Genomic DNA, 57,671 nt, shown 5'->3' with positions numbered 1-57,671 from the left:
AACTCCAGCATTCATTAAAACGGCAAATTGACGAGAAAAAACGGCTTTGTCTTTAACAGACACCTTTACTAAGGAATTCTGAAATTTTTTTAAGTTAAAATTTGCCTGAAATCCTTGAAACTGTTTGAGTTCTTGGACTACAAAGCCTTGGTCTCTGAGATTAGTACGAGCTTGGCTCAAGGATTGAGCAACAATTTTTTCTGTTCGAGATTTTCCTTGTGAGTCCCGAACACGGGCAACGTAGGTTGGCATAAATCAATTCAAAATAGTTGTTAGTCATTGGGTATTGGAAAAAGTATAAGGATACAAGGGAAAGACTTACTAAGCTGTTTTTGCATTTAAGGCAGCACATTTTTTTGTCTTGATTGCTGACGGTTTACATTCAACAGACACCAGCCAATGAACTTAGGAAGTGATTGTCAAATTTCAAGACCTAATAGTTTATAACTTCCCTCTGCTACTCATCTTCCCAATCTCTCCCATGCATCTAATGCGCTTTAGCAGCCCCATTTGCTCCAAGTTTTGCACCTGCTGCCTGCGGTGGTGTAGAACCACCAATGAGACGTTGAATTTCGTCTGGCTTGGAAGTCTTAGACATTGCTGCTTCAAAGGAGATCGTTCCTGCTTTGTAATAGTCGGCTAAAACCTTCTCCAGAGTTTGCATCCCCAATTTGCCACCAGTCTGAATAGCTGAGTAAATTTGCGATGTTTTACCTTCTCGAATTAAGTTAGAAATAGCGGGAGTAACAATCAAAATTTCTTGAGCCATCACCCGACCGTATTCACCGGGTTTGGGATTTTTCTTAGATACTAATGTTTGGCTAAATACTGCTACTAAAGAGTTTGATAATTGCACCCGCACTTGGGTTTGTCTTTCATGGGGAAAAACGTCGATAATCCGGTCAACAGTCTGTGCAGCTGAACTAGTGTGTAGCGTACCAAATACCAAGTGTCCTGTTTCGGCAGCAGAAATCGCCAAAGAAATTGTTTCTAAATCGCGCATTTCCCCTACAAGAATAATATCTGGATCTTCCCGCAAAGCTGCTTTCAAAGCATTAGCAAAACTCTTAGTATCTTCGCCCAATTGTCGTTGGTGAACTAAGCTTTTAATTGGTTCGTAAACAAATTCAATTGGGTCTTCTACTGTTAAAATATGCTCTGCCTTAGTGCGATTAATTAAGTCAATCATTGCCGCTAAGGTTGTTGTTTTCCCCGAACCTGTGGGACCTGTCACCAGAATTAGTCCTCTGGGCTTATCAGACATTTCCCGTACTACATCCGGCAGACCTAATTTTTCAAAGTTAGGAATTTTAGAACTTAATGCCCGTAAGCAAGCAGCATAAGCACCACGCTCTTTGTAGACATTCACCCGAAAGCGAGCCAAACCTTTTACACCATAAGAACAATCTAACTCCCACGTCTGCTCTAAAGTTTTACGCTGGGTGTTGTTGAGCATACTAAAAATCAGCCTTTGACACTGATCTGCCGTCAAGATATGCTCACCTATAGGAGTGAGTTTGCCACTGATACGGAAATAGGGAGGTAAGCCTGCGGATAAATGCAGGTCTGAGCCTCCCATTTCAATCATTTGCTCCATCAAGTCTTCAATCATCATTTCCATAGTTCTGTTTCCCTATAATGTTTGTTATTTGTGCTTCGTCATTTGTCAGTTGTTTTAAATTATTAGGCACTAACCGATGACCAACGGCCAGTAACCAATGGCTAATCTTAAAAACGAGGTGTTAGACAGTAGGGACAATCTAGCCATTCTGGTTTCAATGTGGCACCACAAGTCCGGCAGGTAAGACCAGTTTTGCGTTTGGCTTTTAACTCTGCTTCCAAACCCGTATCAGTAAAGGTCACCCGTTCTACTTCTTCAAGGGTGGTGGCACCTTGGCGCACTAGGTCTAGACTGTAAGCCAACAAGGTTTTCATGCCCTCTTCCACCGCGACTTCTTTGATCCGTTCCGTAGGTGCTTCTTCGTTGATCAGGGTTTGTAGGTTTTCGGTAACTCGCATAACTTCATAAACACCACAACGCCCTTTGTAGCCGACGCCATTACATGTTGAGCAAAGATGATTTTTGCTTTTGGCTTCAGCGATCGCTTCTAATGTCAAAGTGTTGGCTTTATAGAAGGTTACCCCTACATCTTGGGAAGCTGATAGACCGTAGCGAGCTAGTTCCTCAGTAGTAGGAGTGTAAGGAATTCGACATTCAGAACATACCTGCCGCACCAGACGTTGAGCCAAAACGCCAATCAAAGAACTAGAAACCATGAAAGGCTCAATTCCCATTTCTCCCAAACGAGCGATCGCTCCTGGGGCATCATTGGTATGTAAGGTAGTTAATACTAAGTGACCAGTTAAGGCAGCCTCAATTGCTGTTTTTGCCGTTTCTTTGTCCCGGGTTTCACCCACTAATAGCACATCTGGATCTTGTCGCAAGAAAGCCCGCAAAGCCGTAGCAAAATCCAACCCTTTTTCTCGAATCACCTGAACTTGGGTAATCCCCGGAAGACTATATTCGATTGGGTCTTCTACAGTGCTAATATTAATTCCGGGATCATTCTTTTCTGCTAGTGCCGAATACAGCGAGGTTGTTTTACCCGAACCAGTTGGCCCTGTTACCAAAATCAGACCAAAGGGACGGCTAACCATATCCTGGACAATATGCAAAGTTTCCGGATCGGTAATTAACTTATTTAATCCGAGTTGGGTGGAAGAATTATCCAAAATCCGCAGTACCACCTTTTCCCCGTAACGACTGGGTAAAGTATTTACACGGAAGTCTACCTTACGCCCCTCAAACATCCGGCGGATGCGTCCATCTTGGGGTAGACGCCTCTCGGCAATATCTAGATTGGAGATGATTTTAAACCGAGCTGTCACCGCTGGGATAATTTTTTTCGGCATTACTGGGAAAGCTTCACGCAGCACTCCATCTTTACGGAAGCGAATGCGTAAGTTTTCTTCTTGTGGTTCAACATGAATGTCAGAAACCTTCTCATGTAAAGCTTTAGCCAAAACTCTGTTGACTAAGTTGATTACTGGCGCATCCTCTGCACCTTTCATCGCTGCCCCTAAATCAGCCTCCATCTCATCAGGAGCATCCTCAAGATCGAGATTTCCGAGATTTTCTAAATCCTGATTAATATCTGTAAATTTTTCTTGTTCTAAGTGCTTTTGCCGCACAGCCAGATCGTCCAAATATTGGTTGATTAGCTGCTGGTAGTCTTCTTGTGTAATCACCATGCGCTGCAATGCCAAACCTTGGGGGCGCAAGATCCGATTGAGGTCATCGCAAGCCTCCAGATTATCCGGAGCAACCATTGCCACTAAAACTGAAGGTGGGGTTTGGTCTTCGTGTTTCGACAGTGGCACCAAACGATGGCGACGGCAAATATCGACTGGAATCAGGGTATCAATCAGGTTCCCCACCATCGTGTTGCCAAAGGAGTTGACTTCTGGATCGAGAAATTCAACACCGTAGAGTATTTTTAATTCAAATAGCTGCTGTTTTTTATATTGCCTAAGCAACTCAGGTGATAGCTGTTGTCCAGTAATTGATTCTAGTACTTCCGTTAAGGGTCTACCGGACTTGCGGCTTTCGATTAATGCCTGCCTCATCTGTTCGCTATTAACATAGCCAGATTGCACTAGCTTGTTGCCAAAGGGCGAAAACTCTGTTCTAGTAGTTAGAGCGGTACTGCGCCGTTGTGGTGACGAGTAAGTCATAAAGGGAGCAATTGATTTGGGGAAACCTCTGCTTAAAGTATTCCCAGCATGTGACACAGAACTCTCATCGCTCAAAAAGTCCTAAGTGTCCAGTAAAAAAATCAATAGTCATCAGTCATCAACTTCAAATGGAATAATTTATTTGTTGGAGTTGCTTGAGTGCATAGTGTCTACACTGGAAGTTAATGCTCAGACTTGTGTTTTTATCTCCTTGTCCCCTTTGATGACTCAACTACTTAACACTTTTGAAGGAATGACAATATTGGATAAATCGTTAAATTTTAAGTAATAACATGAATAAGATGAGGGGCAAATTAGATTCAGACGCCACTCTTGCAAAATACTTACTCATAGAGTTACGCTACTCGTTCGGGTTACCGCACTAGGAGCATCTCAACTAGCGTGTTCACCATTTGTCACAATAAGATGACGATGACATCACTCCAGGAACTTGTAGGCAATAAAATCAGCCTCAGTTGCAAGTCGTGAATGACAACAATAGCAAGGTATGGAGATTTAATGCCATAAAAAGTATCTGGAATCAGTAGACAATGATGGATGAAAATAAACAGATAAACAATACAAGCCAGCAATTGGGTGAACCAACAGAGGTAAAGCAAGCAATGAAGAGCGACTCCCCAGCCCAAATCAATTCCAATGAATCTGGTAGCGAAGTTACTGAGCAAGTGGCAGCCCAAACCAATGTAACGGCTGATACTGCTACTTTTAATCAAGAATATGGCGTCGCTGCAACCGAGAAAACTCAACTAGAAACCGCAGCTTTGGCACAACTGACTCAACAAATCGAGTCTCTCAAAGTGCAATTAGAAGAGCGTAGTACTCAATATATGCGGATTGCCGCTGATTTTGAAAATTACCGCAAACGCACTAGCAAAGAAAAAGAAGAGCTAGAGGTGCAGATGAGACGGAATACAATTCTGGAATTGCTGCCAGTGGTCGATAATTTTGAGCGGGCGCGATCGCACCTCAAACCACAATCCGATGGCGAAATGACGATTCATAAAAGTTATCAAGGTGTTTATAAACAATTAGTAGATACCCTCAAGCGTTTGGGTGTATCACCCATGCGTCCTGAAGGTCAACAATTCGATCCCAACCTGCACGAAGCAGTAATGCGGGAACCTACGGATGAACATCCTGAAGGAACAGTGTTAGAAGAGTTAGTGCGCGGATATTACTTGGGCGAGCGCGTACTACGCCATGCAATGGTCAAAGTAGCTGCTCCCAAGGAAGATACACCTGCTGCACCAGACGATCGGTCGAGTCCAGCTAACAGTTAAACTGTAATCGCTCGCCTCGCTGACCAAAAGTGCCTGGGCTGTAGCAGGGGCGAGCATCGTTACTGAGTATTGGGAAGATGAAGGAGATGGGAGATGGGGAGATAGGGAGAAAATTTCACCTTACCACCCCATACTCCTAATGCCCTTCCCCCTATTTCTAGATGCTGAAGTTTTGAGATAGCCTTGGTTGTCACAACAAAAGTTAGTCCGCGAGAAATTACAGCAGAAAGACTCAGTAAAAATACTGGTAAATATGGGAAAAGTTATTGGGATCGACTTAGGCACTACTAACAGTTGCGTCGCAGTTTTGGAGGGTGGTCAACCACTTGTAATCTCTAACTCTGAAGGTGGACGAACTACTCCAAGTATTGTGGGATTTGGCAAAGGTGGCGATCGCTTGGTTGGTCAACTGGCAAAGCGCCAAGCCGTAACCAATGCAGAAAATACAATTTATAGTATTAAACGATTTATCGGTCGGCGTTGGGAAGACACTGAAGTAGAACGCGATCGCGTGCCTTACAACTGTGTCAAAGGTCGAGATGATACGGTTGATGTGCAAATTCGCTCAAAAAATTTCACACCACAAGAAATATCTGCCATGATCCTGCAAAAGCTCAAGCAGGATGCAGAAAACTTCTTGGGCGAAACTGTCACTCAGGCAGTGATTACCGTACCAGCATATTTTACAGATGCCCAAAGACAAGCAACTAAAGATGCTGGCACGATTGCTGGACTGGAAGTCCTGCGAATTATCAATGAGCCAACGGCTGCGGCTTTAGCTTTCGGATTAGATAAACAAGAGCAAGAGCAGTTAATTTTGGTCTTCGACTTGGGAGGGGGCACTTTTGACGTGTCGATTCTGCAACTTGGGGATGGGGTTTTTGAAGTTAAAGCAACTTGTGGTAACAACCATTTGGGTGGAGATGACTTTGATAATGCGATCGTGCGTTGGATGATGGAACGCTTCCTCCAACAAGAAAAAATCGACCTTTCCCAAGATAAGATGGCACTCCAACGTCTGCGGGAAGCAGCGGAAAAGGCAAAAATTGAACTCTCCACTATGGTGAATACCTCCATTAATTTGCCGTTTATCACCGCTGATGACACTGGCCCCAAGCATCTGGAGATGGAAGTGAGCCGCTCTAAATTTGAAGAACTTTCAGGGCAACTAATCGAAGCTACCATCGAACCGATGATCCAAGCCCTCAAAGACGCAGATCTCAAACCACAAAACATAAATCGGATTATTTTGGTAGGTGGTTCTACCCGAATTCCCGCAGTCCAAAACGCGCTGATCAAGTTTTTCAATGGCAAAGCTCCTGATCGCTCTGTGAATCCTGACGAAGCTGTAGCATTAGGAGCTGCTATTCAAGCAGGAGTTTTGGGTGGCGAAGTTGATAATCTGTTGCTATTAGATGTCACTCCCTTATCTTTAGGAATTGAAACCTTGGGTGAAGTATTCACCAAAATTATTGAACGCAACACCACAATTCCTACTAGTAAGTCACAAATATTTTCCACCGCAGTTGATGGACAAACCTCGGTAGAAATTCACGTCCTTCAAGGGGAACGCGCAATGGCACGAGATAACAAAAGTCTCGGCAAGTTTCTCTTGGCAGGAATTCCCCCATCACCCCGGGGTGTACCGCAAATTGAAGTATCTTTTGAAATTGATGTCAACGGTATCCTCAAGGTTTCTGCTCAAGACAAAGGTACAGGCAGAGAACAAAGCATCAGGATTACCAATACAGGTGGTTTGAGTACTAATGAAGTCGAACGGATGCGCCAAGAGGCGGAATTATTTGCTGAAGAAGACACAAGACGTAAAGAACTGGTTGAACTTAGAAACCAAGCAGATAATTTGTTGTTCAGTTATGAATCCACTATCAAAGATAATGGCAACTTTATTGGCGATCGGATGAAAACTTTGGCTAGTGAAAAAGTTGCACAACTCCAAGCTGCAATGACTGACTCTAGCATCTCCACAGCAGAATTTAAGCAGCGCTTGGATGACTTCCAACAAACTCTGTTTGCAATTGGTGCCGATGTCTACAACCGTGCGAACAGCCAAACAGATGAAATTGACGAGGTTTCAACGAGTTTGTTTACTCCAGAAGTAGACTCGCCGATGAATGGCACACTCATACCGCAATTCAACTTTGATTTTGATGAAGAAAGTACCGCACAAGCTGATTATGAAGCGATAGATTAGGGACTGGGGACTAGGAATTGAGGATTGAAGATTGGGTATAATTTAGCCCCTAATCCCTATTCCCCAATCCCTAATTTAGAGATTTTTCTTAAAAGACTTTAATATATCTAAATATATTGATACTAAATTTAGCAAAGTTTCACAAAACCTCAGCAGTTTGCTAGATTGTAGAAGCAAATTACTGTGGGCTAGGTGTGCTAGTTGAAATGCGATCCAAAGCAGATGGGTGGTTTTCCACACCTGATGGTGCGGCTAGCCCCTCTGGTTGATGGGCGGGGTTTTCCTCTCCTACGTAGCACAATTGAAAAAGAGACAGCTAACTCGGGGGTGAGAAGTCTGAGCAGAGGTTCGCTCTGTTTGTAACTATTTTTGTAACTTTCGTTCCCTCCCACGAGTAAAGCACTTGTTGCTCAAGTTTGTCGGTGATTTTTGTAAAAGGTAAAGGGTAAAATCAATTATTAACAAAAGTTAATTCTATCTTCTGCCTGTCCTCCAGCAAGCGACCCTCTTAAGGACGCTTTGTAAGTAAAACGCCTTGTTTGTGGGGTATAAGTAACCTTAACGTTCTACTGCCTCCTGCTTTGTTCCTTCTAACTTTTACCTTTGCTATATGGCCCGCGACTATTATGAAATTTTGGGTGTCTCTCGTGACGCCGACAAAGAAGAAATCAAACAAGCTTATCGCCGTTTAGCCCGGAAGTATCACCCAGATGTGAACAAAGAGCCGGGTGCGGAGGAGCGCTTTAAAGAAATTAATCGTGCTTATGAAGTACTTTCAGAACCAGAAACCCGCGCTCGTTATGATCGCTTTGGTCCAGAGGGTGTCTCAGGAACTGGTGTAGGCTTCCAAGATATTGGTGACATGGGTGGCTTTGCCGATATCTTTGAAAGTATTTTTAGTGGTTTTGCTGGGGGCATGGGTGGGCCGACGCAACAACAAAGGCGGCGCAGCGGACCTGCACGAGGCGATGACTTGCGTCTAGACCTAAAGTTAGACTTTCGGGAAGCAGTATTTGGCGGTGAAAAAGAAATCCGCATTTCGCATTTAGAAAATTGTGAAGTTTGTAATGGTTCTGGTGCTAAAGCTGGAACACGTCCGCGTACTTGTTCAACTTGTACCGGTTCGGGTCAAGTCCGCCGTGTTACTAGAACACCCTTTGGCAGTTTTACCCAAGTCTCGACTTGTCCTACCTGTAATGGAACAGGGATGGTAATTGAAGATAAGTGTGATGCGTGTGATGGGAAGGGTGCAAATCAAGTAACAAAGAAACTTAAAATTACTATTCCTGCTGGGGTGGATAATGGCACACGCTTGCGGATTTCTAATGAAGGTGATGCGGGTCAACGCAGTGGTCCGGCCGGGGATTTATACGTTTACTTGTTCGTGAATGAGGACGATGAATTCCAACGAGATGGCATCAATATTCTCTCAGAAATCAAAATTAGCTATTTGCAAGCAATTTTAGGTTGTCGCTTAGAAGTCGATACGGTAGATGGACTGGTGGAACTAATTATTCCTGCCGGAACGCAGCCGAATACTGTGATGAAGTTGGAAAATCGGGGCGTACCCAGATTGGGAAATCCAGTAAGTCGCGGTGATCATATGCTGACAGTTTTAATTGATATTCCCAATAAGGTAACCCCAGAGGAGAGGGAACTGCTGGAGAAGTTGGCTAAAATTAAAGGCGATCGCACTGGTAAAGGCGGTTTAGAAGGATTTTTGGGAAATCTATTTAAATGATCGAGTCCTCTTTTATTTCAACTCCCGATGCTCAACTTGATTTACGCGGCACCCCTTGCCCAATTAATTACGTGCGAACAAAAGTACGTTTAGAGAAAATGCCATTGGGAAGTTTGCTAGAAGTCTGGCTAGATCCAGGAGAGCCAATTGAGCAAGTTCCTGATAGTCTGACAATGGCAGGTTATCATGTAGAACAAATTACAGACTGTGCTAGTTATTTTTCTTTGTTAGTGCGTTGTCCAGTTAGTAACGAATGATCGCGGAAAGTTTTGCCGCAACCGGACAGTTATTAGGTACTGTACTGGCCGTACAGGCTAATTTTTATCGGGTACAACTGGATCGAGAGCAGGGGGAGAAGAGGAAGATGGAAGAGCGAAATCTCCCTCATCCCCCTGTTCTGTTGTGTACTCGCAGAACACGGCTTAAGAAAATCGGACAACTGGTGATGGTAGGCGATTGCGTTGTTGTAGAAGAGCCAGATTGGGCTGGAAGACGGGGAGCGATCGCTGAGGTTTTACCCCGCCAAAGCGAATTAGACCGTCCAGCGATCGCTAATGTCAACCAAATTCTGTTGGTATTTGCTGTCGCCGATCCTCCTTTGGAACCTTATCAATTGAGTCGGTTTTTGGTTAAGGCTGAGTCTACTAGCTTGGATGTGCTTTTATGCTTGAATAAAAGTGATTTAATTTCACAACACGAACAACAGCTTCTTAGCGATCGCTTAGGTGGTTGGGGTTATCAACTATTATTTATCAGTCTCAAAAATGGCATCAATATTCACCAAGCAGCTAATTATTTAAGTAATAAAATCACTGTAATTGCTGGGCCTTCTGGTGTAGGCAAATCTAGCCTGATTAATGGGCTAATTCCCAATGCTAACCTGCGAGTAGGAGAGGTTTCTGGCAAATTAGCTCGTGGTCGTCATACCACCCGGCATGTAGAATTATTTGAATTGCCTAGCGGTGGTTTGCTAGCAGATACTCCGGGTTTTAATCAGCCCGACATGGATTGTAACCCAGAAGAATTAGTACATTATTTCCCAGAAGCAAGAGAGCGCTTAGCAGTTGCTAGCTGTCGATTTAGTGATTGTCTTCACCGAGATGAGCCTGAGTGTGCAGTGCGGGGAGACTGGGAACGATACGAACATTATTTAGAATTTTTGGATGCAGCGATCGCTCGTCAAACACAGCTTCACCAACAAGCCGATCCTGAATCCACTCTCAAGTTAAAAACTAAAGCTAAAGGGCAAAGTCAATACGAACCCAAGTTGGAAACTAAAAAGTATCGCCGTGTTTCCCGAAAGACTCAGTTACAGGATTTGCAACAGCTGTATCAAGACGAAGAGTAACACAAGAAGCAGTCACGATAGCATAGAGACAAATTGAAAACCTATCTTGTATGTCTCAGCCCCTTGCCACCACCCCTAGTGTAAAAGATGCCACTGAGAGTATAATTTTTCCTCCAGGCGATATCTACAGTGACGAACCCCCCTTGGAATCTGATTTACACTGCGAACAAATCGATTTACTCATCCGCTTGATCAAGTGGTGGTGGCGCGATCAGGAAAATTTCTATGCTACTGGTAACCTGACTATTTATTTCAGTCCTAACCAAAAAAGTCAGAAGAATTTCGAGGCCCTGATTTCTTTGTAGTCTTAGATGTAGAAAAAAAGACCGCAAAAGCTGGGTTTATGGCAAGAAAACGGCAAATATCCCAACGTGATTATAGAACTGTTATCCGATTCTACAGCCTCGGTTAATAATGGTTTAAAAAAGCAAATATACCAAAATACATTTCGGACTCCAGATTATTTTTGGTTTGACCCAAATAACTCGGAATTACGGGGATTTCACTTAGTTGATGGGCAATATCAAGAAATTGAACTTACTGCCAAAAGCTGGTTATGGAGTCAACAGTTAGGGCTGTATTTAGGAGTTGAATCTGGTAAATTACGCTTTTTTACACCAGATGATCAGTTGGTGATGTTGCCAGAGGAAGAAGCAAACCAGCAGTTACAGCAAACAAACCAGCAACTAGAACAAGAACGTCAACGCACTGAAATATTGGCAGAACGTTTGCGAGCCGCAGGTATTGACCTTGAGCAAATATTCTAAAAAGAAAATTTTATTTCTCAATTAGACATAAAAGATATAGTGTTATGAACCAAACAATATCTGATGAAGTCCGTTGGACAACCTCAGACTTAGAACTACTTGCAACTGAGGACTGTAAGCGCTACGAAATTATTCATGGAGAATTATTTGTGAGTAGAGCGCCTGACTGATGATTTCAACGAACTGCTAGTAATCATTTATTTGGTTACCTGACGATCCCCATAAAGTCTTAAAATATTGTTAATTTCCTACCAAACCCCTCCACCTTCAACTTACAAGTACCACCTAAAATCACTATGGCTATTGGCTATGTCGCGCTTGTCCTCCATGCACATCTGCCCTTCGTTCGTCACCCAGAAAGTGACTATGTGCTTGAGGAAGAATGGCTCTATGAGGCCATTACAGAAACCTACATCCCGTTATTGAAAGTATTTGAAGGCTTAAAGCGAGACGGTATCGACTTTAAAATCACGATGAGTATGACACCACCTTTAGTGTCAATGCTTCGTGACCCCCTGCTGCAAGAACGCTATGACGCTCACTTAGCCAAATTAGAAGAACTTATAGAACTAGAAGTCGAGCATAATGTTCATAATGGGCATATTCGCTATTTAGGTGAACATTACGCCACTGAATTTAACGAAGCGCGTCAAATTTGGGAACAATACGATGGTGACTTGGTAACAGCTTTTAAAAAGTTCCAAGACACGAATAATTTGGAAATTATCACTTGCGGTGCTACCCACGGCTACTTGCCGTTAATGAAAATGTATCCGCAAGCAGTGTGGGCGCAAATTCAAGTAGCCTGCGAACATTACCAGCAAACTTTTGGACAAGCACCCAGGGGTATTTGGTTACCGGAATGCGCTTACTACGAAGGTGTAGAGCGAATGCTAGCTGATGCTGGGTTACGCTACTTCCTCACCGACGGACATGGCATCCTTTATGCCCGTCCCCGGCCGCGCTTTGGGACTTATGCGCCGATTTTTACAGAAACTGGCGTTGCTGTCTTTGGTCGAGATCATGAATCGTCTCAACAAGTATGGTCTTCTGAAGTCGGCTATCCGAGCGCGGCAGAATATCGAGAATTCTACAAAGATTTGGGCTGGGAAGCAGAATATGACTACATCAAGCCATACATTATGCCCAACGGTCAACGAAAAAACACGGGCATTAAATATCACAAAATTACTGGACGTGGCTTAGGGCTGTCAGACAAGGCACTTTACGACCCTTATTGGGCACGGGAAAAGGCAGCAGAACATGCCGCTAATTTTATGTATAACCGAGAGCGACAATCTGAGCATCTCTATGGTATAATGCAGCGTCCGCCGATTATCGTTTCGCCTTATGACGCGGAGTTATTTGGACATTGGTGGTATGAAGGTCCTTGGTTCATTGATTACCTATTCCGCAAATCTTGGTATGACCAAAAAACCTACGCTATGATCCACTTGGCAGATTATTTGCGATCGCATCCAGTACAGCAAGTCTGTCGTCCTTCGCAATCAAGTTGGGGTTTCAAAGGTTTCCACGAGTATTGGTTGAACGAAACAAACGCCTGGATTTATCCGCATTTGCACAAAGCTGCTGAGCGAATGATTGAAATATCCCACCTGGAACCAGAGGATGAATTGCAATGGCGAGGATTAAATCAAGCAGCACGGGAATTATTATTAGCACAATCTTCTGACTGGGCTTTTATTATGCGGACGGGAACAATGGTACCCTATGCAGTTAGACGGACGCGATCGCACCTAATGCGCTTCAATAAGCTCTACGAAGAAGTAAAAATCGGCAAAATTGACAGCGGTTGGCTTGAGAAAGTCGAAGTAATGGATAATATTTTCCCCGAAATCAACTATCGCGTCTACCGTCCCTTGTAGTAGTAAGGTGGGCAATGCCCACCTTATATTAGTAGTGAAGAGTGTTTATTTTATCAATATATAGAGCAAGCCTTAGTCTGTATAAAGGTTTGTCAAATGTTGTCAAATCTGTATAGAGTAGAGTGGGTGTTATTTACCCACCCTAATATCTGTTACAGGCTATCTGGGTCAATATTTAATTCCCGGAGTTTAACAGCTAATCTTTGCACCTTTTCTTCTGTGGCTTATCTTACAACTACTTCATCTTCATGAGTTAAAAGTATTTGGTCTGTAGCTGGATTGTAAAAACGCAATTTTCTATCTTCTAAACACAACTCCAACTCTAAAACTTCGCTGGGTAATAATAATATACCATTTGATAAGTTATTGGTTGGCACTAGAAAATAATTGTGGATATTCAATTGGGGTAAGTGGGATATACTCTATTGAGGCTGTCATGGGCAAATCCTTCAACTCAATTAGGGCTAGATTCAATAATATCGTTCAAAATCCTGTCGCCATGACTGGGAGGTTGAGAAATCACCAAAAATTCCAAATCACAGTAACCTTCGTTGAATATTTGATGAGGAATATTAGGTGGAACTTCTACACCTTGATGTTGAAAAACTACTTGGCGGTAACCATCAATTTCTAAAGTTGCTTTTCCAGATAAAATAAAGAAAAACTGGTGCGATCGCTGGTGATAGTGTTTAGCTTCAAAAGTCCCTTGTGGCATTAGTTCCTGAATTACACTCAAATCTGGGTGCTTAACAAGATGCCAACCATGACAATTGTTACCCCATATATAATGCTCGGCAGTTTCTTTACTAATCATTTTTTTGTACTTCAAGTTTTACTAATTAACTGTATTTAATCGCTGCTTATCTTCATTATTCATTATTAGAATATTCAGACTCACATTCTACAAGCAGATTATCAATACTTTCAGGAAAGTCGCCATTTTCAACTTTTTTTATAAAAACTTGATAACAATCTTTTTTATCGCCTTCCTTCTGAGGAAAGCCTAACCAAAGAATAATAATAATTTTTCGTTTTTTGAATGCTCTAAAAAATAATCTATATCGTTCAGGTAGTCCCATTTTTTTGAGGCGACTATATTTTTGCAAAGGTTTTTGCAATGCAAAGTGACTAGCAAAAGGATCTTGAGGAATTTTTTCTATAATACTGATATTCAATACTTTTAATAATTTGACATCTGAATGTATAATAAATTCTTCTTTAGGTAACTCATTTTTTAAAACACGAACCCTATTACACAATTCTACCCATTGTTCATTAAACAATGGGTAGAAAAAAATTTGCCAATCATTACAACTAAATGCAGCCATTAATCTATAACTACATCAGCTAGTAAATCATCCATCTCATCACTCATTTCTTGGGTATAAGAAACAAGTTTAGAAGGGTTTTGCATAGCATCCTTCATCAAAAAGTCAAGAAAGAGGCTCATCATAATGCTCTCATCTTCATGAACTTCATCAACATTATCAGTTTCTAATCTAACTAAGAACGTGTTATCAGATAGCACTTCAATATAGCCTGAAGCGTTAGCTAAATGAGGATAGTCCTTAGAGAATGCACGAGGTAGACGAAATCCATCTTGATTTCCAACCCTGGCATGAGTCACAGGATAACTTTTTCCAACCATGAGCTAATTCCTCAGTAGAAAGATGTTATGCATTCAAATGTAATACCTATACACCATACATTTGATATGAGAAGTTATATTATTGTTATAACAACTGTTATAACTTACAAATAAACCATAACAGATTCAGCAAAAAGAGACTAAAAGTTAATATAACAATTTCTGATTAAGTACATATACATTTTGAAGCCAATTGCATATCAAGCTTGGAGTCTCATAAACAGACTTAGAACCATAACAGATAAAAAAGACAGGCAAGATGCCTGTCCGAGAAAGAATGATTTAGCAAAGAATTTAGAAATTCATCTCAGCAGCTTGAACTCTCTCAACCTGCTTCTTCTTCAGCACTAGCATAACTTGAGCCATCATCACAAGAGCGATGAATGCAATTAATCCTTTGACTCTGCCGGCGTCTTGCAGTACAATCTCTGTATCTTTTTGACCGAATCCACCAACGTTGGGGTTATTGGTCAAAGCATCACCAGACTTAACAGCTTGTCCTTCAGAAACAATCAACTCTGGGCCTGCGGGAACTGTTTCGACAACAACATCGCCAGACTCAGGTTGAATGTTCACTAGATATTTGACGTTACCATCTTCATCTTCCTCTTTGGCAATTTTGGTAACTGTGCCAGTAACGGAAGCATTGTAAACATTGTTGTTGCTCTTTTGACCAGTAGGATCTACTTGTCCGCGTCCGCGATTACCACCTACATGAACTGAATATTTACCAAAGTGGATATTTTTGTCCGTTGCGGGGTTGGGAGAAAGAACTGGGAAGACAATTTCTTGATACTGTTCGCCAGGTAAAGGACCGACGATGACAACGTTTTCTTTATCTTCGCTGTACGGTTGAAAGTAAGTTTCGCCGACTTCTTCTTTAAGTTCCTCTGAAAGACGGTCTTCAGGAGCAATCTTAAAGCCTTCAGGTAGCATCAGTACAGCACCGACGTTCAAGCCGACTTTAGAACCATCAGCACCAACCTGCTGCACACTCGTATCGTAGGGAATCTTCACTACAGCTTTGAATACAGTGTCAGGTAGCACCGATTGGGGAACTTCGACTTCTGTCGGCTTGGCTGCTAGGTGACAGTTGGCACAAACAATCCGCCCCGTTGGTTCGCGGGGACTTTCAGGATAGGTTTGCTGTGCCCAAAAGGGATAGGCAGCAGCGGATTGGGGAAGGGCTAGGTCGCTGGTGAAGTAAAATGTCACCGTAGCGATCGCTATGAGCAATGTTTTGACAATTGCTTTAGCACTGCGAGTTAAGCTCGCTATTATGAAAGCATTTCTCATCTCAATTAAGGACAATGATTGAATTAGTCATTAGTCATTAGTCATCAGTTCTTGGAGTAAGAACAAAATTATTAAGTCCACCAAGGTGCATCGCCGGTGCGGAAGTCGGTTTCAGTCCAAGGACTCAAGACAATTTTGTCTTCTGCGGTGTTGGTGTGGGCTAAAGCCAAAGACAGTGGTGCTGGACCGCGCACAACCTTACCAGTTGAGTCATACTGAGAACCGTGACAAGGACACTTAAATTTGTTCTCGGCAGCGTTCCAAGGTACGACACAACCTAAGTGCGTGCAAATAGCGTTGATGCCATAATCTTTGATCGCCTCTTTGTTTTCTACCACAATATAGGTAGGGTCACCCTTAAGTCCTTGAACTAGGGTGCGATCGCCTGCATTACGGTTTTCCAGAAATTTACTCAGACTAACATCGTTGCCCAACTCGTCTTTTGCTATGCTTCCACCACCAGCACCACCACTAGCAGGTGGAATAAAGTACTTGACAACGGGATACAATGCACCTAAAGCTACTCCACTGACAGTCCCAAAAGTGAGCAGATTCATGAACTGACGACGCCCCATATCGGGCACGTCTGCTGATTCCGAAAATTGAGCCATAATCTACGCGCTCTTTGTGTATTTTGTTAAGCATTTTGACAGGAGTATTTGCACTTGAGCAACTCTTGTCTAAGTCGAAATGCTAACGCTTACAACGATGCCATACTTCTGTGTTCCAAGATCTATCTAGCATCTTTTCTGTTAGCATTACATTTCTTTATATCCTTATCATACTGGAGTTACGGAACTTAACATCATAACTAAATGTAAAATCTAATTGAGAAAAGCTATGACAGGACAGGAATTACGTCAACTGTTAGTTGAGAAGTGGGGATACTCTTATGATGTCCAGTTCCGGCGGGCACAGGGAAAGATATTTTTGCAAGTGATGTGGAAATACCTGGAGCAAGCTTCTTTTCCCTTAACCGAGGCAGAATACCAAGAGCATCTTGATAGCATTGCTAATTATCTTCATGCTTTGGGTGGAACAACACAAGTACAAGCATTTATCACCCAAACACGCGATCGCCCCCGACTCGGCAAAGCTGTCAGTATTCCTCTAGATTTGGGTGAACGCTCTTCAGAATGGATTTTATAACCTGTTATTACTAAAAGATTAATAAATTTTTTATTTATTACGTTTTTTAAGCTAAAAATTTTTATTAACTAAAATGTGCTAGCTAATTTTCTTACCAACGGATACATCTCTATCTGGCTGAATTAATACAACCTGTCCATCATCTAGAACCACTCCTAAGACTAAAACTTCTGAAATGAAATCAGCAATTTTACGGGGTGGAAAGTTAGTAACAGCTAATATTAATTTGTTGATTAATTCTGTTGGCTGATAAAGCTTTGTAATTTGGGCACTAGATTTTTTAATACCTAAATCGCCAAAATCTATCCATAATTTATAAGCTGGTTTCTTAGCTTTGGGAAATTCTTCAACTTTGATAATTTTGCCAACATGAATCTCGACTTTTTCAAAATCCTCAAAGCTAACTTGTGTCATTTTTTGGTCAAACAATTTGGATTTTAGATTTTAGTAAGAACTGGGATGGAAATTCCTAAGACCACACTGGCTCACCCAAATTTATAATTAAAAATCTCAAATTCGGTCAGTTAGCACTTTAATTTTCAATTTTTTCTTGAAAAGGGCTTGTGTCATTTTCCTGTGAGCTTCACCAAACCAATTCCACCAAAGTAAAGTCCCAGGACTGCACCAGCTAAAAGACTTTGGGTAAGAGGGTCAGTAGAAGGTGTGAGAATAGCTCCTAAAACCACTGCTCCCATAATCACATAACGCCAACCAGAAACCATTTTTTCAGACGAGACAATATTCAAGTTACCAAGTAACAGTTGAATAATCGGAATTTGAAATGCTATGCCAGTGCTAAATAACAGTAGCAGCACAAATTCAAAATATTTGTCAATTGACCAAAGTTGTTCGACTACATCTGCTCCGTAGCTGATGAAAAATTTCAAAGCTGCGGGGATGAGGAATAAATAGGCAAATACTAAACCTCCTGCAAATAAAACACTCGAACCTAAAACCACAGGTCCTAATATGCGGCGTTCGCGGCGGGTTAGTCCGGGAAGCACAAACTGGATAATTTGATAAAGAATAAAAGGACTAGAAAGTACTAAGCCTGTGTAAGCTGCGACTTTCAGGGAGACAAAGAAATATTCTCCAGGTGCAAGTTGAAGAAATTTTACTCCTTGTGCTGGAACCTCAAGTAGTTGGACAAGCGGCTTAACGGCAAAGAAACAGCCGATAATGCCTATTGCTACGGCAATCAGCGAATAAAAAATTCGCAGTCGCAACTCTTCTAAGTGGTCGAAAAGGGACATTTCGACTTCACCCGGCAATTCGTCTAAAGGATCTGTTTGGGAGTTACCATCTGCTTCTGGGTCAATATCAGGAGCAGTTATAGTATCTACGTCTTGTGAAGGCGTCATGAGTCAGTTAGTAGGCAAAATTTGTAACTGAGTACTGAGTTAGGAGTGCTGAGTTAGGAGTTAGAAGTTATTTCCCCTTGCTCCCTCATCTGCCCCACTCTTTACTCAGCACTCTTCATTATTTTATCTGGCGAATGTAGCCACCAAGATATGTTTTTGAGTACTATGAGTTTTTTGTCCTGTTTTTTAAGGTTGCATCTGCATAAGTTAGAAGGAAGCCATCTTGTAGGCAATGCCTAACCTAAAAAAGGGTGGAACCGAAGATTTATAAATCACGTCTCTGCGGCTAGTAGGACTGAGTAAATTAACACAACTTCAATATCCAATGCTCAGTTTTCTAACTCCGGTTCATCAAGGTGGCATCTAAGTGTAGCGTAATCGGAAATTTTTAGCTGAGGTTGTATGAACCGGACGATTTGCATTGTCCTAATGGCATTGCCTGTTTATTTATTTAATGCTGAGCTAGGAAATGTTTGTAGTAATGTATCAATTGTCGAAAACCAGCTTCCTAGCGTAGCTGCTCTGGTTAAGAGCACAAATGCCTCCTCAAGTATATTACCTTGGGAAATATGGGCTAGAGATGACCAAACCGAAGATTGTCTTCGCTCTGGTATCTGCAAGGATTAATACTAAGGTATTACGTATTTATAGTTGCACATTAACTCATAAGATTGTCATTTGTCATTAGTCATTTATTTTTTACTAATGACTAATGACGGTCTTGACGAAAAAATGCAACATCTAGGTGCGTTAGCTTAATTCGTAAGTAGGATACGCAGAGAAATATTACAGTAGTTTCATCATCAAAAAAACTAATGGTTGTAGAAAATTATCGAGGTACGGTCCTGATTACGGGAGCGTCAACAGGAATTGGTCAGGCGTGCGCTTTGCTTTTAGATCGGTTGGGATTCTCTGTTTTTGCTGGTGTGCGTCAAGATATTGATGCTCAAACACTCCAAGAAAAAGCTTCACCAAGGTTAATTCCGGTTTTTTTAGATATTACTGATGCTGAATCGATCGCCTCTGTAGTCGAGCAGGTAACAAATACAGTCCGTGATGTTGGGATTTCAGGTTTAGTGAATAATGCCGGAATCGCTGTCCCAGGCCCTTTAGAATTATTACCGATCGCCGAATTTCAACACCAGATGAACGTTAATGTCACTGGACAATTAGCAGTAACACAAGCATTTCTTGGTTTATTACGCCAAGGTCAGGGTCGAATTGTGAATATGGGTTCGATTGCTGGTAGAAGTCCTATTCCGTTTTTGGGCGCTTACAATGCGTCAAAATATGCTTTGGTAGCACTCACTGATGTGATGCGTATGGAGTTACGACCGTGGGGAATCTCAGTTTCGATTATTGAACCTAGTTCTATCGCTACACCAATTTGGAATAAATCTCTAACTCAAGCTGAAATCGGACAGGAAAGCCTACCACAATCAGCACTAAATCTTTACGGTCAGGCGATGAATATTGTACGTCAGAAAATGCAGATTATTGCATCTAGAGGAATTTCTGCAGATATTGTCGCTCAAGCTGTTGTTCATGCGCTGACTGCAAAGCAGCCAAAGACACGCTATCTTGTTGGACAAGACGCCAAAATCGGAGCCGTGCTGAAGCATATTTTGCCCGATCAGCTCCATGACCGTCTAATTCTATATGTAATGGGTTTGTAGATTAATTCCGGTTTTCAGAAGTCGTTAGCCGCTCAGTTAGGCGATGTCTGACAATTATGAAACTGCGATAATAAATCTTCTCTTGCTAAAAGACAAGTTAATTGTTGAACTTAGCTGTCTTTACGGGCAATATGAACAGCAGAAAGAAAGGAGAGTTGTACGCTATCTCCAAATTTTTCTAGCTTCTGCCGCAATCCTGCAAATAGTAACTCTTTCGCTTGTGGCTCTAGTCTGCGAGAGGTACTTAAAAGCTTGAGGTAGTGATCAATGCTATAGGTGACTTCACAGGCAGTTTGCTCGACAACCAACTCTTTAAAACAATTAGAGTCTAAAATTTCTTGTTCAAACCCCTTCAAAATCTCCGCTTGAATCTGGACACCTTCATATCGAACAAAGGAGGGCGCATAAGCTTGATACACTTCCTCAATCGCTTGGTAAACTTCGTATCTCGGTTCTGGCATCAGATTCCACAGCAGGATCAGAAAACCGTTATCGCACATTGCTGCTGCTGCCTTGGTATATCTAATCTCTGGCGGTATCCAGTGAAAGGCATTGGCTGCTAGAACCGCATTGAACTTTTTTGCTTCTAGTTCCCACTCCTCAAATGAAGTATTGCAAATTGTAACTTTTGGATATTGATCGCAGTTGTGTTGTGCCAATCGATAAAAATCCTGGTTTGGCTCAATACACGTCATTGAAAAACCAAATTCAGCAAAAGCCACCGTCGCATTTCCCGGGCCACAACCAACTTCAAGAATCGATGCATCTGAGTCAAGTTGGGCTAAAGCGACAGACCGACCAATTAGTTTCTTTGGATAGGGCGCTCTTGCATTGTAATAAACATCAGCAACGGGTGAATACCAAGTTCTTCGCTGTTCCAAATCCATAGAAGCTCTGGCATTTATTTCTTGTCTAGAGTCTTGCATAAGCTAGGGCGTGTCAGCCATGAAGTGCGATTTTATTTTAGAACCAGGAAGGGATCTTTCATAAGGCAGAAGGCAGGAGGCAGAACGCAGAAGGAATCCACACTCAAAAACATAGGATTGAAACAATAATTTTTTATACTTTGTTATAAGTAGTATCAGTATAATTATCACTTTAAACGTGAAACTTTAGTTTTAATCAATACTCATTCCCTCCTGCCTCCTAACTTCTGCCTTTCTTTGTAGTAGTCAACTTAAGACGACTTAGGACGACTGTTGTGATTTCAAAATTAGCCAACATACAGATTGTACTTAACGGTACCTTTTTTTGTCTGAGATATTTTTAATATTCATAAGAGTACCTTATTTTATATTTGAGATTTTTGCTATTTGTACTTATAACAGTATTTATACTTAAATAAAATCAAATGCTAGCTTTGTAGTGTGCTATATAAAACGTAAATATGAAAAATCAATCTGAATGCACTTTATTTAGTTATTAATTTTAGCCAAATATACTTAAATTAACAGAGAAATTCCTAAAAATAAATTTTATCATCCCTATTCTTAAATGAACTCGATTAATTATGCTCCTAGATTTAGAAAGATTTTATCAGGCTTGCAATCCAAGTAGACCTTTAATGATAGGAGATGCAAGCGATCGCCGATATTATATCGATTTTGCCGCAGTGCGGGGTGGCAAAATTATTGAGGCTTTACAGCGGACTATTACTCGCATCTCCCCAGATACACCAACTTGTCAACTATTTACTGGACATCTCGGCTGTGGAAAATCAACGGAATTGTTGCGGCTCAAAGCTGAGTTAGAAGTGCAGCAATTTCATGTGGTTTATTTTGAGTCTACCCACGTCTTAGAAATGGCAGATGTGGATGTGACTGATGTTTTATTGGCGATCGCTGGTCAGGTAAGTGAAAGCCTGGAAGCAATGAAAATCAAGCTCAAGCCTCGCTATTTTACTAAGTTGTTTGGCGAAATTGTCGATTTTTTGCAAACACCAATTGAACTCGGAGTTGAAGCTGAATTATCTGTAGGAATCGGCAAAATTACAGCTAAAACCAAAGAAAGCCCGCAATTGCGGCGGCGGTTAAGGGACTATCTAGAACCGCGAACGGCGAATATTTTACAGTCAATTAATCAAGAACTATTAGAACGTGCCAATAAAGAACTTAAAGCCAAGGGTAAAAGGGGACTAGTAGTAATTGTTGATAATTTGGATAGAGTAGCAATTCGACCTTTACCATCGGGGCGATCGCTACCAGAATACTTGTTTATTCAGCGGGGCGAACAGTTACGCAAACTAAATTGTCATGTTGTTTATACTATTCCCCTAGCTTTGACTTTTTCCAACGATAGCGCCGAACTTCAGCATCGTTTGGGCGGAGGAGTAGCGCCAAAAGTGCTACCGATGATACCCGTGCGTTTGCGCTCTGGAGAGATTTTCCCCCAAGGGCTAGCATTGATGCGGCAAATGGTGCTAGCAAGGGCTTTTCCGGACATTTTGCCTAGCGATCGGTTAAGCTTAATTACAGAAGTTTTTGATAATTTAGAAACCTTAGATCGGTTGTGTCTGATTAGTGGTGGTCATGTACGCGACTTGCTAGGGTTGTTGTTTGATTGTTTGCGAGAACAAGATCCACCCTTCGAGCGGGAGTGTGTCGAATTGGTGATTCAAAGACAGCGCGATTACCGAGGCAATGCTATTGACCCACAAGAGTGGGAACTGATTTTTCAAGTGGTGCAACAGCAGAGAGTCAGAGGTGATATTGAATATCACACATTATTGCGGAGTTTATTTATATTTGAATACCGCGATCGCGAGGGTGCTTGGTTTGCCGTCAACCCAGTTTTAGCAGAAACGCAGAGATTTAAATCATGGTTGAAGGACACCCACAAGCAGATATAAGAGCAAATAACCAGCGGGCATTGCGGAATTTAGGGAGAGCGATCGCACTTTCTAACGGTCAATTTTCCCTAGTTTTAGTTTGCTGCAATTATCAAGTTTTGCAAGAGCAAATGTTGCACCAACTCGAAGAACTTTCTGATGGATTATACCAGATTCAAAAAGTAGTTTTACCCCACAATGCCAGAAGTCTTTACACAACTATTCATCTACAATTAGTTACCGAGCGTCAACCGCCATCAGCGTTGATGATTTTGGGTTTAGAGTTAGTAGATGGACTTGATGATTTCTTAAGGTCTATTAATCATATTCGTGATGAATTTCGCAAACGCCATCCATTTCCAATAATTGTCTGGGTGAATAATGAAGTATTGCAGAAAGTAGTACGTTTAGCACCAGATTTTGCGAGTTGGGCGGCGACACCAATTCAATTTGAAATGACAACTCGGTCATTGCTGGAATTTCTCCAACAAGAAACTAATTCTTTGTTTGCCAGAGTATTACCAGATCCTGCACAACCCCAAGCACCTCAGTTTACCGAAAATTATTCTACTCTAGAGCAAGTCTGGGAACGTAACTATGAACTCCACTTTGCGATCAGAGAATTACAAAATCGTGGTGTTACCTTAGAACCAGAATTGCACGCTAGTTTAGAATTTGTTTTTGGTTTAGATAATTATGTTAGCGATCGCATCATTCCAGCTTTAAATCATTTCCAAAAAAGTTTACAGGTTTGGCAAAAGCTGGGGGAGAGGGAAGAGGCAGGGGGGCAGGGGGAAGGGGGCAAGGGGGAAAATGAAAAATTACCTATTTCGCCTCTGCTAAGAACTCCCTTTTCTTCCCCATCCCCCCCATCTCCCCCATCACCCTTGGTTCTGCGACAGGGAGTTTTACTGTTTTATATTGGGCTATGTTGTTGTCGTTTAGCTGAGCAAAACCAAGCAGAAAATCGCCGTCATTGGTTAGCAGCAAAATCTTATTTTCAGCAATGTTTGAATATTTTGCAGCAAGCTGGGTGTCTAAATATAGTTGCTGAATTTATTGGTCAGCTCGCTGAAGTTTTGCAAAATCTCCAAGATTGGGAAGAATTGCAGATTGTTGCTCAAAAGTCTTTGGAGTTGCATCAAATTTATGGCAGTCAAATCCAACTTGCTTGTGACTACGGTTTTCTCGCACAAGTAGCCGTGCAGCAATCGCGCTGGGTACAGGCGAGTATTTTAGCACATGTATCACTGCTGAAATTAGCGGAAGCCCAAAAGCAGAATGACCCTTATAACTGCTTATTTCCCTTACTATTAGCACAAATTTCCTATTTAATATTAGCGAAAGCCCAGCGTAATTTAGGTGAGCCAGAAGTCGCCCGTGAATATTTAGAAAAGGCGGCAAAAGAACTTCCAGAAGCTTTAGAAAGCAGTGCCCATCAATATAATGCCCATCGTTATATTCGCTTGTTGCGGACATTGCGATCGCTTTATTTTGAAGAAGGGCGATATTTGGAAGCTTATTACATTCGTCAAAAACGCCGTTCTGTTGAACAACAGTATGGTTTTCGAGCTTTTATCGGTGCAGGACGCTTGCAACCCCAAAGACAGGCGACAAACCCAGCATTAATGTCACCTTCTGGGAATAGCAGTGTTGCTTTAGAAATTGCGGCTTCTGGTCGAGAGCGAGATATTAATAATTTAATTGGTAGAATTAGCCGTGCTGACCAAAAGCTGACGGTAATTCACGGTCAGTCAGGGGTTGGTAAGAGTTCTACGGTAACTGCGGGTTTAGTTCCAGCATTGCAAAATCGAGCTATTGGCGACCAAATTGCCATACCTGTGGTACTGCAAGTTTATACAGATTGGGCAAGGGAATTAGGTAAATCTTTAACAGAGGCAATGTCTGAAATCAAGCTAGAAGCAGCCATTGAAGCGGAGGTTTTACCTGACTTTGCCACACGTAGCACCATCGTGAATATTTTACAACAATTACAAAAAAATGCCGAGCATCATTTGATTACAGTTTTAATTTTTGACCAGTTTGAAGAATTTTTCTTTGGCTATAGCGATCGCAATCAAAAGCAAGCATTCGATAAATTTATTAGCGATTGTCTCCAAATATCTTTTGTCAAAGTTATTCTTTCATTACGAGAAGATTATTTACATCGTTTATTAGACTTTAAACATCTCTCCGCCCTGGAAGCAATTAATAATAATATTCTGGATAAAAATATCCGCTATCAGTTAAATAATTTTTCGCCAGAATATGCAAAAGCAATTATTAAAAATTTGACAAAGCGTTCTCAGTTACACTTAGAGCCTGCGTTAATTGATGCCTTAATTGAAGATTTATCCACAGAATTTGGAGAAGTCCGCCCGATTGAATTGCAAGTTGTGGGAGCGCAAATTCAAGATGAGCGAATTACCACCCTGGAACAATATCAGCCGTATAGACCCAACAAACTAATTGAGCGGTATATTAGGGAACTGATCAAAGACTGCGGCCTAGAAAATGAACGAGCGGCTTTACTCGTTTTGTATTTATTAACAGATGAAAGCAACAACCGACCTTTTAAGACTCGTGCTGAATTAACCGCGCAACTAGCAGAATTAGAAGATGCGACTAAATTAGACTTAGTTTTAGATATTTTAGTCCGTTCTGGGTTAGTAGTGCTGTTTCCCGATGTACCAGAACGCTATCAACTAATTCATGATTATTTAGTAGATTTAATTCGCTACTTACAACAACAGGAATCAAGCTTACAAGTACAACTCAATCAGCTACGCCAAAAAGTAGAACAAAGTCAAGCGGAAATAGAACGACTTAAAAGCGAACTAAGCCAAACAAAGCAGCCAACCAAATTAATAGATACTCATCCACAACAGGGATTGAATTTATTAACAGAATTGCGAGAGTTACAAAAGCGCGAAGAAATAAGTCAGTTAGAAATTGAGCAATTGCGAGCTGAACTTAAAGAAAAAGAGTTAACAACTAAACTAGCAGAAAGCCAGAAAAAACAAAGGCTCAGTGAAGCTCAATTAAATCGCTCGCTGAAAATCGCCTTAACTGCTTCTGTACTAGCAATATTTGGTTTAAGTGTTTCCATTGTCACAGCAATAGATAGCGAAATTAAAACCCTGAGTGTATCCAGTGAAGCTTTATTTGCCTCCCAAAAAGGTATTGATGCTTTAAAAGAAGGTTTAAAGGCAGGGAAAAAATTACAACAAACAATCTGGGTAGATCCCAATACAAAAGAGCAAGTACTGACGGCTCTTTATCAAGCGGTTTCTGGGGTTAGAGAATATAATCGTTTCGACGGGCATATATCTGGGGTAAATAGTGTTGTATTTAGCCGCGATCGCTCTTTAATTGCCTCAGCCAGTGCAGACACTACAATCAAACTCTGGCGTCCTGATGGTAGCTTGTTCAAAACCTTGTCGGGACATGAAGATGTAGTCAATAGCGTTAGTTTCAGCCCCGATAGTCAAATTATTGCTTCCGCTAGTCAAGATAAAACAGTGAAACTGTGGAGTCGGGAAGGTCAGCTACTAGCCACTTTATTCGGACATCAAGCTGTAGTCAATAGTGTTAGTTTCAGCCCTGATGGTCAACTGATTGCTTCCGCGAGTACAGACAAGACGATAAAACTTTGGACTCAGGACGGAAAATTACTCAGAACCATAGAGGGGCATAATAGTGCAGTTTTAGCTGTCGCTTGGTCACCTGATGGACAAACCATTGCTTCCGGGAGTGCTGACAACACCATCAAGCTGTGGAATCGGGAGGGTAAGTTGCTGAGAACCTTTGCTGGTCATAATGATGCAGTCTTGGGTATAGCTTGGTCGCCCGATGGTAAAACAATTGCTTCCGCTAGTTTAGACCAGACTATCAAATTGTGGAGTTTGTCAGGTAAGTTAGTGAGAACCTTATCCGGGCATAGTGCTGGAGTCACCAGCGTTAGTTTTAGCCCTGATGGTAACACAATTGCTTCTGCAAGTACCGACGAGACGCTGAAACTTTGGAGTTCTGAAGGTGTGCTACTTGGCACTTTAAAGGGACATAATAATTGGGTGAATAGCGTTAATTTTAGCCCAGATGGTCATACCCTTGCTTCTGCGAGTCGGGACAAAACTATTAAACTCTGGCATTGGGACGATGTGTTGCTGCGAAAACCTAGAGCCGATAATGATGATTGGGTGACGAGTATCAGTTTTAGTCCTGGAGGACGGACTTTAGCCGCAGGAAGTCGAGACAAAACTGTAAAACTTTTCAATCGAGAGGGTGAATTACTCCGTACTTTTACTGGGCATAAAGATCAAGTTTGGGGAGTTAGTTTTAGTCCTGATGGTAAAGTAATTGCCTCTGCTAGTAAAGATAAATCAGTAAAGTTGTGGAGTCGGGGTGGTGAATTGCTCGACACCTTACAAGGTCATAATGATGCTGTATTGGGTGTAGCTTGGTCACCTGATGGTGAAGTAATTGCCTCAGCTAGCAAAGATAAAACAGTCAAACTTTGGAGTCGTAAGGGTATACTATTGAACACTTTGGAGGGACATCAAGATGCAGTGAATTGGGTAAGTTTTAGTCCTGATGGCAAATTGCTAGCCTCAGCCAGTGATGACAAAACTGTGAAACTCTGGAGTAAAGATGGTAAATTACTACACACCTTAACTGGTCACAGCCGCCGGGTAAATGGAGTAGCTTGGTCACCTGATAGTCAAATTCTTGCCTCAGTTAGTATTGATAGCACAGTCAAGATTTGGAATCGAACAGGTGAGTTACTAAGTAATTTTGATGGCGATGGCGATAATTTCATCAGTGTCAGCTTTAGTCCAGATGGCAAGACTCTAGCCGCCTCTAGTGATGATAAAGTGAGAATTTGGAACCGCGATGGAACATTGTTGATTGCTTTGAAAGGTTACAAGGATGAGTTAACCAGCATTAATTTTAGTGCTGATGGCAAGACTTTAGCTGCGGGAAGTGCTAGGGGTACAGTGATTTTCCAGGATTTGGCAGACATCCAACTAGAAAAATTATTGGCACGGGGTTGCGATATACTACATGATTATTTGCAGACTAATCAGAAGGTAATGAAAAGCGACGCGACCTTGTGTTCTGGTAGATAATCTACAAGAATGCTCAAAGGCAATCACTTCCAAAACCAACCGAAAATGCGATCGCTAATTTTCAATTTTCTTGAGATGCGATTGTAATCAATTGAGCAAATCATCAATAAATTTTTCAGTAGGTGTTCAGTATTCTGGTCAGTTTGCCTGATTGTTAAACGAGTGAACCTTTGTATTTGTAGAAAGTTGTGCAACCATCTCGGCACGAGACGAAACCTCAAGCTTGCGAAACATTCTTTTTAGGGCTTGCTTGACAGAATTTTCAGTAATCCAAAGTTCAGTACCAATTTCTGCGTTAGTTCGTCCCAGAGCAACCAATTCAGCAATTTGCAGTTCACGGGGTGTTAGGCAATTAGCCCTTAAGTGGTGGTGTTGTGAACGTATCGTTGCAACCCAAGTTGACAGGTGTAGACAAAGCGCACTTAAGTCCACCAGGTTTTGCGTGTTAAATGCTGGCATTGTCTGCTCACGGGTAAAGCCAATGGTACCGACTAATTGACCATTACTCACAATTGGTCCCGCCATCACGTGCCAATGATCGGCACGGGGGCAAATTAGATTCCAGACCTTTGGTGATACTACTAATGCTTCATGAACTGGAGCATGACGTTCCACTAAGTAGTGCACAACTGGGTTATGTTCGGTGCTTAACCCAAATTGCAGTGCTTTCTGAAGTCTTCGGTCAGCAAAGGGAATTTGATCAAAGAAAAATAATCCTGACCGTTTAGCAGCAAAATGCTCTCTGGCCTCTATTAAAAGCTGCGATCGCAACGCTTGCTCATCTTTTGATTGAGCGATCGCTTGAAAGAGAGACTGTAACGAGTTGGTCATTGTTGTGCCTCAAAGAGTACTCGATCGAGGACTGGGCATGGTTGGTTGCTACTCCTAGTATAGATTTCATCACGCAACTATATCAGGAGATTAACTCATGGCTCACGCACAAAAGCAGATCATTGGTTTAGTCATTTATCCTGGCATGACATCATTGGATATTCTCGGGCCCCAGCAAGTTTTTAGTACCCTGCCCAATGTCCAACTTCATCGCATCTGGAAAACACTAGATTCGATCAAAACTGATGAGGGAATGATGATTTTGCCTGATACCACCTTTGAAAATTGCCCCTTGTTGGATGTTATCTGTATCGGTGGCGGTTTAGGACAGCTCGCAGTAGTAGACGACCCAGAAGTGCTTGAATTTCTACACAAGCAGGGGAAAACAGCAAAATTTATTACCTCTGTATGTGGAGGTTCTGAATTTCTCGCTAAGGCGGGGCTGTTACAAGGCTATCGAGCAGCTACTCACTGGATGGCACGCGAACAACTGGCAAAGTTGGGAGTTGAGGTTGGAACAGAGCGAGTTGTCATTGATCGAAATCGCATTACTGGCGGGGGAGTTACAGCAGGCATTGATTTTGGCTTAGTGCTTGCTGGAATACTTTGTGGTGAAGAAACCGCTAAAATTACCGAACTAATGATGGAGTACAATCCAGCCCCTCCATTCAATGTGGGTTCACCCGAAAAAGCAGGGGCTGAGTTAGTAAGCAAGGCGATGTCTTTCCATTTCAATTGGTTATAGACCAATAAACCAGAGTTAGCCAGACTATATGCTCAGGAATTTGGTATGGCAGCAAAATAGGCGAATCTACAGAGGTGTAGCACCGCCCCCGTTTAGATGATTCATCTTCAAGAATAATTTCAATTATGATTATCGATTTTCATTCTCAGCGCACACAACTATCTGGACGCTGGACTCGAATTGGCTTTCTTGCGATCGCTGTGCTGTTTAACCTCTGCCTAGTTGCTCAACTGTTGACAGTTGGATTGGCAGTTTTCTATAACCCTACTTGGTGGAGCATTCACGTTTGGCTTGTTCGCAGATATAGTGGATTGGCTGTACTTCTTTTAGCAGGGCTTCTCATCAGTCCATTTTCTCAAAAAATACAAATGCTTACAGGAGGTTTGGTAACACTACTGATTCTGCAATTTGCCACGATTCACCTAAATTTTACCCTACCTTTGGGCGTACTCCACCCACTAATTGGATTTCTATTGTTTACTTCCTCAACGACCTTAGTTCATCAAGTGTGGCGTGTGGTGTTTAACGAATCAGGTACTGTGACATCTGCTGAACACTAGTTCCCCAGCATGATCGTAGATGCAGTGTGCGATCACTTTATCGCACACCCAAAAAATCTTAGTCCGATCAATAACTCAAGTTAAAAGCGATCGCCTGATTACTAACTATTAATCATGGCAACAATAGTAGACAAAGGCACTTCGGCAAAGTAGTTTTGCTGAAATTGTTCTTCGCTAACGGCGGCTAAAAATTGTCCAACAGCTGCATCACCATTGGTTTCAAAGACATTGCTGGGATTCCATGTGAATTGCAAATCGCGGTCTTGTCTTGTAACTGTAAATCCCCAATATTTTAAAGCTTTGATTCCTAAAAATAAGGTGCGATCGCTGATTCCAAGTTTATCTAAAAGTTGTCTGCGAGTAACTGATTGATTGGTACGACTGAGATATTTAGCAATCCCAACCAAGGTTTGCCAAATTTCTTTTGGTGGTTGGTGGTTGGGTTTAGACCAAGCGATCGCTAGTTGTTGATTATCAAGAGCAGACACCGAGTAGGTTGTCGTTAATCGCCGCAACCACACACGTAAATCATCCCAGTTCATGGGACAATGTTCGAGAATCAGTGCTGTTAGCGGTAGCGGGGGGTTTAGCCCGTGCTGAGTGTTGTTAGCAGTAGCGGGGGGTTTAGCCCGTGCTGAGTTGTCTTGATTCCGCAAGTCAAGGATGAATGGTAAGTACTGAGTATCCAGTGCTGAGTTTTCACTTAGACGCACAGCAATTAATCTAATTTCATAGCGTTTTTTGAAGGTGTTGTAGTCAAGTTCTGCTACGCAATCACACCTTCCAACCGGCAATTCATCTTTGTAGTGTCCCCACCAAATCCCAGGAAAAGGACTTCTAGTCGAATCATCTCGAATGTCAAACTCAGTTTTAATATACTGTACCTTTTTTCCTCGCCAATCTTGCTGATTGCGATGCCAACTATTTTCAAACCAGCAGTTTTGAATTAGTAATTTTGGCACAGGGTTACCCATTCCACAAGGTTCTAGTAACTTCAGTTCTAAAAATAACTCTTTCCCCAAATCTGCAACTGTTACCACTAAGTCTGCTTGCACTGTTGGCGTCAGAGTTGTACCCCCCAAAGATTGCCGTAACTGCTGATTAATCGCTGCTGTAAATAAGGGAATGTTCTCAATCGACAAACTCAAACCTGCTGCAAAGGGATGTCCGCCAAAGCGATGCAACAGATGTGCTTGGTCTTTTACCAGTTGATACAAATCGACGGAATTCACCGAACGGGCGGAACCACGGGCTAAGGGTGTAGGAGTAGAATCTTCTTGACTCCCCTCTGTACTTAATAAAATCGTCGGGCGTCCTGTTTCTTGGGCTACTTGTCCGGCGACTAAGCCCAATACACCCGCAGGCCATTGGGCATCTTCGAGAACAATGACGCTGGTGGTTGATAAATCTAATTGAGTGAGTTTTTGGGCTACTTGTGCTTGTACGTCTTTCTGCAAGGATTTACGGCGAGTGTTTGCTAATTCTGTAACTTCGGCTAATTCGTTACAACGCTTGGCATCACGACTAGTTAATAATTCAACGCAGAAACTAGCATCACCTTGGATGCGGCTAACAGCGTTGATGCGCGGCCCCAAACCAAAGGAAATATCTGTGGGGCGATCGCCGCTTTTCTGGCACAATTCTAATAATCGCCCTACTCCGGGTCGCCGTCGTGCTGCGGGTGGCTGTTGAAAATCTGCTTGCAGGCGTTGAATTCCTAACTGTGCTAAATAGCGGCAATCTCCACTCAGCTGCACCAAGTCAGCAATTAATCCTACTGCCACTAAATCTAATAAATCCTCTAATGGATGTTGGGGAACATCAGGCAAAGTTTGATAAAGGGCTTCTACTAACTTATAAGCTACCGCCACTCCAGAAAGATGAAATAGCTGATGTTCCTTGGGCAGATATCGAGGATTGATAATCGCTGCAACTGGCGGGCGTTCTTCAGGTAAGGTGTGATGGTCGGTAAGTATGACATCGATACCTAGCTGTTTAGCATAAATAATTTCATTAATATTTGTGCTACCCGTGTCGCAAGTGACTATTAATTTACAACCTTGTGTTGCTAAATTCTCAATTCCTTGATTATTCAATCCGTGGGATTCTTTTAAGCGATTGGGAATATAATAAACTAATTCAATATTTTGGCGAAAAAACTCTCCTAATCCATCCCAAAGTACGGCAGTGGAAGTAATCCCATCAGCGTCAAAATCTCCCCAGATAGCAATTTTTTCACCAGCATCACGCGCTTGTTGTAAACGGGCGATCGCCAGCTGCATTTCTTGTCCAAATTCAAATGGATTTGCTGCTTGATAAGCTTTCTGGTTAATGAAAGCTGATAATTGCGATTTTTCTTTAATGCCTCGTTGCCACAACAATTGTGCTGCATACAGTCCATTTGATGCGGGTGTATGCTGTTTCACTGCTTGGATAAACCACTCTGGCGGTTGTTCTGTTGTTGCTAGAGTCCATTGTTGTGCTGACATACAAATAAAGTTAGGAAAGTAATAAATTAAATCTTCAAGTCTCTTACTTTGTGGTTTGTGAAAGTATAGCTATACTTACATAGATTAGGATATTAAAAAAGTGAAAGTTTCAATAGTAGCAATATTTTAACTTTTAGTATAGCTGCCTTTTAATAGATTTTATCTGTATATTTCTATAGCATTCCTAAATAAATTGTCTAATTCTTCTTAGAAGCAAACAATAGGCAATAGATTTTTTTACGAATAACTTAGGATTGCTATAGAAATACAAGAATCCAAAGAATAAAAGTAGTACGTTCTGAAAGCTTTACGCCCAATTTCTCAACCGAAAGCGTACTGGCATCTTATCAGACGGATAAATTAATAAGTTTTGCTGTAATTCTTCTAGAGAAGAACGACCCTTGACTAACTCCCAATCGAAGTAGCGGAGCAATAATGCTAACATCAGAGTTCCTTCTAGCATTGATAGATGCTCTCCCAAGCAACGATGAGGCCCTGAGCCAAAGTGTATCATTGGCAGTGAAGTATCCTTACTCTTGTCTAACCAACGTTCTGGCAGAAATACCTCTGGATTAGTATAGACTTGTGGATCTCTTCCAGCAGCAAGCATTGACCAGGATACTCCTGTATGCGCAGGAATCACTTTACCAGAAATTACAGTGTCGCGTTGAGTCTGCAATGAAGTCGAGCCTGAGGCGACTGAATAAAGGCGTAACGTCTCCTTGAGAATTGCACTAATATAAGCCAATTCCTTAATATTTTCTGCATTAATGCAGCCAAAGCTTTGCCAAACTTGGTCAACAATGTCCTGTGCTTGCTGAAAAACCCTTGGATTTAAGCTCAACTCTCCTACTGCAAAGGATAAAGTATGGGCTGTTGTGTCAGTACCAGCTATTAAGAGTTCAAGGCATTCTGCTATCAATGTTTCACGATTGTATTTTGGTTCTTTAGCAGCAATTTTGACTAACATTGATTCCCGGAATAAAGGACTGACTTGTAATAAATTGCTCTGGTTTTGTTCTCTCATCTGTAAAGCTAAGTCTACACGGGGAGTCAGAAATTCCTCTAAATATCCCCTTGCAGCCCAATAATCTCGTGAATTCTTAGTTGGGAAATATTTCATCCATCTTTTCTCGCCAGTAGCTTGTCGTAGGAACCGATAGCCTACAATAGACATTGCTTCATACGCTTTGGAAACTTCCAAAGGTGACCCTTCATCACTAGTACTCTTTCTATCCACAGGAATGCCTAGTACTAGACAAGAAATCACTCTCATTGTTAATTCTACAAATAGAGGATCTACCTCAACTTCTTTTGGTGGTACAGCTTCTTTCAATGTCTCAATTACTTGTTCGCAAGCTTGACTAATAACTTGAAGATATTTGGAGAGACCGCTAGAACTGAATTCTGGGTTCCAAGCTTTACGTCGCCACTGCCACTCGTTTCCGGTTTCTCCTATCATAATGTGACCAGCCATATCGTTCCAAGCTTGACGCAATAGCTCAGGTCTAATTAAGCTACCATCTCTCATTCCATTGATAATAGTATCTTCAATAACTTTCACCTTAGTTAAAACAACAATTGGATAGCTGCCATTCCAGACAACATACATCGGGCCTAGCTGTTGACTCCAATGAAAAAGTTGCAAGAAGAACTTCTTCTGTTTCACTGCTGCTAATATTTGCGGAAGATTTCCTAATAGCCAGTATTTGGGAGGAGAAGGAAGTGATTGTAGGGAGTTGTATCTATTCTTTTGTTTCCACCAGCGCCAACTAAGTGTTGCCGCTATGCTAGTGATGCCTAAAACTGTCGCTAAATATGGAGATGAGAAAGAATAATCAATCTGAGCAATAATTTCTTGGAACATAAATCCACCTTTGTTTACCAAAAACTTCAGATTACCCAGATACTAACTTATTGTTTCACAATTTGCTCAGCGTCTTTTTCTCTGAGAAAATTAATATTAATAAGATTGACCATAGTTTGAATTCATAACTCCTAACTCCTGGAAAGACTTGAGTTAATCGCGTCTCTACTCTGAAGAAACGAGTCAGAAGGCAGTCCCGATGAAACAAGTTTTACTGCCATACATGAAAAAGCAATATCCCCTACACCCTTTTTCAACTCATAAGACAGAAGGAAAGAGGATTTGACTTGTTTATTTCATTCGTAGCGAGTAGTGTACCACCACTGCGCCTGCTCCTAACTTTTATTAAATTGGCAATTCTTCTTCAGTGATTTGAGATTCACTCACTAACGGATTAATTAGTATTTCATTAGCAGCACTATCGGGTTTCCGAGCGCGAATTGCTGGACGCGATCGCCTATAACCTGCTCTTTCGGCTTTTTGGTGTTCGTAATCAATTAATCTGCCATAATATTCATGTTTACTTAAATTCATTGATAAGAAAATATGCTGGCGGATATTTCCAAAACCTTTGCGGTGAAAAAACTTTAATGCTGAAGTATTGGTGGGGTCAGTATCTACTAACATGAACCGTGCCCCATCTTCAATCATTCGAGCAACGACTTTATCAACTAACTTGTCTGCTACTCCCCGACGTTGGAATCTGGGACTAACTCCCAACCATAAAATGTAACCGTAAGTCCAAGATGCTTTGGTTATAATGGTTCCCAAAACAAAGCCTGCTAGTTCTCCATCTGTTTCAGCCACAAGGCAATATTCTGGGTCTGTATTATAAAGTCCAATGACTTCCCATTCATCCCAAGTGCGATATAAATAAGGATATAAATCGCTGGTAAATAACTCTTCTCCTAAGTGATAAATAGGAGCAATGTCATCTATTCCTAATTCGCGAACATAAATCGCTTCAGTCTCGTCAAAGGTGGGCATAAATTTTAAATTTTTAAATACTAATGAAATAAGTTAGAATTGAAGATATATCTGAATTTGATGAATATTTATTCATCAAATATTTTCTTAATTCTTTAACTATTTTTATTTTTAAGTCCCTACTTTTGAATTTTTGCTATTAATCTTTAAGTTAGAGTGAAACTTCTTGAATACTGTCGAAATTTGGCAAGGTATCTTTGACTGTTTCTTCTGTAAATGATATGCGATCGCACCGCTGGGTAAACTGACAATAATCACAAGTTTTACTACCCGGCGCCACTTGGGGAAATTCTTTGTTATTTTGGTAATCTTCCAACCAATCAGTTAACTGATTTAACAGTTGATTAAGTTTTTTTGCTGTTTTCGTGTGTTGAGTAGTATTGTAATTAAATTTAATATTTTGTGGTTTGCCCTCAGATTGAACAAACCAGTAAGTCATAGAAATATTTTCTGGCAAATAAGCGCTAGTTTCAGCCAAAACATACATATAAAGCCGTGTTTGCCAGTTGGATTCTAACTTGCGTTTATGGGGTGGTTTAGGATAAGTTTTCCAGTCGAGAATTTGCGCTTGTTGGTTATTTGCAATCAATAAATCATAGACAACCGTCAATAAATAATCCTGAACTTGCAGAGTGCGGTAGTGTTCGCTTTCACGAAAAGTTTGATTATCACTTGCAGGCGTTAATATTTCTGGGGCTGCATCAGCAAAACCCGCCATCCAGCTTTGCAGTTGAGCATCTGCTTGCAGGAAACTATCAATTGGCAAACCCATTTCTCGCTGCTGCATTAGCAGATGAAAGCGACTACCTAAAGTTTGCCGTTCCTCGTGTTCGGGATTTGCAGGGGAATTGAGTTGTTCTAAGTAAGTGTGTTGGAATTTACGCGGACAAGCTTCTAGTAAGTTAAGTTGTCCTTGAGACAATCGGAATAATTGAGTGGAAGCTGATAGCATTCTTTTATTCTAGAAGCGATCACTATGAGAGTAACTTTAACTCAATTAAAAAACCTCTCCCTAGTTTTACTACGTAAAACTCTCCCTCTTGTAATCGGAGAGGGATAGACTTCAACTCTAGTTCTAGGCAGGGAGAGATTGGTCGAACTCACGTTTTATAGAAATAGACGTTGCATTGCAACATCTCTACTATTTGCCAACTCCATCCTTAAAGGGGTAGTGCATCAAAAATAAACAATCCCACCTGTTTTTAAAGATGGGATTTAATATCAACAATTAACATACTCAGGTAATTTACCAGACATGAGATGAATTGTGTCCGATTAGTGCATTTCGTCGTATTCTGGGGATTCAACTCGTCTTGCTTCTAAACGAGAAGCAGGCAAAAATTCCGCGCGACGTACTGGAACCAAAGGCGGTGTAGGACCTTGGTAAGGGTGAATCACTTGTACAGTACGGGTGGGACGCTGGCGTGGCGAGAACAAAGCCAATACTCCAGCGACGACAACACCACCGCCAATAGTCAGAGTTGCGCCTCCTACTGCCCAAAGCATCGGCGAAGACCACCAAGGATTTTGTGGCTGAAATGCTGCTTTTTGTTGGTTATTCTGTTGAGCTAATTGCCACTGCTGCTGAGTATTAAAATTTTGAACTTGGCCTTGGAGTTGCTGGTTTACCAACTTCAGCTGTTCGTTATCCTTTTTTAAACTGTCCATCTGCATGTTCAGTTTTTCCATTTCTAGACGCTGGTCAGAATTTGGAGGTATTGGCTGAGTATTAGGATAAATCGGTTGCTGCCCATAATACCCAGGAGGGTATTGTGGCTGGATTCCTTGGGGCGCTACTACAGTACTAGGCATTTGGGGAGCAACAGCGAAGTTAGGTTGTAGGGGAATATTTGTGCCTTTGAGCAATACCAGAGCCGCTAAGCCAGCAACAGCAACCCCACCGATAAATGCCATACTCTCACTCATCGCCTTTGCCCCTCAACTGCAACGTAACTATAATCATTTGTGACTGAATCACTCTCACACTCATAATTTTTGATCACTTTACATAATACTCAGACTATAAGCGACTTTATCAGCTAGTTTTTTTACATCCTGATATCTGATGTTAATATTCAAGACCAGAACAGTCAAATTGTCTACTAAACTGAGGATAAAAAAACTACGTTGTTACACTTTTTTAATCTACTTTCTTGCTCTAATCAAGATGAGTATTTGTACTGTTAGTAGTCTTGATGGCTGCTTTGAGACTTTGACAAAATTCAGCGATCGCATTTAGTCCTTGTTCTGGCGTACCTTCAGCTAACCGCTTCACAAAAGCACTGCCGACAATCACTGCATCTGCTCCCCATTCGCGTACTTGACGCCCTTGGGCTGCTTCGGAGATTCCAAAGCCTACACCAATCGGTTTATCAGTAACACCACGAATTTGTTTAAGTAAATCTGATACTCGCGTTTGGACTTGCGATCGTATCCCCGTTACGCCTGTAACGCTGACTAAATAAATAAATCCTTGAGAAGAACGAGCGATGGCTTGTATACGTTCGGCAGAACTAGTGGGAGCCACCAACAAGGTGATATCAATTCCTATCTTCCTAGCTGATTCCAGTAAACCTGTGGCCTCTTCTAAAGGTAAGTCAGGTATTACTAATCCCGCCACTCCAGCCGCAGCAACTTGCTGGAGAAATTTTTCAATTCCCCGGTGCAGAATTGGGTTGTAGTAGGTAAATAGGACAATGGGCGATCGCATTTTTGGAGTAGTTGCTTGCAGCATTTCCAGCACCTGCTCAAATTTGGTTCCCCTTTGCAAGGCGCGGGTAGCAGCTGCTTGAATTACCGGTCCATCCGCTAGAGGATCGGAGTATGGTACACCCAGTTCGATGATATCTGCCCCACTGCGATCCAGAATTTGCAACGCTGCTGCTGTTGTTTCTAAATCTGGGTCGCCAGCAGTGATAAATGGAATCAAAGCACACTCACGATTGTGCCTTAAAGTTTCAAAGCAATCAGAAATTGCAGTCATTAGTCATTAGTCATTAGTCATTAGTCATTGGTCATTAGTCATTGGTCATTAGTCATTAGTCATTAGCTTTAGAGGATGTTGGAAAAGTCTAATTGATTACTTCCCTTGGCAATGGAAGTCGCACTTACAGGAGAATTTACCCCCGAAGATAGGTTAGTAACTTTGTTTTTGCGTTGGTCCACGGAGGTGGACTAAGCTTCGTGTAATCACAAATTCTATTCACCCAGTAGTTTTCAAACAACCTCTTAAGCAAATTACAAAGGACAAAGGACAAATGATAACTGACCAATGATTACTTTATACCTGAGATTGCTCTTCTTGTTCTATCTCAGTTTGAATTCGTGCTAGTTCTTCGGGAGTTAGTTCTTCCAAACGCTTTTGCAAAAATTCTTGCTCATACTCTTCCCGCTGTTGGTGGTAGGTCATTTTTTGTCCCACCGCACGGAAAAAATAGGTAGCTAACCAGCCAATTAACCCAGCCACTAGTGAGAGTTGGCTCCATATACCAGCTTGCTGATTATCGAAGCCGACTAGCTGTAATCCTATATACGCTAAGCCGCCAGCAATAAAAATGCCTAAGCCAATTCCAATAGCGTCAATCCGTCGCATGAGATTTATGACCTACCAATTTTGTTAAACTTCAATTTGTCGCGGCCGGGGTCGAAAATTTAGAAACGGCGATAAAACCAACAAACCCGGAAAGAAGAAGAACACCAAAAAGTACATCAACAAGCGCTCGATGGAGCTAGCCGTATACCAACGCTGCTTTAGGTAGAGCAAGACAGCGATCGGAATTATTAGAAGGTAAGCTCCAGCCAAAATCAGATACAGCAGGGCGACAATCATAACTTTTTTGTCTAAGCATCTATTTCTCATCATAGGCGCAAGAGCGAAACTCAGGGAAGTCTAATCTGCTTTCAATAAAATACGGGTGTAGGGAGTAAAAAGTAGGGAGTGGGGAAAGATGGTGTTTAATTTCACTTGTAGCTGGTGGTGGGGCGCTTTCTTCATACTTTGTCATCTGAAATCTCAATAAACCTAGGGGATTCAGCATCGCCACCGCATTAAAAGATTAAAAAAGTCGTTAATATTGACATATTTCAGCCAGATGATGCTATAATAATAGATTCAGTAATAACTCAAAACTATTACCAAACAAGCTCAAAAATATTTCTCCAAGATTTGTGAGGGAAAAACCAAAAAGACTTACAATTGGAAAAAATATTTTCAATTTAGTTGGACAAAAGACACAATTGATGATGGAATAGATGAGGAGGTATTTGCTGCCTCTGCAAAATAAATAGTTACCGAACACCTGCGGGGGTGTGGCGGAATGGTAGACGCTACGGACTTAGATAACTGAGCCTTGAAGGAGAAATCCCTCAAGTGTAAGCTCTCAAACTCAGGGAAACCTAAATCTGGTAACAGACACGGCAATCCTGAGCCAAGCCGAAAAGTGTTGTAAGTGCTGAGTGATAGTAGTGAGTAAAAAACTCATAACTCCTAACTCATAACTCCTAACTATTCGGAAGGTGCAGAGACCCGACGGGAGCTACCCTAACGTTAAGTCGAGGGTAAAGGGAGAGTCCAATTCTCAAAACTTGAAGCGATTACTGTCATCAAGTAGTAGTGAAAACTGCGGGAGAATGAAAATCCGTTGACCGTAAAAGGTCGTGTGGGTTCAAGTCCCTCCACCCCCATTAAATTTAGTAGAAATTGACGATCTTGTTATGTAGTAACTAATTATCAAGGAAGGCAGAGGGTAGGAGGCAGAAGGGAATACTGACTCCTGTCGTTCTGCCTCATTTGATAACCTTTGCAACTGGCAGATTTTCTTATATTTTTGCCTTGCTAATCGCAGAGTTTTAAGTTTCATTTGGTATAAACATAAAGACAATTTATTTAGATATATTAAGGGAACAACAAAAGTAGTATTAAATCAATCTTAATTGCTAGATTTTGGGAAATTGAAAATCGGATAACAGTACCTCAACTAACAGTATTTACAAACTCTTATCTGACGACCAATATTTTTATTTGTCAATATAAACAACTGCTAAATAATTAAAATTAGGCAGATTTTCTGAAGTTGATTTAAAAAATCCGCTCGCAGAGACTGAATGCATAAGGAGAAGCGAAAAATACCCCATTGATGCTAACTTAAAATCAATGATTTGTAATTCCTAATTAAGAATCATGAATTATTTATGATTTGGCAAGCCCTTCGTGTAACCAAGCCAAGGCAGCACCAGCAGTTTCCGCTAGAATACTAATGAGGCGATATAGAGCGATCGCACTAAATATTAAGCCTGCTGAAAACTCGTATCGCAATAGTTGATAAGCAGTCGCTTCAAACACCCCTAACCCACCAGGCGCACCTGGAATCACTAACCCCAGCAACCAAGCGCAACTAAAAGCCCCTAGTAACAAGGGAATCTGATTCCAATTAACAGAATTAAGTGCAAATACAGTTAAAATAAACCCGATACCACGCAAACCTAAAAAGCCCAATTCGCCTAGTAAAGGTCGTAGAGGATAGCGTTTAATAGTTAAAACCACACTTGACTGAGTATTAGGGTCGGATTTTTTGGTCTTAAATTTGGATAAAAAGCGAATAGCTGGGTTCAAAAATCGGGGATGAACTGCACAAAGCACCACAGCTAAACTTACTAATTGTAAGGATTGTCCAACTACAGTGGTATTTGCAGCAAATTTGCTACTGAATACAATAATAATGATTAAAGCAGCCGTTGCCATGAGTAACGGTTCGAGCAAAACACTTAAGGTAGCTGCGCCAGCAGAAACATTGGCATTTTTGGCGGCAATAATTCGTCCGTAGTAATGCCAAATATTACCTGGCAAATACTTAGCAATGTTAGTTTTTAGGTAAACTTGAATAAACTGGGAACATGGTACGGGTTGATTTAACTCTTGTAAAACCCAAGTCCAAATCCAGCCAGCCCAGGTATGTGCCAGTAAAGTAACAACTGTTGCTCCTGCTATAATTGCCCATCCTACCCCATCAATGCGGATAGCAGTCACTTCAATCCAATTATCTTTCAAGGCTTTCCCTAAAAAAAATAAGGTTCCACCCCAAATTATCCAGCGTAAAAATTGCTTCATCAATTTAGTAATTTAACAGTTAAAGGGATAAGGGCTAAATACTTCAAATCTGATGATGTATAAGCTATATATCCAGAGCTTTGAAAATCTTATTATTTTTTTTCTCATATTTATAACAAATAGTTCTTACTTTAATTTATATCTCTCTATAGTTAGATTAAAATATTATTTTTGTGTTATTTAAAATGTGACTTGCGCTAGAGGTAAAGCTTATTTAATCATTAATATTCTTGATAAAGGTTATCAAATATTAGCCAACTAAAACAAGTACAACAACTTGCTGATAAATTAAATCATTCAGTAAATTTATTAACTTAGTTAATAGTTTGGTAAGGAGGATTTTGTGAACGCTGTGATAGTATTCTTGAAAAAACTACGATTACGCCAAACATTGACTGTCTTTTTAGGTGGACTATTATTGATAGTTAACACTGCTTGTAGTGGGGCAAATGCCCAAGGTGCAAATCCCCAAAATCCCGCCGTTCAAGCTGGCGGAGCAAACAATCCTTATAAGAACGGTGGAGATAAATATACCAACTATAGAATGTCCACCGATCCTAAAATAACAAACCCAAAAAACAATCAGGGGCGTGACCAAGCTAGCCTACAACTAAGCTCACAATTGTTGATTGCTAGGAATAAGTCAATCTGAGATACTTTATCCCGGTGCTGAGACACCAGCAGGTAGAATTAACAAAGATGCGGAACTGCCAATCATCACTGAACAGGACTTTCAACAGCCTAAACCCGGTGGTTTGATTCAAAACGAACCCAATGTAGGGACTCGCGTTAAAGAGCGGATTGAAACTATAAAAGAGGCTGTTGATAAGGCTTCTGGCTTTTTGAAAGACAAGGCAGAAGAGGGCAGTGCCAGACCTGAATTACAACCAAATCCAGCACTCAGCAGATAGAACTTTAATTTTGTCTCAAGGTTTGAGATTTGTAATTAAATCCAAATGCCATTTTGGCTGATAATTAACTTACGTGATAAAAATCCAAGGAGTAGAAGTATGAAAAAAGTAGGTACTTGGCTGAAAAATATTCGTCCCTTGAAAATTTTAACGATTTTTTTGGCAGGCATGTTTCTGTTTTTGACCCAAGCTTGTGGTGCTCCGGGAATAGCAACGCAACCACCACAGCCTGGCGCTCAAGCACCTAATACTGAACGGTACGACCCCACAAAAGATTATCCTCTATCTTCTCCCACTGGTGGAATAAATAACTTTAGTGATGTAGATCCTAGAGCATTAGATGAAAAAGCAGCTAACGACAGAGCTGATGCGCTGGTAAAAAATGCCCAGAAGAATATTGACGAAAAAGGAGTTAAAAACCCAGCAGAAGCTTTTCGCAATCTTCAAAAAACACCCGTTGGTGAAAAAGTGAAAGACCTAGGCGACAATATTGGTAGTTCAGTTCAAGAAGTTGGGGAAGGTGTAGCTAAGGGGACTAAGCGAGGAATTGAAAATATCAAGGGTAATACCCAGAATGCTACCGAAGATGTGACAAAAAATGTTCAGCGTGGAGCTGAAGATGCAGGTGATGCGGTAAAAAGGACAGTTAGAAACGTAGATTAAAATTAGTCATTCAATTCTCTTGCAAAAATTTTAAAGTGCCCAGAGGCTTAAATCTGGCATTACTCAAACAAAGCCTGCGTAAGCAGGCTTTTATGACTTTAAGTCTAACCCTTTTTAGTAAATTAAAAATGAATCACCTATACACGTTCGTGCAGTGTCTCTTAGACAAATGGCTTACCGCAGGGTAGACACAAAAAATACAAACAAACTCAAGATGTAAGAGAGTTTGGTGCAACTTTACAGTAAAACAGTATTTACCCAGGCTTTTTTGAGATTGAGAACTTTAGAGCGAACTTAATTTATTTAGCCACAACTTTCAAGTCCTTAGGCTTTGGCACAAGATTTGAGTAGCCTAACTTTGATTCTCTAAATACCAACGCTGTAGCGCTAGCCGTTGAATTTCCCGCCAAGGAATATTATGTTTTCTGGCTAATTCTGCACAATCTTCATATTCTGGCTGCACATTAGCAATAACTTTTTCTGGCGATCGCCCTTTCCATGCTAATTTGAGGCGCACTTTGCCATATTCAATTTCCACTTGTTGAATTTCTCGTTCTAAAATGGCGCGTTGCTGATTAGTTCGCCGAATACCCAGAGTTGTGGTTTCACGGAATATAACTGCTTCACAACGAAATAAATTATCTGGATGACAAATTACTGTTAACAAAATCCCTGGACGGGACTTTTTCATAGCGATCGCCACAGTAAAAACATCCAGCGCACCAGCCGCAAACAAGGCTTCAAACACATAACCGATCGCTTGAGGATTTAAATCATCAATTTGGGTTTCTAGGACGCATATGGTTTCTATATTTGAGCTATTATCGCCAGAATCATTGAAATCAGACTGTAAAATTGCGCCCTCGCCCAACCAGAGGCGTAAAATATTGGGGATGGGTAAATTTATGGTTCCTGCTCCTAATCCTACCTGCTTGATAGCGATTGGGGGTGGTGAACCAAATTCTTTGGCCAAGGTAGTGGCGATCGCGGCTCCTGTTGGTGTCACCAGTTCTCGCTCAATACCATTGCTATAAACTGGACAACCCCGCATTTCCCATAGCTTTAATACCGCTGGTACTGGTACAGCCATTTGACCGTGTGCTGCTTTAACAGTGCCGCCACCAGTCGGAAATGGCGAGCAATATAGTAAGGGCAATCCTAACTCGTTGCTCTCAATCCCTAACCAATCTAACCCCAAGCAAGTTCCCACAATATCGACAATCGCGTCTACAGCACCTACTTCATGGAAATGAACTTTTTCAGGAGAAATGCCATGCACCGCCCCTTCTGCTACTGCTAGCTGCCGGAATACTGCCAAACTCCAAGCCTGTGCCCGTGATGGCAATCCCGCTTTGAGAATCATCCCCTCTATTTCTGGTAGATGCCGTCCATGATCATCACTGTGTTCGCGATCATGATGGTGATGATGGTCTAGTAAGTGCACGTGTACTTTAGTCGCTTGTTGACCATTGCGTTGCACAAGTTCTGCTCTTAAAGCATATTCGCACTCAATTCCCAATCCATTGAGTTTTTCAATTAAATACTCCACAGGAACACCCAAACTGACCAATGCTCCCAAGCACATATCACCGGAAATTCCTGTCGGACATTGAAGATAAGCGATTTTTTTCATAGTTATTAATTATTAGTCATTAGTCATTAGTCATTTATTTTTCTTTACGTCCCTGCGTCCCCGCGTCTCCCTCATCCCCAATCCCCACCTGTCCTATGGCAAAAATTTTCCCAGTTCATCCGGATAATCCTCAAATTCGCCGAATAGAAGAAATAAAGTCAGCGCTTTCTAGTGGCGCTGTCATGCTTTACCCTACTGATACAGTCTATGCGATCGGTTGTGATTTGAATGCCAAGTCGGCGGTAGAACGAGTGCGACAAATTAAGCAGCTAGCAAATGATAAACCACTAACATTTTTATGTCCCTCGCTTTCAAATGTGGCAACTTATGCCTTCGTAAGTGACACAGCTTATCGAATTATGAAGCGCTTAATTCCAGGTACATACACGTTTTTACTCCCAGCCACTAAGTTAGTACCGCGATTGGTGCAAAATCCCAAACGGAAAACTACTGGAATTAGAGTGCCAAACCATACTGTGTGTTTGGCTCTGCTGGCAGCTTTAGGCAATCCAATTATTTCAACTTCCGCACATGTGCCCCCAGATGAAATAAATAATAGCTTAATTTATATAGATCCAGAGACTATTCAATCGCGGGTGGAGCTATTTGACCGTTTGGACAACTTGGTAGACATCATTGTAGATACTGGCGAGGAACCTACGTATGAAGTGTCTACTATTTTGGATTTAACAGCAGATGAAGCAGTAATTGTACGGAGGGGTTTAGGTTGGGAAGCTGCGGCAGCATGGGTATAAGAATGATATTTCATTAGCGCACGTCTTGGTTTCGGAAATTGTGATTTAAACAACTCCAGTTTTTAAATTGTCATAATTAATGGCGATTGCAGTGGGTATAACAGAATGGTGGCAACACTCGCTAGAGCAAGGCATTTAACAACTTTGAAAAAATGCTGCGTATCCATTCATTAGCATCAATGTGGTGGTTTGTGAAAGAACCGACACATTGTTTTAGCTGTAACTCTATCGTATTTCCTACAGTTTTAAATATGAGCTTTAGATGTGAGCATTACATGGGGCAAGTCTTGATGGATGAATGCCCAAAGATTCTCCAGCAAAGACTAGCCTTGATCGCTGTGTCTGCGTTGTAATTACGGTGCAATACTACTCTCTGGAAAAGTTATGAAAGCTAATGTCGCCAATCTACCAAACTCTACACCAGTTTTTGAGAATCACGTTTCTGGCGAAGAACTGCCAGCTAGTAGCACTGATACCTTAATTCAATTGCTGTGTCAAGAAATGCAAGCACAAGTGAAAGCAGCACCCAGGTGCGTCCAAGCTTTAGCAAAGCGCATCGCCAAGGAAGTAGAACGCATCTGTGATAAAAGCTCCCGTATTCAAACATCTGGACAAATTCAGTCTTGGCAAATGACGTTAGCAAGGCATCGAATGCAAAAGTGCTTACGTTATTACCAACTAGGCTCAAAACAAGGGCGAGTGGAATTACATAGCAATTTGGGGTCGATGGTTTACCGCCATGTAACTATATCCGGTTCGGAGTTGGGTTTTGACGCTCGTTACAGCCTGATTGAAGATTTTTTACAAGCATTTTATATTGAAGCGATTAAAGCTTTCCGCCGAGAAAACGAATTACCTGAGGATCACACGCCACGTACTCAGTTGCAGTTAGCTGAGTATATGGCGTTCACAGAACAGTACGCCAAACGTCGCATCAATTTACCTGGCGGTGCAAATCAGCAATTAATTATCTTGCGGGCGCAAGGTTTTGCTCGTCGTCAGCCCCAAGAAACTACTGTGGATATTGAAATGGCGGTGGAGTCTGCTAAGGGCGAAGAAGCAGAATCTTACCAGCGTAATTCGGCGGTGCAACAACTGCGATCGCAAATGATCGCCAAAGCTAGTTTCGATCCATCGGAAGAATCAGAACGCGATCGCGTGATTGCTGAATTGATGAAATACTTGGAGTCTCAAGGTCAATCTGACTGTATGGACTACTTAAGTCTGAAACTCCAAGACCTTTCAGCACCAGAAATCGACCAAATTCTTGGTTTGAGTAGCCGTCAGCGCGATTATCTACAACAAAGGTTTAAATACCATGTAGAAAAGTTTGCCAAGCAACATCATTGGCAATTAGTACATCAATGGCTAGGTGCTACTTTAGAGCAAAAGTTGGGTTTATCTTCCCAGCAATGGGAAACTTTTATCAGTCAACTCACAGAACAACAACAACAAATTTTACAACTCAAAACTGCACGAGAAAACGACCAAGCGATCGCCAAAGCCATCAAATGCACTCCCAAACAACTGCAAAAGCGCTGGACTCAGTTATTAGAATTAGCATGGGCTATCCGCAACGGTAATAGTGAAGCACAGACGGGTTAAAGTCCAAAGGAAAATTACTAATTCAACTAATTATTCATTCTTTATCCAAATTAATACACTTGTATTTATTTAGTACAAAAATACCAATATTTTGTCATTTCAACAAAAATTCATATTAAGTAACTCACCACAAATTACTGCTTCTATGGAATTCTATAATAAGCAGTACTTTTGGCAGAGGAATTTGAGATGGCTCTGACTCAAGGTGGGCGGGCAAATAAGGCAGGGAGAATTTTAGAAATTAATGTTGAAGCAATCTTGAATGGACATAATTATTTTCAAGTGGGAAATTATGTCTCCAAAGAATTTATATTAAACGCAGCTTTATTACCAAAACGCTATGGTAAAGAAGTTTATATCGGCACTGGAATTTATCATACCGATTTAAAGGTTGATTTTTACGTTGTTAGCTCACCTGCAATGCCATCTGGTTTAATTATCGAGTGCAAATGGCAAGAAAGCCCTGGTTCAGTTGATGAAAAGTTTCCTTATTTAAATATGAATATTCAGCATTATTACCCTGCACCAACTATCGTTATACTAGGTGGTGAAGGGATGCGAGAAGGTGCAAGCAAATGGCTAAAAGCAAGAGTTAGTGATAACCATAATTTATTAGCAGTTTATAGCTTAGATAGATTTATTGCTTGGGCAAATAAGAATCTTTGAAGAAGGAGTTAGAATTTAGAATTTAATTGTTACTAAATTGGTGAATCCAAGTTTTTTATATTAAATAATCGGTTGGATGATGCAATTTAAATAATTTATTCACTTGTCATTCTTACAAAATCTACGCTGACTTCTGAATTCTGACTTTTAAATTCTTGATTATCGAAAGATGTAATCAATAGTTCGTCAATCATACCTCGATTTTTAATGTTCGAGTTAATTGAACGCGCTGCTTTGATTGTGTATCTCTCAAAATTGATTTCAGTATAAATTTTTTTAATAAATTCACTATCAGAATTACATAGCATAACTTTGACACCACGACTTGCTAACTCTGCACAAGTATCTCTCAAAAGTTCTTGGTCTTTTTTAGTAAAACAATTTTGACTATAAGCAGTGAAATAGCTACTGTCACTAATAGGGTGGTAAGGCGGATCGAAAAATACAAAGTCATTACTGCTAGTAGCACGATTTAAGACTTCTGTAAAATCTGCCTGGTGAATTTCTACCTGAGAAAGTACTTTGGAGGCTAATTTAAGTAAATTTTCCGGACAAATATTAGGATTTTCATATCTGCCTAATGGAACATTAAAATTCCCTTGGGAATTGACTCGATAGAGACCGTTGAAACAGGTTTTATTTAAATAAATTAAACGAGCAGCTTTTTCTAAATTGGTACCATTAGAGTTATTTCTGACACTATAATAATAATCTTTATTATGTCGTTTTTTATGTTCTTTCAGGAGTAATATTAATTCATCGACGTTATCTCGAACACAGCAATAAGTATTAATTAATTCAGCGTTAATATCAGTTAAAATAGCTGTATTTGGTTGAAGATAGAAAAAAACAGCACCACCACCTAAAAAGGGTTCATAATAAGTCTGATAATCTTTGGGAAAATAAGGAATATATTGCTGAATCAACTTACTTTTACCCCCTGCCCACTTCAAAAATGGACGCGGGCTAGTTTCTTTGGGGGGCATTTGAATAACCATTTACCTAAAATTTTACGTAAATAATTGCGACTAAATATAGTTAATATAACTGACGAAGCATATTTTATATTAACTGAGTAATTTTCCAGCCACATAGATTACAATTGATGTAGATAAAGCATATTAAAACAAACGTAAGTCTATAACAAGGCAGTTTAGATTCAAATGTTTGACGGATTTTGGGATAACGTCTTTCGCTACCCCCGCTACTTTATTACTGTCCTCTTAGGGGTATTTATCAACACCTTTGCGCCATTAGTGCCACTCCTGAAACGCCCAATTACCCTAATCGCCCTTTTGGGTTTGTTTGTCGGCAGTTTGGTGTTTGTTACTCTCACTCTACGTGCAATGTTGGGTTTGAGTACAATCTAGGCTAGGACGAGGTGCTATAGTTTCTGCCCTAAAGACACTTGTTTTATGGCGTTATTTGCCATTGTGTTTATTATGATGTCGTACAACCTCTGTGAGGAGGCTAAACTTTTATGGCTACAAATCGCCGCGTTTCCCGTGTTGCTGAACTGATTAAACGGGAAGTTAGCCAAATGCTGCTCAACGGCATTAAGGATGACCGTGTGGGTACAGGAATGGTAAGTGTTACTGATGTTGATGTTTCCGGCGATCTCCAACACGCCAAAATCTACGTCAGTATTTATGGGACAGATGAAGCTAAGGCACAAACAATGGCAGGTTTAAAGTCGGCCACGGGTTATGTCCGCAGCGAACTTGGTGCTAGGGTGCGGCTACGTCGTACACCAGAAGTAATGTTTTTAGAAGATCGCTCCATTGAACGTGGTAATAAGGTACTGGCACTATTAGACCAACTCAACAATCAGCGATCGCCAGAAAATCCCATAGCAGTAGAAGACAGCACAAATCTTGATGACGAGGAATTCTCACAATAAGTAACTTAAATCACAATGTCACTTCAGAACAATTGACCTCAGCAAATCCGCCAAACACTTTACAGACGTGATCAGTCGCGTCTGTTTTAATATAACCATAAGCTAATTCAGCCATCGGTAGTTACATATAGTTTGTCATTTTTCATTCACCGCCTCCTTTATCTTCCCATACTCCCAGCGTCCCAATTTAGAGAAATTGTATTACTCCACCCTTATACAGATGTTTATCCAAAAAAAATCATGTACCATCATCGCTGAAATTAACCAAGTAATTCCAGATTTGTTTAAGAAATTGTTAACAGCTGCTAGCATAAAAGCCTTCATCGTGTAACTTAGCCGTTAGTTTTGCGACAGTTTATACCCTAGTTGCTGCTTAATATTTTTATCTTATTTACCTTGAGATAGATACAAACACTTCTAGATACAGCTTTAAGGCGATTATTTAATATGTGAGCGATCACTTTGTGTACTCTTGTCACTAACCAAATTATGCCTCAAGCCACTAAGGGCAAAACATAGAAACCTGTTGAATAAAAGTTACATCACCAAAAGAGCAGGTTTGGTTAGCTAGTTTGACATTGTTTTGTGAAGCATATTTTGAGGTAATGTCAGCTTTTGTTGACTTTCTTAACATTTCTTGAGATAATTTCCGGTGATGTAGCGTCAAAATGAAATTAGTTCCGTATAGCAAACTACAAAATCCTAGCCACAAGTAAAATCCCTGTCATGTTTGTTCCTGATAGCTAACGGGAACACTATCTAAGTGTTAATTTGTGAGTAAAAACCATGAGTGTGAATACGGTGCCTTCTATTAATTACTACTCTCTCGATGTGATCCAAGACGAAGCACGCCGACTAGTGCAAAAGGGAATGGTCAGCCGACAGCAGCCAATATATACACTCTGCCAATATATCCCAGCGAGAGAGTGGGTTTGCGTTGAATGTGAATTAGAAAAATGTGATTTTTTGTTACGCGATCGCATTGGTGATTTAATTGGTCGTGAACAATGGGATAACGACTGATCGACATTTAATTTCGGGTTTAAGATTGGGAGCTTATTTTCGATGTGTGGATTCCACAATCAACGATTTGACGACCAATCTGGGGGATAATCTCTGGCTTTTGGTAAGCATTGCCTGATGCAAAATCTTGCTTTGTTGATTAATACGGAAAAATTACAGTCTTAATTTATACAAATTTTCAGGCGATTTAGGCATCAGAACATAGTATAGCTGGTGCTACAACTTGAGTCTATTATGTAAATTTTCTTACCGGGACCGTTTCTAATGCTGAACTGCTCCGGTAATTTTTCTATAAATGTAGAGCATTGAGAGTGCTGTTAGCTTTATTCTCTACCTTGGGCTGTGCGAACGGGGTGTTGAGCCAGTGTTGACTGTTGACTCAAGAGTTATTATTTTCTCCTGTGCACCTGAAGCCCCTCTGCTTTCCATCTCCCTCATCCTACTTGGTCTAAATATTGATTAATATCATCAACGATCCGAGTCAATTCGGCTTCTGTAGTTACGCGGATGTTGATGTTGCGGACAGTTAGCAGGACTTTGGCTGCGAAGGGACTTGGCCAAATATTAGGATTACAGAAAACTTCTAAAAATACTTCGCCAGTGTAGCGATATTCTAAGGGAGGTTGGGGAGTCGCTTTACCCCCGCCTGGAGTGGGTTTAGCAGCGACAGCTTTTAAGCATTCGATTAATCGGTCTATTGCTGCTTTTAATTCTCGTGCTGCTTGGGGTGAAAAACTAAAAGAGACAGAACCTTCAATTAAGTTAAGTGTTAGAGGAGTTGAAGACATTAGCTTTATATTGAAACTTGTTGATAAATACTAATGTTACTGGAATAAGTAGTTAGCGTTAATACTTGGTCAATTAACAAATTACAGATGGGATGGATGCTAACAAGGTAAGACGCACCAAAGTAGTTAAAATAATTAAAATGTCAGTGTATAACGTGAGTCTGTGAGAACAACTTGATAAAAAGTAGTTTATCTGGAGGAGTATTATATCTGTAACTAAGCAAATTATTAATATAAATTTTTAATCCTGGCTGTTTGACTTGTCTAGAGGATTTATATACAAATAAAGTTAATTAAAATTATCTTCTGTCATTGGCGGCTTAATCGGAGTTTGGCTAAGTTATCAATGGATGTAGTGTTAGCTTTTGCTCTGCCTTTATTAGTAATTTTGGAGCGACTGGTCAGTTTTAAAAGAGAATTTACCTTGATTGGTGGATCGAATAGTGATCGCACCACAAGTAATTCATGCGATCGCTACTTTTGTCCCGGATGTGATTAACTCTTATAAGAAGCAACTAAATTTATCACGACTGCAACTAGTTCTCCTGGATCGATTGGTTTAGCGACATGAATCTGAAAGCCTGCTTCCAAGGCGATGTTACGATACTCCCGATCACCATAGGCAGTTAACGCGATGGCAGGGAGTTTGCTATAAATATCTGGTTCGAGTGCCCGGATTTTACGGATCAGGGTATAGCCATCTTCGTTAGGCATAGCAATATCACATATCAAGATATCAGGCTGCAATTCGGGTAGTACTTTTAATGCGTCTGCTGCCGATGCAACTGCTGTGACGGTTGCTCCATCTGCTTCTAATACAGTTGTAATATAAAAACGACTATCATCATCATCATCAACGACGAGGATGTTTAAGCCAATAAGAGGGAGAGGAGGTTTCATAACATGTCCATTAACGTTGATAAAATAAAAATTATTACTATTAGGACTCCTTTTTGATTTTTGCTCTCGCTAGGTATAACTCGAAAATGGTTCTTCTGTTTTCCCTACTCTGTACTATCTAACACCACTTAACGGCAATTGCTCATCGGGGACTAATCGCGGCCTTCGGGTTCCAAGAGTTGTAGTAACTGGTATGAGAACCCTTTTGTACGCACTACCTCCTCGACTTGGGGAGACTCTAATACCACAGTGGCTTCTTCCTGCGAAGCCAAGTAGTTCAAAATCAAAGCGGATTACTATAATGACTTGCTTGTTTTATTTTCTCAGTGACCATATCATTGGTAATTTTACTGCGAGCGCATCTAGTTTTCTAGAAAATAACTCAACTGTTTTAGCTATTAATTCGATTTACTCCTATTTTTGGCTAACATTTATTTTATTACTTAGAGCAAATTCGCTAAATATGTGTATTTTATGACATAAATAATTTTCATTTTCATCAATATTAGTTTCATAAAAAATATGATTATTCAGATTTTTATTTTAACACTTTATTCTAGTTAATTAGAGAGATGAAAGCAAAAACTTTATAAATTAGAGACTGTCTTCAAATATATTTGCAAGTATTTTATATATATCTCTATTAGACTCTTTTAATTAAGATTTTAACCACTTATCTAAAGGAGAAAATTTATGTTTTAAGTGCTTATTTTATGAGGAGTATTTAATAAAATATAAAAAATCCAATTGTTATCAAAACTTTGAAAATATCCTTTTAGTTTAAAATACATTACTTAGGCACACTATTTATCATTGGTACTAAAACGTGAGCAATAACAATATTTCTACTCCATTTCAAGTTGACCTTAGTAATTGCGCTCAAGAACCAATTCATATTCCTGGTTTTGTTCAACCTCATGGAGTTCTTTTGGCATTAAAAGAACCAGAGTTAGCTATTCTCCAATGTAGTAATAATACTTCTTATTTATTTGGCGTCAATCCGGAAGACTTGCTCAATCAACCTTTAAGTAATTTTTTAGAAACCGAGCAACTTAATTTTTTAATAAATTGTTTATCTCAAGAAAATTTAAAATTTGTTAATCCTTTAGAATTTACAATCAACTTTGGCGACCAAAATTTATATTTTGATGTAATTATTCATCGCTCCAACGATATTTTAGTTTTAGAGTTAGAACCTATATTTGCCGAAAAAAGTAACACGTACTTTAAATTTTATCATCTAGTTAAACAAGCTATTTCTAAATTACAAACGACATCAGGGGTTGTAGAACTAAGTGAAATTCTTGCTCAAGAAGTCAAAAATATCACTGGTTTTGAACGGGTAATGGTATATCGCTTTGATGAAGATTGGAATGGCATAGTAATTGCTGAAGAAAAGCCAGAATATCTTATATCTTATTTAGGCTTACATTATCCAGCTTCAGATATTCCCATACAAGCTAGGCAACTTTACAGCCAAAACTGGCTGAGGCTAATACCGAATGCTGACTATCAACCAGCAGCAATTTTACCTGCAAATAATCCTTTGACTGGGCAGCCTTTAGATTTAAGTAACTCTGTGTTGCGGAGTGTTTCGCCTTTACATGTTGAGTACATGCATAATATGGGCGTAACGGCATCAATGTCAATTTCCATTATGAAAAATCAAAAATTATGGGGATTAATTGCCTGCCATCATCAATCACCTAAATATGTTCCATATGAAATTCGTAACGCCTGTGAATTTTTAGGACAAATTACATCTGTAGAACTGAGTGCAAAAGAAGATAGCGAAGATAGTGAATATAAAATACACTTAAAATCAGTTTATAGCAAGTTAATAGAATATATATCGGCAGGAAATAACTTTATTGAAGGTATAATTCAACATCAACCGAATCTCCTCGAGCTTGTCGATGCCCAAGGAGCAGTAGTATATTTTGAAAAAGAATATTTTTCTATCGGGAACACTCCCGAAAAACAAGAGATTCAAAATTTAATCGAATGGATTTCTCAAAATGTCTACGAAGAGATTTTTTATACCAATTCGCTATCACAAGTTTATCCAGATGCAGAAAAGTTTGGGGATATAGGTAGTGGCTTAATGGCGCTTTCATTTTCCAAAATTCAAAAAAACTATATTTTGTGGTTTCGCCCAGAGGAAGTACAAACTGTCAATTGGGGAGGTAATCCAAATAAACCTGTAGAAGTAATGGGAAACGGCAGTTTGCGTCTATCACCTCGGAAATCGTTTGAGTTATGGAAAGAAACTGTGCGGTTAAAATCTCTGAGTTGGAAATCTTGTGAGGTAAATGCAGCGCTGGAGTTGAGAAACGCTATTATTGGTGTGGTGTTCCGAAAAGCAGATGAACTAGCGCAGCTCAATATTGAACTAGAACGCAGCAACAATGAATTAGATGCCTTTGCCTACATTGCTTCTCATGATTTGAAAGAACCACTGCGGGGTATTCATAATTATTCTAATTTTCTTATTGAAGACTACGGCGACATTCTCAACGAAGAAGGTACGCAAAAATTAAGAACTTTGATTCGTTTAACTCAACGCATGGAAGATTTAATTGATTCGCTGCTACATTTTTCCCGTTTGGGAAGAGTGGATCTTTCTATGCAGCAGAGTGATATTAATAGTCTTGTAGAGCGAAATTTAGACTTATTGAGCGCCCGAATTGAAGAGATGGGGATAGAAATTCGTATTCCAAGACCACTACCAACAGTGTATTGCGATCGCGTCCAAGTAGGCGAAGTCTTTAACAATCTGATTGCCAATGCTATTAAATACAACGACAAACCTCAAAAATGGATTGAAATTGGTTATATTGAGGCCGCTTCACCGATACCAGTTACATTCTACGTCCGAGATAACGGCATTGGGATTCGAGAAAAACACTTTGAAGCAATTTTTCGCATCTTCAAACGGCTACACGGGCCGAACAAATATGGTGGTGGTACAGGAGCCGGATTAACCATTAGTAAAAAAATTGTCGAGCGACATGACGGTAAAATCTGGGTGGAGTCAACCTACGGTGAAGGTAGTACCTTTTATTTCACATTACGAGCAGGAGACTGAACTGATGATTGGCAAAACCGCCCAACCTTTGCTAGTGATTGAAGACAGCGATGAAGACTTTGAAGCCTTATGTCGAGTCATGCGACGACAAGCTGTGAGCAATCCCGTGTTTCGCTGTACTGATGGTGATGAAGCGCTGGACTTTCTTTATCATACCGGCCGCTACACTGATTCTCAGAAGTTTCCTTGCCCCTCAATTATTTTACTCGACCTAAATTTACCAGGAACCGATGGGCGAGAAGTTTTAGAGCAAATCAAGCAGGATCGAGACCTCAAAAATATTCCAGTGGTTGTATTTACCACTTCTTCTAATCCTAGAGATATTGAAGTATGTTATGGATATTGCATTGCTAGTTATATCTTAAAACCAATCGACATCAACAGATTGGTACAAACTATTCAAAGTTTTATAACTTATTGGTTAGATATCGTAATTCTCCCTGATGCTGTTAGCAAGTAGTGATGGTGCAACCGCTAACCGTTTTAATTATTGATGATTCTCCTGAAGATCGACAGGTTTATTGTCGCTATCTCCTGCAAGATCAAGAACGCAGCTACACAATTCTCGAGCAAGAATCGGGAGAACAAGCGTTGGCATTATGTCAACAGTTGCAGCCTGAGGCAATTTTATTAGACTTTCTGCTGCCAGACATGGATGGATTGGAATTTATAGCAGAATTACGGCAGCAGTCAAAGGGAACCATGCCAGCTGTAATTATGTTAACGGGATATGGCAATGAAGCTATAGCTGTCCAAGCGATGAAAAGTGGTGTTCAAGATTATCTGATTAAAGGACAGACTACAGCAGAACGTTTGCGTTCTACTGTCTACTCAGCAATCAAAAACACTCAGTTAAGTCAGCAACTACAACGCAGCGAGGAACGTTTCCGCACCTCGGTGGAGAACATGCTAGACTGCTTTGGCATTTACTCCGCTATTCGTAACCAGATAGGTAAAATACTTGACTTTTGTGTTGATTACGTAAATGCCGCAGCTTGTGAATTTACCCGAATAAATCAGGAAGAACAGCAGGGCAAAGGGCTATGTGAAATTGTGCCGAATTTTTCAGAAAGTGATTTGTTTAATGAGTGTTGCCAAGTCGTAGAAACGGGTAATCCTTTGGTGAAAGAATCACTCATTTACACTTCAAATATTGATCCTAATGAGCAGTTAATTAAAGCTATTGATATTCGCATTACCAAAATGGGAGATGGGTTTGTAGCTTCTTGGCGGGATGTGACTGAGAAACACCAAGCACAGGAACGATTGCGCTCAAGTCAGCAGTTCATTGAACGTATTGCCGAAACTACTCCTGGTCTTTTGTACGTTTACGACCTAGTTAAACAGCAGAATGTCTATATTAATAGTCAAGTTAGTAAACTGCTTGGCTACACTCAAGAGCAAATTCAAGAAATGGGAGCAAAGTTCTTATGCAATATTATGCATCCTGAGGATTTAGCTCGACTTCCTAGTGTGTTTCAAGAATTTGGCTCAACTGAAGATAGCAAGATTGTGGAAAATGAATATCGGATGCGAGACGCCAATGGAAAATGGCGCTGGTTTTTTAGCAGAGATACGATATTCACCAGGAATCTTGACGGTTCGCCACATCAAATCATCGGTACAGCCTTTGATATCACAGAACGTAAGCTGACCCAAGAACAGCTACGCCTAAGCAACGAGCGTTTTCAACTAGCGGCAGCTGCGGTAAATTGTATAATTTATGATTGGGATATAGAAAGCAATACGGTTGACAGAACTGAGGGACTAAATAAAGTCTTAGGCTACTCCTTGAAAGAGGCACAAGCAACTTATCAATGGTGGAAAGAGCAGATTCATCCGGAAGATAGAGAGCGGTTGATTAATCACTTCGGCAGTATAATCTCTACCAATCAAAATCACTACACAATTGAGTATAGGATACGACACAAAGACCAACAGTATCGATATGTACTGGATCGGGGAATAATTATAAGAGATCCTGAGGGTCGGGTAATTAGAACAGTAGGTAGTACAACAGATATTACCGATGCCCATCGGCAAGCTACGCAACGCAAACGTGCCGAACTAGCTTTGCA

The 57,671-nt window shown here is 40.7% G+C and carries 52 protein-coding genes and 2 pseudogenes (2 of these 54 running past the window's edge); 28 read left to right on the top strand and 26 right to left on the bottom strand.

Annotation, left to right across the window (positions count from 1 at the left end):
- From FCR06_RS04555 to FCR06_RS04545, 3 genes are all read right to left on the bottom strand, one after another.
- Positions 1-252, bottom strand: the beginning of a protein-coding gene (locus FCR06_RS04555; protein WP_138497657.1) for a type II secretion system F family protein. Its footprint begins 972 nt before the window's first position; 252 of the gene's 1,224 nt are visible here — the first part of the coding sequence; its start codon is at positions 250-252; its stop codon lies off the left edge, out of view.
- Positions 253-487: 235 nt separating this feature from the next.
- On the bottom strand, positions 488-1,621 hold the full coding sequence (locus tag FCR06_RS04550; RefSeq protein WP_138497656.1) for a type IV pilus twitching motility protein PilT: 1,134 nt from the start codon (positions 1,619-1,621) through the stop codon (positions 488-490).
- Between the two features lie 107 nt (positions 1,622-1,728).
- On the bottom strand, positions 1,729-3,735 hold the full coding sequence (locus tag FCR06_RS04545) for a GspE/PulE family protein (RefSeq protein WP_138497655.1): 2,007 nt from the start codon (positions 3,733-3,735) through the stop codon (positions 1,729-1,731).
- A 551-nt stretch (positions 3,736-4,286) separates the two neighbouring features.
- Here FCR06_RS04545 and grpE point away from each other — a divergent pair.
- The 9 genes from grpE (at position 4,287) to FCR06_RS04505 (ending at position 12,990) form a co-directional block, all read left to right on the top strand.
- Positions 4,287-5,036 (top strand): nucleotide exchange factor GrpE, encoded by a 750-nt coding sequence (grpE, locus tag FCR06_RS04540; protein WP_138497654.1) that lies wholly within the window; start codon positions 4,287-4,289, stop codon positions 5,034-5,036.
- Positions 5,037-5,289: 253 nt separating this feature from the next.
- The gene (gene dnaK / locus FCR06_RS04535) at positions 5,290-7,248 is read left to right on the top strand and encodes a molecular chaperone DnaK (protein ID WP_138497854.1); all 1,959 of its coding nucleotides are present in this window, start codon (positions 5,290-5,292) and stop codon (positions 7,246-7,248) included.
- A 610-nt stretch (positions 7,249-7,858) separates the two neighbouring features.
- The gene (gene dnaJ, locus FCR06_RS04530) at positions 7,859-8,989 is read left to right on the top strand and encodes a molecular chaperone DnaJ (RefSeq protein ID WP_138497653.1); all 1,131 of its coding nucleotides are present in this window, start codon (positions 7,859-7,861) and stop codon (positions 8,987-8,989) included.
- Entirely contained in the window at positions 8,986-9,246 is a 261-nt protein-coding gene (locus FCR06_RS04525) for a sulfurtransferase TusA family protein (RefSeq protein WP_411267981.1), read from the top strand. Before dnaJ ends, FCR06_RS04525 begins: the two co-directional genes overlap by 4 nt.
- Positions 9,243-10,337 carry a small ribosomal subunit biogenesis GTPase RsgA gene (rsgA, locus tag FCR06_RS04520; protein WP_138497652.1) on the top strand — a complete coding sequence of 365 codons (1,095 nt, stop codon included), beginning with the start codon at positions 9,243-9,245 and terminating at the stop codon, positions 10,335-10,337. The genes FCR06_RS04525 and rsgA overlap by 4 nt, the downstream gene beginning before the upstream one ends.
- Positions 10,338-10,387: 50 nt before the next feature.
- Positions 10,388-10,642, top strand: coding sequence for a hypothetical protein (locus tag FCR06_RS34565; RefSeq protein ID WP_317616798.1), 255 nt, complete (start codon positions 10,388-10,390; stop codon positions 10,640-10,642).
- 30 nt (positions 10,643-10,672) lie between these two features.
- Entirely contained in the window at positions 10,673-11,104 is a 432-nt protein-coding gene (locus FCR06_RS34560) for a Uma2 family endonuclease (protein WP_317616799.1), read from the top strand.
- A 44-nt stretch (positions 11,105-11,148) separates the two neighbouring features.
- Positions 11,149-11,274 carry a hypothetical protein gene (locus FCR06_RS04510; protein WP_411267980.1) on the top strand — a complete coding sequence of 42 codons (126 nt, stop codon included), beginning with the start codon at positions 11,149-11,151 and terminating at the stop codon, positions 11,272-11,274.
- A 126-nt stretch (positions 11,275-11,400) separates the two neighbouring features.
- Positions 11,401-12,990 (top strand): glycoside hydrolase family 57 protein, encoded by a 1,590-nt coding sequence (locus FCR06_RS04505; RefSeq protein ID WP_138497651.1) that lies wholly within the window; start codon positions 11,401-11,403, stop codon positions 12,988-12,990.
- A 224-nt stretch (positions 12,991-13,214) separates the two neighbouring features.
- Here FCR06_RS04505 and FCR06_RS32405 read toward each other — a convergent pair whose 3' ends face one another.
- From FCR06_RS32405 to petC, 6 genes are all read right to left on the bottom strand, one after another.
- The gene (locus FCR06_RS32405) at positions 13,215-13,367 is read right to left on the bottom strand and encodes a hypothetical protein (RefSeq protein WP_189523321.1); all 153 of its coding nucleotides are present in this window, start codon (positions 13,365-13,367) and stop codon (positions 13,215-13,217) included.
- A 77-nt stretch (positions 13,368-13,444) separates the two neighbouring features.
- A complete protein-coding gene (locus tag FCR06_RS04495) occupies positions 13,445-13,804 on the bottom strand; it encodes a cupin domain-containing protein (protein WP_138497650.1) in 360 nt (119 codons plus the stop codon).
- A 55-nt stretch (positions 13,805-13,859) separates the two neighbouring features.
- On the bottom strand, positions 13,860-14,318 hold the full coding sequence (locus FCR06_RS04490; RefSeq protein ID WP_138497649.1) for a type II toxin-antitoxin system YhaV family toxin: 459 nt from the start codon (positions 14,316-14,318) through the stop codon (positions 13,860-13,862).
- Positions 14,318-14,638 (bottom strand): hypothetical protein, encoded by a 321-nt coding sequence (locus tag FCR06_RS04485; protein WP_138497648.1) that lies wholly within the window; start codon positions 14,636-14,638, stop codon positions 14,318-14,320. The genes FCR06_RS04490 and FCR06_RS04485 overlap by 1 nt, the downstream gene beginning before the upstream one ends.
- Positions 14,639-14,932: 294 nt before the next feature.
- The gene (gene petA, locus FCR06_RS04480; protein WP_138497647.1) at positions 14,933-15,934 is read right to left on the bottom strand and encodes a cytochrome f; all 1,002 of its coding nucleotides are present in this window, start codon (positions 15,932-15,934) and stop codon (positions 14,933-14,935) included.
- A 71-nt stretch (positions 15,935-16,005) separates the two neighbouring features.
- On the bottom strand, positions 16,006-16,545 hold the full coding sequence (gene petC, locus FCR06_RS04475) for a cytochrome b6-f complex iron-sulfur subunit (protein ID WP_138497646.1): 540 nt from the start codon (positions 16,543-16,545) through the stop codon (positions 16,006-16,008).
- A 229-nt stretch (positions 16,546-16,774) separates the two neighbouring features.
- Between petC and FCR06_RS04470 the strand changes: the two genes are divergently transcribed.
- The gene (locus FCR06_RS04470; RefSeq protein WP_138497645.1) at positions 16,775-17,083 is read left to right on the top strand and encodes a DUF3067 family protein; all 309 of its coding nucleotides are present in this window, start codon (positions 16,775-16,777) and stop codon (positions 17,081-17,083) included.
- 78 nt (positions 17,084-17,161) lie between these two features.
- Here the strand turns inward: FCR06_RS04470 and FCR06_RS04465 are convergent, their stop codons facing one another.
- Both FCR06_RS04465 and tatC read right to left on the bottom strand, forming a co-directional pair.
- Positions 17,162-17,497, bottom strand: a complete 336-nt coding sequence (locus tag FCR06_RS04465) for a tRNA-binding protein (RefSeq protein ID WP_138497644.1) — start codon at positions 17,495-17,497, stop codon at positions 17,162-17,164.
- Between the two features lie 152 nt (positions 17,498-17,649).
- Positions 17,650-18,444, bottom strand: a complete 795-nt coding sequence (gene tatC, locus FCR06_RS04460; RefSeq protein WP_138497643.1) for a twin-arginine translocase subunit TatC — start codon at positions 18,442-18,444, stop codon at positions 17,650-17,652.
- A 402-nt stretch (positions 18,445-18,846) separates the two neighbouring features.
- Between tatC and FCR06_RS04455 the strand changes: the two genes are divergently transcribed.
- Positions 18,847-19,071, top strand: a complete 225-nt coding sequence (locus FCR06_RS04455) for a hypothetical protein (RefSeq protein ID WP_138497642.1) — start codon at positions 18,847-18,849, stop codon at positions 19,069-19,071.
- 188 nt (positions 19,072-19,259) lie between these two features.
- On the top strand, positions 19,260-20,120 hold the full coding sequence (locus FCR06_RS04450) for an SDR family NAD(P)-dependent oxidoreductase (protein ID WP_138497641.1): 861 nt from the start codon (positions 19,260-19,262) through the stop codon (positions 20,118-20,120).
- Between the two features lie 110 nt (positions 20,121-20,230).
- Here FCR06_RS04450 and FCR06_RS04445 read toward each other — a convergent pair whose 3' ends face one another.
- A complete protein-coding gene (locus tag FCR06_RS04445) occupies positions 20,231-21,046 on the bottom strand; it encodes a class I SAM-dependent methyltransferase (RefSeq protein WP_138497640.1) in 816 nt (271 codons plus the stop codon).
- A 584-nt stretch (positions 21,047-21,630) separates the two neighbouring features.
- Between FCR06_RS04445 and FCR06_RS04440 the strand changes: the two genes are divergently transcribed.
- Positions 21,631-22,968, top strand: a complete 1,338-nt coding sequence (locus tag FCR06_RS04440; RefSeq protein WP_138497639.1) for a P-loop NTPase fold protein — start codon at positions 21,631-21,633, stop codon at positions 22,966-22,968.
- Positions 22,938-28,076: an eIF2A-related protein gene (locus tag FCR06_RS04435; RefSeq protein ID WP_138497638.1), complete on the top strand. Its 5,139-nt coding sequence runs from the start codon at positions 22,938-22,940 to the stop codon at positions 28,074-28,076. Before FCR06_RS04440 ends, FCR06_RS04435 begins: the two co-directional genes overlap by 31 nt.
- A 138-nt stretch (positions 28,077-28,214) precedes the next feature.
- On the opposite strand, the gene FCR06_RS04430 is transcribed toward FCR06_RS04435, so the two are convergent.
- Positions 28,215-28,907, bottom strand: a complete 693-nt coding sequence (locus FCR06_RS04430) for a LuxR C-terminal-related transcriptional regulator (protein WP_138497637.1) — start codon at positions 28,905-28,907, stop codon at positions 28,215-28,217.
- 97 nt (positions 28,908-29,004) lie between these two features.
- On the opposite strand from FCR06_RS04430, the gene FCR06_RS04425 reads away from it, so the two are divergent.
- Positions 29,005-29,652, top strand: a complete 648-nt coding sequence (locus tag FCR06_RS04425; RefSeq protein WP_138497636.1) for a DJ-1/PfpI family protein — start codon at positions 29,005-29,007, stop codon at positions 29,650-29,652.
- Between the two features lie 125 nt (positions 29,653-29,777).
- Positions 29,778-30,212: a DUF6220 domain-containing protein gene (locus FCR06_RS04420; protein ID WP_138497635.1), complete on the top strand. Its 435-nt coding sequence runs from the start codon at positions 29,778-29,780 to the stop codon at positions 30,210-30,212.
- A gap of 101 nt (positions 30,213-30,313) precedes the next feature.
- Here the strand turns inward: FCR06_RS04420 and recJ are convergent, their stop codons facing one another.
- The 9 genes from recJ to FCR06_RS04375 all read right to left on the bottom strand — a co-directional run bounded on the left by recJ (position 30,314) and on the right by FCR06_RS04375 (position 41,661).
- Positions 30,314-32,701: a single-stranded-DNA-specific exonuclease RecJ gene (gene recJ, locus FCR06_RS04415; RefSeq protein ID WP_138497634.1), complete on the bottom strand. Its 2,388-nt coding sequence runs from the start codon at positions 32,699-32,701 to the stop codon at positions 30,314-30,316.
- Between the two features lie 307 nt (positions 32,702-33,008).
- The gene (locus tag FCR06_RS04410) at positions 33,009-34,568 is read right to left on the bottom strand and encodes a cytochrome P450 (protein WP_138497633.1); all 1,560 of its coding nucleotides are present in this window, start codon (positions 34,566-34,568) and stop codon (positions 33,009-33,011) included.
- A gap of 345 nt (positions 34,569-34,913) precedes the next feature.
- Positions 34,914-35,555: a GNAT family N-acetyltransferase gene (locus tag FCR06_RS04405; protein WP_138497632.1), complete on the bottom strand. Its 642-nt coding sequence runs from the start codon at positions 35,553-35,555 to the stop codon at positions 34,914-34,916.
- A gap of 151 nt (positions 35,556-35,706) precedes the next feature.
- Positions 35,707-36,507 (bottom strand): PD-(D/E)XK nuclease family protein, encoded by an 801-nt coding sequence (locus FCR06_RS04400; RefSeq protein WP_138497631.1) that lies wholly within the window; start codon positions 36,505-36,507, stop codon positions 35,707-35,709.
- A gap of 323 nt (positions 36,508-36,830) precedes the next feature.
- Entirely contained in the window at positions 36,831-37,481 is a 651-nt protein-coding gene (locus tag FCR06_RS04395) for a heterocyst differentiation related protein (RefSeq protein ID WP_138497630.1), read from the bottom strand.
- Between the two features lie 232 nt (positions 37,482-37,713).
- The gene (gene trpA / locus FCR06_RS04390; protein WP_138497629.1) at positions 37,714-38,538 is read right to left on the bottom strand and encodes a tryptophan synthase subunit alpha; all 825 of its coding nucleotides are present in this window, start codon (positions 38,536-38,538) and stop codon (positions 37,714-37,716) included.
- 297 nt (positions 38,539-38,835) lie between these two features.
- Positions 38,836-39,147: a DUF3007 family protein gene (locus FCR06_RS04385; RefSeq protein WP_138497628.1), complete on the bottom strand. Its 312-nt coding sequence runs from the start codon at positions 39,145-39,147 to the stop codon at positions 38,836-38,838.
- A 24-nt stretch (positions 39,148-39,171) separates the two neighbouring features.
- Positions 39,172-39,414: an NAD(P)H-quinone oxidoreductase subunit L gene (gene ndhL, locus FCR06_RS04380; protein WP_262984645.1), complete on the bottom strand. Its 243-nt coding sequence runs from the start codon at positions 39,412-39,414 to the stop codon at positions 39,172-39,174.
- Positions 39,415-40,743: 1,329 nt separating this feature from the next.
- Positions 40,744-41,661: a lysylphosphatidylglycerol synthase domain-containing protein gene (locus FCR06_RS04375; RefSeq protein WP_138497626.1), complete on the bottom strand. Its 918-nt coding sequence runs from the start codon at positions 41,659-41,661 to the stop codon at positions 40,744-40,746.
- A gap of 343 nt (positions 41,662-42,004) precedes the next feature.
- Here FCR06_RS04375 and FCR06_RS04370 point away from each other — a divergent pair.
- Together FCR06_RS04370 and FCR06_RS04365 are read left to right on the top strand one after the other, a co-directional pair.
- Positions 42,005-42,572, top strand: a pseudogene (locus FCR06_RS04370) (DUF6658 family protein).
- A gap of 99 nt (positions 42,573-42,671) precedes the next feature.
- Entirely contained in the window at positions 42,672-43,235 is a 564-nt protein-coding gene (locus FCR06_RS04365; protein ID WP_138497625.1) for a hypothetical protein, read from the top strand.
- A gap of 352 nt (positions 43,236-43,587) precedes the next feature.
- On the opposite strand, the gene larC is transcribed toward FCR06_RS04365, so the two are convergent.
- Complete coding sequence (gene larC, locus FCR06_RS04360) at positions 43,588-44,868, bottom strand: nickel pincer cofactor biosynthesis protein LarC (protein WP_138497624.1); 1,281 nt, start codon at positions 44,866-44,868, stop codon at positions 43,588-43,590.
- 95 nt (positions 44,869-44,963) lie between these two features.
- Here larC and FCR06_RS04355 point away from each other — a divergent pair, with 95 nt between their 5' ends.
- The 3 genes from FCR06_RS04355 to FCR06_RS04345 all read left to right on the top strand — a co-directional run bounded on the left by FCR06_RS04355 (position 44,964) and on the right by FCR06_RS04345 (position 47,894).
- Positions 44,964-45,623, top strand: a complete 660-nt coding sequence (locus tag FCR06_RS04355) for an L-threonylcarbamoyladenylate synthase (RefSeq protein WP_138497623.1) — start codon at positions 44,964-44,966, stop codon at positions 45,621-45,623.
- A 384-nt stretch (positions 45,624-46,007) separates the two neighbouring features.
- Positions 46,008-47,228 (top strand): HetZ-related protein, encoded by a 1,221-nt coding sequence (locus FCR06_RS04350; protein WP_138497622.1) that lies wholly within the window; start codon positions 46,008-46,010, stop codon positions 47,226-47,228.
- Positions 47,229-47,417: 189 nt separating this feature from the next.
- The gene (locus FCR06_RS04345) at positions 47,418-47,894 is read left to right on the top strand and encodes a PD-(D/E)XK nuclease superfamily protein (protein ID WP_138497621.1); all 477 of its coding nucleotides are present in this window, start codon (positions 47,418-47,420) and stop codon (positions 47,892-47,894) included.
- Positions 47,895-47,989: 95 nt separating this feature from the next.
- Here FCR06_RS04345 and FCR06_RS04340 read toward each other — a convergent pair whose 3' ends face one another.
- Positions 47,990-48,892, bottom strand: a complete 903-nt coding sequence (locus tag FCR06_RS04340) for a DNA adenine methylase (protein ID WP_138497620.1) — start codon at positions 48,890-48,892, stop codon at positions 47,990-47,992.
- 165 nt (positions 48,893-49,057) lie between these two features.
- Between FCR06_RS04340 and FCR06_RS04335 the strand changes: the two genes are divergently transcribed.
- The 3 genes from FCR06_RS04335 to FCR06_RS04325 all read left to right on the top strand — a co-directional run bounded on the left by FCR06_RS04335 (position 49,058) and on the right by FCR06_RS04325 (position 50,817).
- Positions 49,058-49,264: a DUF751 family protein gene (locus FCR06_RS04335; RefSeq protein ID WP_138497619.1), complete on the top strand. Its 207-nt coding sequence runs from the start codon at positions 49,058-49,060 to the stop codon at positions 49,262-49,264.
- A gap of 110 nt (positions 49,265-49,374) precedes the next feature.
- The gene (gene rbfA / locus FCR06_RS04330) at positions 49,375-49,794 is read left to right on the top strand and encodes a 30S ribosome-binding factor RbfA (protein WP_138497618.1); all 420 of its coding nucleotides are present in this window, start codon (positions 49,375-49,377) and stop codon (positions 49,792-49,794) included.
- Positions 49,795-50,580: 786 nt separating this feature from the next.
- Positions 50,581-50,817 (top strand): DUF4327 family protein, encoded by a 237-nt coding sequence (locus tag FCR06_RS04325; RefSeq protein WP_062297131.1) that lies wholly within the window; start codon positions 50,581-50,583, stop codon positions 50,815-50,817.
- Between the two features lie 434 nt (positions 50,818-51,251).
- Here the strand turns inward: FCR06_RS04325 and FCR06_RS04320 are convergent, their stop codons facing one another.
- Positions 51,252-51,605 carry a hypothetical protein gene (locus FCR06_RS04320; protein ID WP_138497617.1) on the bottom strand — a complete coding sequence of 118 codons (354 nt, stop codon included), beginning with the start codon at positions 51,603-51,605 and terminating at the stop codon, positions 51,252-51,254.
- 305 nt (positions 51,606-51,910) lie between these two features.
- On the opposite strand from FCR06_RS04320, the pseudogene FCR06_RS04315 reads away from it, so the two are divergent.
- Positions 51,911-52,111: pseudogene (locus FCR06_RS04315) on the top strand (cation-efflux pump); the annotation flags it as partial.
- On the opposite strand, the gene FCR06_RS04310 reads toward FCR06_RS04315, so the two are convergent.
- Positions 52,101-52,505 carry a response regulator gene (locus tag FCR06_RS04310; RefSeq protein ID WP_138497616.1) on the bottom strand — a complete coding sequence of 135 codons (405 nt, stop codon included), beginning with the start codon at positions 52,503-52,505 and terminating at the stop codon, positions 52,101-52,103. The pseudogene FCR06_RS04315 and the gene FCR06_RS04310 sit on opposite strands and share 11 nt — an antisense overlap.
- Positions 52,506-53,331: 826 nt before the next feature.
- Between FCR06_RS04310 and FCR06_RS04305 the strand changes: the two genes are divergently transcribed.
- The 3 genes in view from FCR06_RS04305 to FCR06_RS04295 are tightly spaced (at most 4 nt apart) and all read left to right on the top strand, a layout consistent with a single transcriptional unit that may run on beyond the window.
- Positions 53,332-55,593 carry a sensor histidine kinase gene (locus tag FCR06_RS04305; protein ID WP_138497615.1) on the top strand — a complete coding sequence of 754 codons (2,262 nt, stop codon included), beginning with the start codon at positions 53,332-53,334 and terminating at the stop codon, positions 55,591-55,593.
- A 4-nt stretch (positions 55,594-55,597) separates the two neighbouring features.
- Positions 55,598-56,053 (top strand): response regulator, encoded by a 456-nt coding sequence (locus FCR06_RS04300; protein WP_138497852.1) that lies wholly within the window; start codon positions 55,598-55,600, stop codon positions 56,051-56,053.
- 2 nt (positions 56,054-56,055) lie between these two features.
- Positions 56,056-57,671, top strand: the 5' portion of a protein-coding gene (locus FCR06_RS04295) for a PAS domain-containing protein (RefSeq protein WP_138497614.1). It continues 1,480 nt past the right edge of the window; only the first 1,616 of its 3,096 coding nucleotides appear in the window; its start codon is at positions 56,056-56,058; the stop codon falls past the right edge of the window.

Origin of the sequence: Nostoc sp. PA-18-2419 (genome assembly GCF_005869855.1) — a bacterium.
Lineage (GTDB): Bacteria > Cyanobacteriota > Cyanobacteriia > Cyanobacteriales > Nostocaceae > Nostoc.
This window is presented reverse-complemented; position numbering and strand designations above follow the sequence as displayed.

What these genes read in the sequence shown, in the direction of transcription:
- FCR06_RS04550 (WP_138497656.1), bottom strand. Translation starts at nt 1,621, where the DNA reads ATGGAAATGATGATTGAAGACTTGATGGAGCAAATGATTGAAATGGGA.
- FCR06_RS04545 (WP_138497655.1), bottom strand. Translation starts at nt 3,735, where the DNA reads ATGACTTACTCGTCACCACAACGGCGCAGTACCGCTCTAACTACTAGA.
- grpE (WP_138497654.1), top strand. Translation starts at nt 4,287, where the DNA reads ATGATGGATGAAAATAAACAGATAAACAATACAAGCCAGCAATTGGGT.
- dnaK (WP_138497854.1), top strand. Translation starts at nt 5,290, where the DNA reads ATGGGAAAAGTTATTGGGATCGACTTAGGCACTACTAACAGTTGCGTC.
- dnaJ (WP_138497653.1), top strand. Translation starts at nt 7,859, where the DNA reads ATGGCCCGCGACTATTATGAAATTTTGGGTGTCTCTCGTGACGCCGAC.
- FCR06_RS04525 (WP_411267981.1), top strand. Translation starts at nt 8,986, where the DNA reads ATGATCGAGTCCTCTTTTATTTCAACTCCCGATGCTCAACTTGATTTA.
- rsgA (WP_138497652.1), top strand. Translation starts at nt 9,243, where the DNA reads ATGATCGCGGAAAGTTTTGCCGCAACCGGACAGTTATTAGGTACTGTA.
- FCR06_RS34565 (WP_317616798.1), top strand. Translation starts at nt 10,388, where the DNA reads ATGTCTCAGCCCCTTGCCACCACCCCTAGTGTAAAAGATGCCACTGAG.
- FCR06_RS04510 (WP_411267980.1), top strand. Translation starts at nt 11,149, where the DNA reads ATGAACCAAACAATATCTGATGAAGTCCGTTGGACAACCTCAGACTTA.
- FCR06_RS04505 (WP_138497651.1), top strand. Translation starts at nt 11,401, where the DNA reads ATGGCTATTGGCTATGTCGCGCTTGTCCTCCATGCACATCTGCCCTTC.
- FCR06_RS04495 (WP_138497650.1), bottom strand. Translation starts at nt 13,804, where the DNA reads ATGATTAGTAAAGAAACTGCCGAGCATTATATATGGGGTAACAATTGT.
- FCR06_RS04490 (WP_138497649.1), bottom strand. Translation starts at nt 14,318, where the DNA reads ATGGCTGCATTTAGTTGTAATGATTGGCAAATTTTTTTCTACCCATTG.
- FCR06_RS04485 (WP_138497648.1), bottom strand. Translation starts at nt 14,638, where the DNA reads ATGGTTGGAAAAAGTTATCCTGTGACTCATGCCAGGGTTGGAAATCAA.
- petA (WP_138497647.1), bottom strand. Translation starts at nt 15,934, where the DNA reads ATGAGAAATGCTTTCATAATAGCGAGCTTAACTCGCAGTGCTAAAGCA.
- petC (WP_138497646.1), bottom strand. Translation starts at nt 16,545, where the DNA reads ATGGCTCAATTTTCGGAATCAGCAGACGTGCCCGATATGGGGCGTCGT.
- FCR06_RS04470 (WP_138497645.1), top strand. Translation starts at nt 16,775, where the DNA reads ATGACAGGACAGGAATTACGTCAACTGTTAGTTGAGAAGTGGGGATAC.
- FCR06_RS04465 (WP_138497644.1), bottom strand. Translation starts at nt 17,497, where the DNA reads ATGACACAAGTTAGCTTTGAGGATTTTGAAAAAGTCGAGATTCATGTT.
- tatC (WP_138497643.1), bottom strand. Translation starts at nt 18,444, where the DNA reads ATGACGCCTTCACAAGACGTAGATACTATAACTGCTCCTGATATTGAC.
- FCR06_RS04455 (WP_138497642.1), top strand. Translation starts at nt 18,847, where the DNA reads ATGAACCGGACGATTTGCATTGTCCTAATGGCATTGCCTGTTTATTTA.
- FCR06_RS04450 (WP_138497641.1), top strand. Translation starts at nt 19,260, where the DNA reads ATGGTTGTAGAAAATTATCGAGGTACGGTCCTGATTACGGGAGCGTCA.
- FCR06_RS04445 (WP_138497640.1), bottom strand. Translation starts at nt 21,046, where the DNA reads ATGCAAGACTCTAGACAAGAAATAAATGCCAGAGCTTCTATGGATTTG.
- FCR06_RS04440 (WP_138497639.1), top strand. Translation starts at nt 21,631, where the DNA reads ATGCTCCTAGATTTAGAAAGATTTTATCAGGCTTGCAATCCAAGTAGA.
- FCR06_RS04435 (WP_138497638.1), top strand. Translation starts at nt 22,938, where the DNA reads ATGGTTGAAGGACACCCACAAGCAGATATAAGAGCAAATAACCAGCGG.
- FCR06_RS04430 (WP_138497637.1), bottom strand. Translation starts at nt 28,907, where the DNA reads ATGACCAACTCGTTACAGTCTCTCTTTCAAGCGATCGCTCAATCAAAA.
- FCR06_RS04425 (WP_138497636.1), top strand. Translation starts at nt 29,005, where the DNA reads ATGGCTCACGCACAAAAGCAGATCATTGGTTTAGTCATTTATCCTGGC.
- FCR06_RS04420 (WP_138497635.1), top strand. Translation starts at nt 29,778, where the DNA reads ATGATTATCGATTTTCATTCTCAGCGCACACAACTATCTGGACGCTGG.
- recJ (WP_138497634.1), bottom strand. Translation starts at nt 32,701, where the DNA reads ATGTCAGCACAACAATGGACTCTAGCAACAACAGAACAACCGCCAGAG.
- FCR06_RS04410 (WP_138497633.1), bottom strand. Translation starts at nt 34,568, where the DNA reads ATGTTCCAAGAAATTATTGCTCAGATTGATTATTCTTTCTCATCTCCA.
- FCR06_RS04405 (WP_138497632.1), bottom strand. Translation starts at nt 35,555, where the DNA reads ATGCCCACCTTTGACGAGACTGAAGCGATTTATGTTCGCGAATTAGGA.
- FCR06_RS04400 (WP_138497631.1), bottom strand. Translation starts at nt 36,507, where the DNA reads ATGCTATCAGCTTCCACTCAATTATTCCGATTGTCTCAAGGACAACTT.
- FCR06_RS04395 (WP_138497630.1), bottom strand. Translation starts at nt 37,481, where the DNA reads ATGAGTGAGAGTATGGCATTTATCGGTGGGGTTGCTGTTGCTGGCTTA.
- trpA (WP_138497629.1), bottom strand. Translation starts at nt 38,538, where the DNA reads ATGACTGCAATTTCTGATTGCTTTGAAACTTTAAGGCACAATCGTGAG.
- FCR06_RS04385 (WP_138497628.1), bottom strand. Translation starts at nt 39,147, where the DNA reads ATGCGACGGATTGACGCTATTGGAATTGGCTTAGGCATTTTTATTGCT.
- ndhL (WP_262984645.1), bottom strand. Translation starts at nt 39,414, where the DNA reads ATGAGAAATAGATGCTTAGACAAAAAAGTTATGATTGTCGCCCTGCTG.
- FCR06_RS04375 (WP_138497626.1), bottom strand. Translation starts at nt 41,661, where the DNA reads ATGAAGCAATTTTTACGCTGGATAATTTGGGGTGGAACCTTATTTTTT.
- FCR06_RS04365 (WP_138497625.1), top strand. Translation starts at nt 42,672, where the DNA reads ATGAAAAAAGTAGGTACTTGGCTGAAAAATATTCGTCCCTTGAAAATT.
- larC (WP_138497624.1), bottom strand. Translation starts at nt 44,868, where the DNA reads ATGAAAAAAATCGCTTATCTTCAATGTCCGACAGGAATTTCCGGTGAT.
- FCR06_RS04355 (WP_138497623.1), top strand. Translation starts at nt 44,964, where the DNA reads ATGGCAAAAATTTTCCCAGTTCATCCGGATAATCCTCAAATTCGCCGA.
- FCR06_RS04350 (WP_138497622.1), top strand. Translation starts at nt 46,008, where the DNA reads ATGAAAGCTAATGTCGCCAATCTACCAAACTCTACACCAGTTTTTGAG.
- FCR06_RS04345 (WP_138497621.1), top strand. Translation starts at nt 47,418, where the DNA reads ATGGCTCTGACTCAAGGTGGGCGGGCAAATAAGGCAGGGAGAATTTTA.
- FCR06_RS04340 (WP_138497620.1), bottom strand. Translation starts at nt 48,892, where the DNA reads ATGGTTATTCAAATGCCCCCCAAAGAAACTAGCCCGCGTCCATTTTTG.
- FCR06_RS04335 (WP_138497619.1), top strand. Translation starts at nt 49,058, where the DNA reads ATGTTTGACGGATTTTGGGATAACGTCTTTCGCTACCCCCGCTACTTT.
- rbfA (WP_138497618.1), top strand. Translation starts at nt 49,375, where the DNA reads ATGGCTACAAATCGCCGCGTTTCCCGTGTTGCTGAACTGATTAAACGG.
- FCR06_RS04325 (WP_062297131.1), top strand. Translation starts at nt 50,581, where the DNA reads ATGAGTGTGAATACGGTGCCTTCTATTAATTACTACTCTCTCGATGTG.
- FCR06_RS04320 (WP_138497617.1), bottom strand. Translation starts at nt 51,605, where the DNA reads ATGTCTTCAACTCCTCTAACACTTAACTTAATTGAAGGTTCTGTCTCT.
- FCR06_RS04310 (WP_138497616.1), bottom strand. Translation starts at nt 52,505, where the DNA reads ATGAAACCTCCTCTCCCTCTTATTGGCTTAAACATCCTCGTCGTTGAT.
- FCR06_RS04300 (WP_138497852.1), top strand. Translation starts at nt 55,598, where the DNA reads ATGATTGGCAAAACCGCCCAACCTTTGCTAGTGATTGAAGACAGCGAT.